Here is a 55,202-nt window from a genome sequence, read left to right as displayed (position 1 = left end):
CTTCCAAAGTCAAGGTTGCTCGCTGACGTGAGCAAAACGTCCTGATATTGTCGACGAATGAGGCCCATATGTCGACTAACTGCTTCTGGCCGAACCCGGTCTGTTGGCATCGGGGTGGCGGCCGACTGACGGGTGCCGACACAAGGGACAGTGGTACTTCTCTGAAGCGGCCATTCACTGAGAGGCGAGCCTTCCGGTGACCGGGTGTTCCGAGCTATTGATTCTCGGCCCGTCCCTCATAATCCCCCAATCTCTCGTAGACAATAGCGAAGCAGTCTCCCAGTTCCTGTTGAAGACGGTCACGCATCGTGGCCGCGCTCGCTTCAAAGCGCTCGTATTCAGGCGCGTCTCATGGTCCCGGGTCTGGTGGGTATTCCCAGTTGAGCGATAGGTCATGCCACGCCGTCATTTCCGCAAGCTTTCTGCGCGTTTCATCAGCTAGCGGCATCGAGTCCTCAATCGGACCAACCCCGTATGCGCTGCGAGTAGTGTCGTCTCCCGCCCAATACAACCGCCGCCCCATTCGAACATGAGTCTGAGTTGATATTTTTCAGTCATCGCAAGCTTCCGCGTCCGGGATAACCTCAAGTGCGGATAGCACGACCTTGAAGAACTCTTCCGCAAGCGCGTAATACTCCGCAGCTTCGGGTCTCCCGGCCGGGAACTCGTGCATGAAGCTTCTGCCGCGGTCGATAAGGAAGCTGATCGGTCGATAATTCTCGCTAAACCAGCAAGCAATCGTGTGATTGACCGCACTGGACAACTGATAGATCGTCGCGTCGCGCCGATACAGACGAAGTTCGAGAAAGCGCTTGTCATTCAACTGGCGTTGCAGTGAAGCGATATGCTCGAGCAACCGATTGAACTGCGTTGTCAAGGCGGCCACCTCTCATGGGTTCGTTGTTCGCGGACAGTCTGAATCAGCTTCGATGAGGCTATTTGTCTCGTGACTTGCTGGATATCGAACTGTCTCCGTTCGGTCTGAATCCGGCCAAGAATGCAAACACGCCAGTGTTCGATTGTCAGCGATCCGCGCTGAGGTGTCGACCGTCTGCTTCTGGCCGCTGCCCGCCGGATGTGACGGACGCCTGTCAACCCTAAGCGGAAGTAGCCTTCCCCAGAAGGCAGATGTCCGCATTTTGTATTACCCGCATTCAGGAGGAGTTGGTGGGACCAGTCCGTTGGGTTGTATTACCCCAAAGACTTTGGCGTGCCAGTACATATGGGGAGCCGCAAACCACTTCTTGTTCTGGCCCGTCATGAACTGCGCCAACTGGGCCATAGGTATTCCATAGCGACTGAACAATGCCAAAACGTCTCTCAGGGAAGCCTCAGAAAGACGTGACCGGACAACGAGCGTATCTTGCTCCCATCGCAACACCCCTGGGATTTCCATCGCCCACTCAAAAAGATGCTTCTCGTCGAGTTGCGAGCCGAACCAGATACCCGAACAATCGAGACGGACCATAGGCACCTCACACGCTTCCTGTGACGGAAATAGACAAAGACGTGATATCAATTGTCAACGGTCTAGATGCCGACGTCGACTGGCCGTTCCTGGCCGAACACCGACGCTCCTCCCCGGCGTTCCCCGAAATTCCGCGATGAACCTTTTTTATGCGCAATTGCCGCCGAGGTAAAAGAGAAGCTCGGCGCCTTCGGTATGACGAAGCAATGACTGAGATCCTGGAAGGCGCATTTGACTGAGAACCCTCGAATAGCGTCATCCCGCCTGAAACGAGGGAAAAACGTCGTTGACGCCAGCATCGCTTGCCCACAGCGGCGCGCGTCAGAGCGACGCGGGCCGATTCATTGCCCCTCCCCTACACGCTCCCCGCCCCCCTCTCCCTCAACCGCGCATCCACCGCGCCGATATTCTTCTCGTGCGCGACCAGCATCAACGACAGCGCATGATGAATATCCGGATCGGCCAGCGTCGGCAGCAGCGTCTGCAGTTTGCGCACGACCCAGCGTTGCCCGCGGTTCAGAAACGCCATCCGCTCGGCCAGATCATCGATCGCCATCGCCCTTTCATAGAATGAACCGGTCGCACGCGTCGGCATTGCACCGAGCGTCCGAATCGCGTCGACCAGCACGCTGCACCAGTGCGCCTCGTCCTGCCGAATATGCGCGATCAGCCGGTGGAGTTCGGCGTCTTCGGTAACCGCTGCCGCAGTCTCGGATGCAACGCGCGCCCCCGCCCGCTCCGCCTCCAGCAATTCATCGAGCGCCGCGAGCAACGCCGCACGCGCCTCATTCACTTCACCAGCCGATGAAGCCGCGCTTGTCTCGACGATCGCCGCCGCATCGCACACGATCCGGCGCAGCACCTCGCCGGCCGACTCGATCGCTCGAATTCGCCCGGCCCCCGTGCCCGCATACAACGCCATCGCCTCGAAATCACCGGTCATCGTACGCAACGGCGAGTCGGTGCTGAACAGATAAATGGGCCGCCCTTCCTCGTCGCCGATCACCACGCGCGCATCACTGAACGGATCACCGCGCTCGCCACGCGTGACACTCGACGGCAGCACGCGCACCCGCGCGCCGCGCGGCCAGTTGATGTGAAAGATATCGGTCAACAGCGTGTCGCCTTCACGCGCATCGACGATCCGCTGCTGGTGATACGCATGCGCGAACGATTCGTGCGTTGCGATGAACGCCGTACCCATCACCGCCCCCTGCGCACCGAGCGCCATCGCGGCGGCCACGTCGGCGCCGTCGACGATCCCGCCGGCCGCGAGCACCGGCAACCGCGTCGCGCGAATCACTTCAGGCAGCAACTCGGCCAACGGCCGATCACCACGCACGTGGCCGCCAGCCTCGCGCCCCTGAGCGATCAGCGCCTGCGCCCCGGCCGCCTCGGCCGCGCGCGCATCGTCGAGCGAGCCCACCTGATGAACCACCCGCACGCCCGCATCGCGCAGACGCTGCACGACGCCCGGCATCACATCCCAGAACAACGCAACCACGGGCACACGCAACTCGATACACGCATCGATCTGCGCCTTGAGCAATTCGGTCGGCGTCGACGCGGGAATCAGGTTGACGCCGAATGGCCGCTCGGTGGCCGCGCGCACCCGTTCGACCTCGCGCCGGATCAGCGCGACCGGCTCGCGCACCATCCCGAGAAAACCGAACCCGCCGGCGGCGCTCACCGCACTCGCGAGCTCCGCCCGCGCGACGCCGCCCATGCCCGCGAGCACGATCGGCCATGCACAGCCGAGCAGGTCGCAGACGGGGCGATGCAGGATCTGGACGGCGCGGGCCTCCGGCCCGTCGCCACGCGTCGGAATCGACATGCAGCGTCCTCCTTCAAGGATTGGCGGCGCGTCACGGTCAACCGCGAAGGCGCGTGTCGCGCAAGGGCGAAACGGGCCGTGTCGGGCCACGCATCAAATGGGTCACATTGTGACATATTGGCCCAAGAGACCGCGCGACCAGCGCAATATGCCTGATGCACGTCACGGCGCCAACGGCCACGCCGGTTCAAGCGGCTCAGGTCCATCCTTCGAGGCGCAGCGTCGAGCGCACGAGCCGCTGCTCCTCCGCTTCGATCTCGCGCAGATAATCGACGCACTGCCGGATATGCTCGCTCGCGGCCTTGCGCGCCTGGTCGGGCAACCGCCCGGTCACCGCGTTGTAGAGCCGCGCATGCTGCCGATCGATCTGCTTTTTCAGCGGCTCGCGGTGATAGAGATTGTTCACCGACGCGAACACGGAACTGAGCAGCAGATCCGTCAGCGACTGCAGCGTGTTGACGAGCACCGGATTGTGCGACGCCTCGCAGATCGCGAGATGGAACGCATGGTCGAGCTTCGCGCGCGCGGCCGGGTCGAGATCCTGCGCGTCGGCCGCGGTCATTTCCTCGTATCGGCGTTTGATCAGGATGAAGTCGGCGGGCGTGCCGCGCAGCGCGGCGAGCCGCGCGGCTTCGGTCTCGAGCATCCCGCGCACTTCGAACAGGTCGTACAGCGTGCGCGGCTGCGAGCCGAGCAGATGCATCATCGGCGAAACCTCGCGCTGCGGGGTCAGGCTCGCGACGAACGAGCCCTTGCCGTGCGTCGTGTCGATGATCCCGCGCGCGCGCAGCAGCTTCATCCCTTCGCGCACGGCCGTGCGCGACACGCCGAGCTTCTCGGTGAGCCGCCGCTCGGACGGCAGCGCCTGCCCGGCCTTGAGCACGCCGTCGACGATCAGTTGCTCGATCCGCTCGGCGACGACGTCGGCGACATTGCGCGCCGGCGCTTGTCGATCCTGCTTTTCCATACTGGTATGACCACTTTGGGCGAATGTTGTCGATTTTCTCACAATCCCTTGTTTGGATTGGGTTTTCCCCCTCGATCGACGCCCCTCGACAGGCACGCCTCGAAAAACTGGTATGACCACGCTGGCGACGTCTGGACATGCCCCCTCCGCCCGCCAAGAATGCCGTCCATCCGGTGCGCCGCGCATCCCGCGGCCGCCTGCATGATGAAGAGGGTGGAGACGGAGACACACGATGAGTTTCACCTACGACGAACGTATCGACGGCCCGTTGGCGACCGTCGACCGCGACACACTCGTTGCCGCACTGCACGCGGCGGCGCCCGGCCTCGACGTGCTGCACGAGCGCGAGGCGCTCAAGCCGTTCGAATGCGACGGCCTCGCCGCATACCGCACGGTGCCGCTCGCGGTCGTGCTGCCCGACACGGTCGAGCAGGTGCGCGCGGTGCTGCGCGTCGCGGCCGCGCACGGCGTGCCGGTGGTCGCACGCGGCGCGGGCACCGGCCTGTCGGGCGGCGCGATGCCGCTCGAAAAGGGCCTCCTGCTCGTCATGTCGAAGTTCAACAAGATTCTCGACATCGACCCCGATGCCGGCATCGCGCGCGTGCAGCCCGGCGTGCGCAACCTCGCGATCTCGCAAGCGGCCGCGCCGCACGGCCTTTACTACGCGCCCGATCCGTCGTCGCAGATCGCGTGCTCGATCGGCGGCAACGTCGCCGAAAACGCGGGCGGCGTGCATTGCCTCAAATACGGGCTGACGGTGCACAACATCCTGAAGGTCGAGATCCTGACGATCGACGGCGACACGCTGACGCTCGGCGCCGACGCGCTCGACGCCCCCGGCTTCGACCTGCTCGCGCTGTTCACCGGCTCGGAGGGGATGCTGGGCATCGTCACCGAGGTGACGGTCAAGCTGCTGCCGAAGCCGCCGAGCGTGAAGGTGTTGATGGCGAGCTTCGACGACGTCGCCGAAGCCGGTGCGGCGGTCGCGCGGATCATCGGCGCGGGCGTGATCCCCGGCGGGCTCGAGATGATGGACAACCTCGCGATCCGTGCGGCCGAAGACTTCATCCACGCGGGCTATCCGGTCGACGCGCAGGCGATCCTGCTGTGCGAACTCGACGGCGCGGCGACCGATGTCGACGAAGACGCCGAACGCGTCGCCACGCTGCTGCGTGACGCCGGCGCGTCGGAAATCCGCGTCGCGCGCGACGAAGCGGAGCGGCAGCGTTTCTGGGCCGGCCGCAAGAACGCGTTCCCGGCGGTCGGCCGCATGTCGCCCGACTACTACTGCATGGACGGCACGATCCCGCGCCGCGAACTGCCGCGCGTGCTCGAAGGGATCGCAGCGCTCTCGGCCGAATACGCGCTGCCGGTCGCGAACGTGTTCCATGCGGGCGACGGCAACATGCATCCGCTGATCCTGTTCGACGCGAACCGTCCCGGCGAGCTCGACCGCGCGGAGGCGCTCGGCGGCAAGATCCTCGAGCTGTGCGTCGCCGTGGGCGGCAGCATCACCGGCGAACACGGCGTCGGGCGCGAGAAGATCAACCAGATGTGCGTGCAGTTCAATGCCGACGAAATCACGTTCTTCCACGCGGTGAAGGCCGCGTTCGATCCGCAGCGCCTGCTCAATCCCGGCAAGAACATCCCGACGCTGCATCGCTGCGCCGAGTTCGGCGCGATGCACGTCCATCACGGCAAGCTGCCGTTTCCCGAACTGGAGCGCTTCTGATGCGACGCGAACGCGAACCCGAATCGATCGACGACAGCGCGGCGCTCGTCGCACAGGTCGACGCCGCGATCCACGATCGCCAGCCGCTGCACATTCGCGGCGCGGGCACGAAGGCATTCGTCGGCCGCGCCGTCGAAGGCCGCACGCTCGACGTGCGCACGCATCGCGGCATCGTCGCGTACGACCCGACCGAACTCGTCATCACCGCGCGCGCGGGCACGCCGCTCGCCGAACTCGACGCGATGCTCGACGCGGCGGGCCAGATGCTGCCGTGCGAGCCGCCGACGTTCGGCGGCGCGGCCACCGTCGGCGGGATGTTCGCGGCCGCGCTGTCGGGGCCGCGCCGCCCGTGGGCCGGCGCGGTGCGCGACTTTGTGCTCGGCTGCCGCGTGATCACCGGCCACGCGAAACATCTGCGTTTCGGCGGCGAGGTGATGAAGAACGTCGCGGGCTACGACGTGTCGCGGCTGCTCGCGGGCAGCTTCGGCTGCCTCGGCGTCGTGACGGAGGTGTCGCTGAAGGTGCTGCCGAAGCCGCGCGCGACCGGCGATCTCGCGTTGCCGCTCACTGCGGGCGAAGCCGTTCAACGCGTCGCCGGGTGGCGGCGCGCGGGGCTGCCGCTCGCGGGCGCCTGCCACGCGGACGGCGTGCTGCGCGTGCGCCTCGAAGGCGGCGAGGGCTCGGTGAAGGCCGCGCGCGACACGATCGGCGGCGAGCGCATGGACGATCGCGACGACGGGTTCTGGGCGCGGCTGCGCGACCTGTCGCTGCCGTTCTTCGACGATCCCCGCCCGCTGTGGCGCGTGTCGGTGCCGGCCGCCGCGCCGCTCGACCCGCTCGCCGGCGCGGTGCTCGTCGACTGGGGCGGCGCGCAGCGCTGGCTGAAAACCGACGCCGCACCGGCCGACGTGCAGCGGTTCGCCGCGCAGTGGGGCGGCCACGCGACCTGCTTCACGGCCGGCACGACGTCCGAGCCGTTCCAGCCGTTGCCGCCCGCGCTGCTGCGCGTGCATCGCCAGCTGAAGGCGCAGCTCGATCCGCATGCGATTTTCAATCCCGGCCGCCTGTACGCGGACGTCTGACGCCAACCCGACTTCGAACCGCCGATGCAAACCAATCTCAGCGAAGCCAGCAAGGCCCTCGACCGGGCCGACGAAGCGGAAGCGATCCTGCGCGCGTGCGTGCACTGCGGCTTCTGCAATGCGACCTGCCCGACCTACCAGGTGCTCGGCAACGAGCTCGACGGGCCGCGCGGACGCATCTACCTGATCAAGCAAATGCTCGAAGGCGAACCGTGCGGCGAGCGCACGCAGCAGCATCTCGACCGCTGCCTGACCTGCCGCAACTGCGAAACGACCTGTCCGTCCGGCGTGCGCTATCACACGCTGCTCGACATCGGCCGCGCGGAAGCCGAGAAACGCGCGCGGCGTCCGGCGCGCGAGCGCCTGCTGCGCGCCGGCCTGCGTCACGTCGTGCCGCGGCCGGCGACCTTCGCCGCGCTGCTGAAGGCCGGCCGCGCGCTGCGCCCGCTGCTGCCCGGCACGCTGCAGGACAAGATCCCGGCCACCGTGCCCGCCGCCATGCCGCGCCCGCCCGTGCGCCACGCCCGGCGCGTGCTGATGCTGGAAGGCTGCGTGCAGCCTTCGCTGTCGCCGAACACGAACGCGGCCGCCGCGCGCGTGCTCGACCGGCTCGGCATCAGCGTGACGCCCGCGCGCGAGGCCGGCTGCTGCGGCGCGACCGAATATCACCTGAACGCGCAGGATGCCGGGCTCGCACGCGCACGCCGCAACATCGATGCATGGTGGCCCGCGATTGCGGCCGGCGCGGAAGCGATCGTGCTGACGGCGAGCGGCTGCGGCGCGTTCGTGAAGGAATACGGCGACCTGCTGCGCTCCGACCCCGTCTATGCGGACAAGGCGCGGCGCGTCAGTGCGCTGGCGCGCGACCTCGCGGAAGTGATCGCGGCCGAGCCGCTCGACGCGCTGGCCGATGCGACGCAGCGCCGCGTCGCGGTTCATTGCCCGTGCACGCTGCAGCACGCGCAGCGGCTCGGCGGCGCGGTGGAGAGCATCCTGACGCGGCTCGGCTTCGATCTGACGAATGTCGCCGACGGCCACCTGTGCTGCGGCTCCGCCGGCACCTATGCGCTGACGCAGCCCGAACTCGCCACCAAACTGCGCGACAACAAGCTCGACGCGCTCGAAGCCGCACGGCCGGACCTGATTGTCACGGCCAACATCGGCTGCCAGACTCACCTGAACGGCGCGGGCCGCACGCGCGTGCGCCACTGGATCGAGCTCGTCGACAACCGACTCGTCAACTGACCGCTGATTCCGGAGGAACGCCATGAAAACGAAGCCCGAACTCGAACTCGCCGACGTAGACCGCATGCTCGCCGCCGCCCGCGCGGAAGCCGAGCGTCACGGCTGGGCCGTGTCGATCGCCATCGTCGACGACGGCGGGCACCTGCTCGCGTTCGCACGCCTCGACGGTGCATCGGCGGCCAGCGCCTGCATCGCGCAGGACAAGGCGCGCGCGGCGGCGCTCGGCCGTCGCGAGACGAAGGCGTATGAGGATATGATCAACGGTGGCCGCACGGCGTTTCTGAGCGTGCCGCTGACGGGGTTGCTCGAAGGCGGCGTGCCGGTGACGGTGGATGGCCGCATTGCGGGCGCGATCGGTGTGTCTGGCGTAAAGTCCGAACAGGATGCGCAGATCGCCCGCGCCGGCACACAAAGCGTCGCGGCCTGATCCGCGCGCGTTTTTCATTCCCCGGGAGGAATCACGATGATCGACCAAGCAGGACTGCAAGTCGCGCCAGCGCTGAGCCAGTTCATTGAAAACGAAGCACTGCCGGGCACCGGTATCGACAAGACCGCATTCTGGAGCGGTTTCTCGGCCCTGGTGCACGACCTCGCGCCGCGCAACCGCGAACTGCTCGCGGAACGCGACCGCCTGCAGCAGGAACTCGACGCGTGGCATCGCGCGCACCCCGGCCCGGTGCGCGACCATGCCGCGTATCGCGCGTTCCTCGAACAGATCGGCTATCTCGTGCCGGTCCCGTCGAACGTCGCGGCAGCCACCGCGCACGTCGACAGCGAGATCGCGACGCAGGCCGGCCCGCAGCTCGTCGTGCCGCTGTCGAACGCGCGCTATGCGCTGAACGCCGCGAACGCACGCTGGGGCAGCCTGTACGACGCGCTGTACGGCACCGACGCGCTGCCGGAGGACGGCGGCGCCGAACGCACCACGGCCTACAACCCGACGCGCGGCCAGCGCGTGATCGACTACGCGCGTGAAGTGCTCGACAACGCGGCGCCGCTCGCGAGCGGCTCGCACCGCGACGCACTGCGCTATCGCGTGGAGGACGGCCAGCTCGCCGTCGAAACCGGCAAGGGCGTCGTGCATCTCGCGCAGCCGGCGCAGTTCGTCGGCTATCAAGGCGCGGCAGGCGCACCGTCCGCGATCCTGCTGAAGCACAACGGCCTGCACCTCGAGATCCAGATCGATGCGTCGACCCCCATCGGCCGCGCCGATCTCGCGAACGTGAAGGACGTCGTGCTCGAAGCCGCGGTCAGCACGATCATCGACTGCGAGGATTCGGTCGCGGCGGTCGACGCCGACGACAAGGTCCAGCTGTATCGCAACTGGCTCGGCCTGATGCAGGGCACGCTGGTCGAGGAAGTCGCGAAGGGCGGCAAGACCTTCACGCGCCGCCTGAACGCCGATCGCGAATACACGACGCCGGCCGGCGGCACGGTGACGCTGCACGGCCGCTCGCTGCTGTTCGTGCGCAACGTGGGCCACCTGATGACCAACGGCGCGGTGCTCGACCGCGACGGCAACGAGATTCCGGAAGGCATCCTCGACGGCGTCGTCACGGTGCTGTGCTCGCTGCATGACCTGAAGGCGAAGCGCAACTCGCGCACGGGCTCGATCTACATCGTGAAGCCGAAGATGCACGGCCCGGTCGAAGTCGCGTTCGCCGACACGCTGTTCGCGCGCATCGAGGACCTGTACGGCCTGCCGCGCAACACGCTGAAGATGGGCATCATGGACGAGGAGCGCCGCACCAGCGTGAACCTCGCCGCCTGTATCGCGGCGGCCGCCGCGCGCGTCGCGTTCATCAACACCGGCTTCCTCGATCGCACCGGCGACGAGATGCACACCGCGATGGAAGCCGGCCCGATGATCCGCAAGGGCGACATGAAGTCGTCGGCATGGATCCAGTCGTACGAGCGCAACAACGTGCTCGCGGGCCTGTCGGCCGGCCTGCGCGGCCGCGCGCAGATCGGCAAGGGCATGTGGGCGATGCCGGACCTGATGCATGCGATGCTCGAGCAGAAGATCGCGCATCCGCGCGCCGGCGCGAACACCGCGTGGGTGCCGTCCCCGACCGCCGCGACGCTGCACGCGCTGCACTACCACCTCGTCGACGTGCAGGCCGTCCAGCAGGAACTCGAGAAGACGCCGTACGCGAGCGAACGCGACGCGCTGCTCGAAGGCCTGCTGACCGTGCCGGTCGTCGAACGCGCCGAGTGGAGCGAGGCCGAGATCCTGAGCGAAGTCGAGAACAACGCGCAGGGCATCCTCGGCTACGTCGTGCGGTGGGTCGAACAGGGCGTCGGGTGCTCGAAGGTACCGGACATTCACGACGTCGGCCTGATGGAAGACCGCGCGACGCTGCGCATCTCGAGCCAGCACATCGCGAACTGGCTGCGCCACGGCGTGATCACCGAGGCGTTCGTGCTCGACGTGTTCAAGCGGATGGCGCGCGTCGTCGATCAGCAGAATGCCGGCGACCCGAACTATCGCCCGATGGCGCCCGGCTATGACCAGTCGACGGCATTCAAGGCCGCGTGCGCGCTGGCGCTGCAGGGCACGTCGCAGCCGAGCGGCTATACCGAGCCGCTGCTGCATCGGTTCCGGCTCGCGTACAAGGCGCAGCAGCACGGCGCGTAAACCCTTGGCAAGCGGGCTTTCCCGCATGCGGTTTCGCGAAACGGGCGGCCATCGTGGCCGCCCGTTTTTCATCTGCGAATTCATGCGGATACCGAAATGGATAATCGGTCCGTATCGCATGACCTCAAGTTCCTGCTTCACCGACCGTTAAAGCAGTAAAACCGGCCAGCGTGGAATTCGCGCCGCTCCTGCCCCTGGCGCAAAGCCTTGCGCCGCAACGCTCCACGCGCGATTGGCAAGTGTCGGCCACGGCGATAAGTTGATCCGGATCAACGGTCCGCAACATTCTCCGCGCATACGAATACGCGCGTTATACTCGGATCAATCCGCGCCGCCCGATTCGTCGGATCGTCGGATCGCGGCCAATCCTCCCGGTGAACGGAGTGATTTTTGCGGTTTATCTGGCCGCAATCATCGATGATCGGCTCCCGTTCTCCGGTCGATCGGGCGGCATGCGCATCGGAGACCGCATACCGGATCGCCGCCGGCAAATCATACGAACAATCGCATCGGCCCGCCGCCTGGCGCAGATGCCCATCGATCCACGAACCATGGCAGAAACCGACTACGCAATGCCCAGCGAATCCGGCCTGACGGGCCGCATCGCCGCGCAATTTCGCCGGTTCCTGCTGCCGCACCTGATCTTCTATTCAGGGCTGCTGATCGCGCTGCTCCTGTTGCTGCTGTGCGCCATCGTGCTGTACGAAGGCCGTATCGACGCACGCGATATCGCGCGCACCACCCAGCAGAACATCGCGCTGATGGCGTCGTGGGACATCGAGCGCAACATCGAGATCTATTCGCTGTCGCTGCAGGCGGTCGTCGACGGCTCGAACGATCCCGAAGTCGCCAGGCTGCCGATGTCGCTGCGCCGCCAGGTGCTGTTCGACCGCGCGACGACGGCCAAATATCTCGGCGGCATCTACGTGCTCGACGCGAACGGCGACATCGCGGTCGACGGCGTGAGCGATGTGCCGCGCAAGGTCAACTTCGCCAACGAACCGTATTTCACGGTGCACCGCGACCACCCGGACGTCGGCCTGTACATCAGCGATCCGTACCATTCCCGACTGCGCGGCGGCTCGCTGAGCATCGCGCTCAGCCGGCGTATCACGCGGCCCGACGGGTCATTCGGCGGCGTCGCCGTGATGTCGATCCGGCTCGAATATTTCCAGAACCTGTTCTCGCGCCTGGCGCTCGGCGATCGCGGCTCCGTCGCGCTGATCAACACCGACGGCCGAATGGTCGCGCGCAAGCCGTACGATCCGGCGATCGTCGGCCGCGACATCAGCAAGGCCAGCACGTTCCGGCACTTCATGACCGCGAACGAGGGCAGCTTCGCCGATACCGCGTCGATCGACGGCGTGCGGCGCCTGTACGTGTTCCGGCATCTCGAAAACGTGCCGCTGATCATCATGGTCGCGCGCTCGGAAGCCGACACCTACGCAGCGTGGTACGACCGTGCGATCCCGATCGGTTCGGCGATGGTCATGCTCGCGCTCGGCTTCGCCAGCTTGTCGCTTCTGCTCGACGTGCAGCTGCGCAAGCGGCACCGTGCGGAAACCGAACTGCAGGCGCTCGCGCGCACCGACGGCCTCACCGGCCTCGACAACCGCCGGATGCTCGACGTCACGCTCGCGCGCGAATGGCGCCGCGCGGCACGCTCGCAACACGCGCTGTCGCTGCTGTTCGTCGACGTCGATCACTTCAAGCGCTACAACGACACGCAAGGCCACCAGGCCGGCGACGACGCGCTCGCCGCGGTCGGCCGCTGCATTGCGGGCTGCCTGCGGCGCCCGGCCGACTATGCGGCCCGCTACGGCGGCGAGGAATTCGTCGTCGTGCTGCCCGACGTCGACACGCCCGGCGCCGTGACGATCGCCGAAGCGATCCGCACCGGCATCCTCGATCTCGGCATCCGGCACGCCACGGGCTCGTCCGACCGCCTGACCGCGAGCATCGGCGTGACGACCTGCTACCCGGAACGCGACGACAGCATCCAGGCCGCGCTGAAGCTCGCCGACGACGCGCTGTACCGGGCCAAGGAACGCGGGCGCAACCGGGTCGTCGTGCAGACGGCCGAGAGCCTGGATCGCACGCCGCGGCGCGCCTGAGCCACGGCGGGCCGCCGCCCCGCCGACCCCGGGCGAAATCGCCGACAATGTCGGCTCGCCGCCGCGCGACACATGTGCCGGCCGGCCCGCGCCCGCTTCACACCACCATGAGACTCAAGGCAAAGATTTTCCTCCTGGCCATCGTGCCATTCCTGCTCGCGATCGCCGGTATCGGCTTCGGCGTGCGCCAGCAGGCGACGTCGCTCGCGCGCACGCAGCACGCGACGATCCAGGCCGCCTACCTGTCGAGCAAGGAAGTGGAGCTGAAGCATTACGTCGAGCTCGCGACGAGCGCGATCATGCCGCTGTACGACGCGAGCGGCCGCAATGCGCGCGACGACGCGTTGCTGCGCACCCAGGCGCTCGCGATGCTGCAGAAGATGGATTTCGGCCCCGACGGCTATTTCTTCGTATACGACCTGCACGGCAATGCGCTGATGCATCCGCGCGAGCCCGAGCGCGTCGGCCACAACTACTGGTCGATGCGCGACCCGCAGGGCGCGCTGACGATCCAGCAGCTGATCGGCGCCGCGTCGCACGGCGGCGGCTACGTGCGCTACACGTGGCAGCGGCCGTCGACGGGCAAGCTCGCGCCGAAGCTCGGCTACGTCGTCGCGCTCGAACGCTGGGGCTGGATGGTCGGCACCGGCATCTATCTCGACGACGTCGACAACGCGTTGCAACGCATCGACGCGCGCGCGTCCGCGAACATCGAGCGGACGATGAGCTGGCTCACCGCGATCGCGCTGACCGGCGCGGCGGCGATCGCCGTCTGCGCGCTGGTGCTGAACGTCAGCGAGTCGCGCAGCGCCGACGCGAAGCTCAAGCAGCTCGCGCAGCGTGTCGTCGAATCGCAGGAACAGGAGCGCGAGCGGCTGTCGCGCGAACTGCATGACGGGATCAGCCAGATGATGGTGTCCGCGAAGCTGATGCTCGAATCCGCGCTCGCGCGCTTCGAGCGCGGTGCGACGCGCATGCCCGAAGCCGAGCAGGCGCTCGCGTCGGGTGTCGGACGTCTCGGCGAGACGCTGCGCGAAGTGCGGCGCATCTCGCATGCGCTGCGCCCGGCGATGCTCGACGATCTCGGCCTTGCGGCCGCGCTCGAGCAGCTCGTGCGCGAACTCGGCACGGAAAGCGGCATCGACATCGGCTATACGCAGGTGGCGCACAGCGGCGCGCGGCCGTTGCCCGCGCCGGTCAATACGGCGCTGTTCCGGATCGCGCAGGAAGCGCTCAGCAACATCGTGCATCATGCGCAGGCGTCGCGCGCGGCCGTCACGCTCGACGTCGGCGCGCATTCCGCCACGCTGACCATCGCCGACAACGGCTGCGGCTTCGATGCCGAGCGGTCGCAGACCGATGCGCGCCGCGGCATCGGGCTGCGCAACATGCGCGAGCGCCTCGACGCGCTCGGCGGCACATTGACGATCACGTCGCAGGTCGGCCACACCGTCGTGGCCGCGCGCGTGCCGCTGCGCGCCGCCTGACCACGCGCCCCATAACCGGAGACCTTTGCCCATGAGCGCCCCCGACACCGCCCGGCCCGCCGCCCGACTGCTGCTTGTCGACGATCACCCGCTGGTGCGCGACGGCCTGCGGATGCGGCTCGAGGCGGCCGACCTGTCCGTGGTCGGCGAAGCCGGCAACGCGGACGAGGCGCTCGCGCTCGCCGCGTCGCTCGAGCCCGATCTCGCGCTGATGGACGTCGGCATGAACGGGATGAACGGCATCACGCTCGCCGGCGTCTTTCACGAGCGCTTTCCGGGGATTCGCGTGCTGATGCTGTCGATGCACGACAACGTCGAATATGTGACGCAGGCCGTGCGCGCCGGCGCGAGTGGCTATCTGCTGAAGGATTCACCCGCGAGCGAGATCGTGCGCGCGATCGGCGCGGTGCTCACGGGGCAGACATTCTTCAGCGAAGGGCTCGCCGCGCGGATGATCCAGGCGAGCGCGACCGCGTCGCCGCTCGACCGCCTGACGCCGCGCGAACGCGACATCCTCGATGCGCTGGCCGAGGGGCTGTCGAGCAAGCAGATCGCGCAGCAGACGGGGCTCTCGGTGCGCACGGTGGAAACGCACCGGCTCAATCTGAAGCGCAAGCTCGAGATCGAGGGGCAGGCGGAGCTGATCAAGTTCGCGGTCGAGCATCGGCGGCGGTAGCCCGACACCGGCGTTGCGTCGTGCCGAACATGACGCCGCCACCGCGAACCCGCAACGAAAAGGGCGCCCGAGGGCGCCCTTGATGCATGCCGACATGCTGAACAGCCGGCCGACTGGCGGCGATCAGTTCGTCCGCGAGTTGTGCTTCTGCAGATACGCGATCAGGCCGTCGATGCCGCCCGACGCGAGCTGGCTCTTGAACTGGCCCTGGTAGACCTGGATCAGCCACGCGCCCGACATGTCGATGTCGTAGATTTTCCAGTCGTTACCGACCTTGCCGAGGCGATAGCCGACCGACTGGCTGTCGCCCGGCGTCGTGACCGTCGACTGCACCAGCGCATCGGCGCCCGACGCGCCGCCGGCCTTGAACGAGAACTTCGCGTCCTGGCCGCCGAGCTGCGCGAGCGACGCGGCATAGGTGCGCGTCATCAGCAGCTTGAACTGCTTGTAAAGCTCCTGCTGCTGTTGCGGCGTCGCCTGCTTCCAGGCATCGCCGACCGCGATGCGGGTCGTGCGTTCGAAGTTCGTCGCGGGCAGGAAGCGCTGCTCGACGACTTGCGTGACTTTCGCCATGTCGCCGCCGCGCGCGCCCGGATCGGCCTTCATCGCGTTGACGGTGCCTTCGACCGCATTGCGGACGATGTCGACGGGCGCGCTCTGCGCGAAAGCGGAAACCGACACGGCGGCCGCCGCGACGAAAGCAAAGAGATGACGTTTCATACGGATATCGCACTCGATGAGAAAAAACGGCCGGCGAATTGCATCGGTGGCATTGGCCGGTGGGTCGAAGTATAGCGGCCCGGCGCCCGGCCTGCCGCGTGGTGACCGACTGTTACCTTTCAACCCCTTTTGTCACAGGCCCCGTCGCGGCGCGACTCCAGTCGATTATGTAAGCATCCCCATACAAATCGCCGGGCTCCGCGCGCCGATTCCTGCGCTGCGGAGCAAATATCCTTCCCGCCCCTTTACGCTCCAACGTCGCGACCGACGCCACGTTGCGCCGGTATACTCGTTGTTTTGTCCTTGCCAGCCCCTCCCCGCCGCCACATGGTGACATCTCTCATCGTCCGACTCGTCGCATGGTCGGTACGCCGCCCCGTCTGGGTCGTCGTGCTGTCGCTCGTCGTCGCCGTCTTCAGCGGCGTCTACGTCGCGCAGCACTTCAAGATCAACACGGACATCAGCAAGCTCGTCGATGCCGAACCCCAGTGGGCCGCGCTCGGCCAGGCCGTCGACAAGGCCTTCCCGCAACGCAACGGCACGATCCTCGCGGTGGTCGAGGCCCCGGCACCCGAATTCGCAACCGCCGCCGCGCATACGCTCACCGAAGCCCTGCAGAAGCAGGCCGACGCCGGCCGCATCGGCCAGGTCGCCGAACCCGGTGGCGGCCCGTTCTTCGAGCACAACGGGCTGCTGTTCCTGTCGCCGCAGGAAGTGTCGGACACGACGACACAGCTCGCGAGCGCGCGGCCGCTCGTCAACGAACTCGCGAAGAACCCGAGCCTGACCGGGCTCGCGACCACGCTGTCCACCACGCTCGGCCAGCCGCTCCTGACCGGCCAGGTGAAGCTGCCCGCGATGGCGAAGCTGCTCGCGCGCAGCGCCGCGACGGTCGACGACGTGCTGGCCGGCAAGCCCGCCGCGTTCTCGTGGCGCGGGCTGGTCGACAGCGATGCCGCGCGCCAGCCGGCCCGCGCGTTCGTCACGGTGCAGCCGGTCGTCAACTACGGTGCGCTGAAGGCCGGTGCCGAGACGACCCAGGTGATCCGCGACACGGCGAAAGCGCTCGGCCTCGAGCAACGCTACGGCGCGGTCGTGCGGCTGACCGGCGAACAACCGCTCGCCGACGACGAATTCGCGTCGGTCGAAGACGGCGCCGCGCTCAACGGCGCGCTCACGCTCCTCGCCGTGCTCGTGATCCTGTGGCTCGCGCTGCGCTCGAAGCGGATGATCGGCTCGGTGCTCGTCACGCTGTTCGTCGGCCTCGTCGTGACCGCGGCGCTCGGCCTTGCGATGGTCGGTTCGCTGAACATGATCTCGGTCGCGTTCATGGTGCTGTTCGTCGGCCTCGGCGTCGATTTCTCGATCCAGTACGGTGTGAAGTACCGCGAGGAACGCTTCCGCGATCCGCGCATCGATCACGCGCTGATCGGCGCCGCGCACTCGATGGGCATGCCGCTCGCGCTGGCCACCGCGGCCGTCGCGGCGAGCTTCTTCTCGTTCATCCCCACCGCCTATCGCGGCGTGTCCGAACTCGGCCTGATCGCAGGCGTCGGGATGTTCGTCGCGCTGCTCACCACGCTCACGCTGCTGCCGGCGCTGCTGCGCCTGTTCGCGCCGCCGGGCGAATCGAAGACGCCGGGCTTCCCGTGGCTCGCGCCGGTCGACGACTTCCTCGATCGCCATCGCAAGCCGATCCTGATCGGCACGCTCGTGGTCGTGATCGGCGCGCTGCCGCTGCTCGCGTTCCTGCACTTCGACTTCAATCCGCTGCATCTGAAGGATCCGAACAGCGAATCGATGGCGACATTGCTCGCGCTGAAGGATTCGCCGGAAGCGGCCGTCAACGACGTCACGCTGCTCGCGCCGTCGCTCGCCGAGGCCGACGCGGCCGCGAAGCGCCTCGACGCGCTGCCGGAAGTGGGCCGCACGACGACGCTGTCGACCTTCGTGCCGGCCGACCAGCCGGCCAAGCGTGCGGCGATCGCCGCCGCCGCGAGTGACCTGCTGCCCGCGCTGACGCAGCCGCCCGCGCCGCCCGCGACCGACGCGCAGCGCGTCGCCGCGCTCAAGCGCGTGTCGGACCTGCTGAGCTACGCGGCCGAAGATCACCCGGGCCCGGGCGCGGCCGCCGCGCAGCATCTGTCGGCATCGCTCGCGAAGCTCGCCGCCGCGGATGCGGCGACGCGCGACCGCGCCGAACGCGCGTTCTCCGACACGCTGCGCATCGCGCTCAATCAGCTCGCGACGCTGCTGCAACCGCAGGACATCACGCGCGAATCGCTGCCGCCGCAGCTCGTGCGCGACTGGATCGCGCCGGACGGCCACGCGCTCGTGCAGATTTCGCCGAAGGTGCCGACGGGCGTCGATCCGAACGACGACACGATGCTGCGCCGCTTCGCGAAGGCGGTGAAGGCCGCCGAGCCGGGCGCGATCGGCGGCCCGATCTCGATCCTGCATTCGGCCGACACGATCATCAACGCGTTCCTGCATGCGGCGCTGTGGTCGATCCTGTCGATCACGATCCTGCTGTGGATCACGCTGCGACGCTTCGGCGACGTGCTGCGCACGCTGGTGCCGCTGCTCGTGTCGGGGCTCGTCACGCTCGAGATGTGCGTCGTGCTCGGCATGTCGCTGAACTTCGCGAACATCATCGCGCTGCCGCTGATGCTCGGCGTCGGCGTCGCGTTCAAGGTGTACTTCGTGATGGCATGGCGCGGGGGCCAGACGGGCCTGCTGCATTCGAGCCTCACGCACGCGGTGCTGTTCAGCGCCGCGACGACGGCAACCGCCTTTGGCAGCCTGTGGCTGTCGCATCATCCGGGCACGTCGAGCATGGGCAAGCTGCTCGCGCTGGCGTTGACCTGCACGCTGATCGGCGCCGTGGTGTTCCAGCCCGTCCTGATGGGCAAACCGCGCGTCAAACGCGCCAAGAACCAATCGCAAGGAATCAATGAATAAGGTGCGAATCATTGCGGCGACCGTTGCCGCCACCGCAGTGCTGTCCGGCTGCGCGACGGGACCGAACCGCAACCCCAATGACCCGCTCGAGCCGATGAACCGGGCGATGTACAAGTTCAACGACACCGTCGACACGAACATCGCCCAGCCGATCGCGAAGGGGTACCAGAAGGTCACGCCGACACCCGTGCGCACCGCGATCAGCAACTTCTTCTCGAACCTCGGCGATCTCGGCAACATCGCGAACAACCTGCTGCAGCTCCGCATCACCGATGCAACCGAGGATCTGATGCGCGTGGCGATGAACTCGGTGTTCGGCGTCGGCGGCCTGATCGACATCGCGACACCGGCCGGGCTGCCGAAGCATCATCAGGATTTCGGGCTGACGATGGCGCGCTGGGGCGTGCCGTCCGGCCCGTACCTCGTGCTGCCCGTGTTCGGGCCGAGCACGATCCGCGATGGCGTCGGCCGCGCGGTGGACGTTCGCTTCAACCTGCTCAACTACATCGAGCCGGCCGTGCGCAATCCGATGTACATCGCGCAGTTCATCAGCGCGCGTTCGGACCTGCTCGGCGCAACCGACCTGCTGAAGCAGGCCGCGCTCGATCCGTATTCGTTCGTGCGCGACGCATACCTGCAGCAGCGCAAGTCGCTGACGTATCGCAGCCAGTCGGCATCGGCCGCGCCGCCGACCTACACCGAGCCGGGTGAATCGGGCGCGGTGCCGGCGGCCACGCCGGCCGTGCCGGGGTTGCCGAACTACGCGGATCCGGGCGAGGGTGCCGCACCGAACAACGCGCCGGCTGCGCCGGGGTTGCCGAAGTATGACGACCCGGGTGCGGACGGCGCGACGCCTGCGAGTACGCCTGCGAGTGCGCCTGCGAGTGCGCCGGCGGCTGCGTCGGCCGGGGCGACGACCGCGCCGGCCGCCAACGGCGCGCCGATCGCGCCGGCGATGCCGACGGTGCCCGCGAGCGGTCCGGCCGCGCAGTAACGCGCACGACATCCGCCCGCAAGCCGAAGAGCGCTGCATCATGCAGCGCTCTTTTTTTTGCGTGTCCGGAAAACGAAAAAGGGAAGGGGGAGAGGAGAAGCCGAACGCGGCGAGCGCCGGTCAGACGATCCGCATCGCGCCCGCACGTTCGAACGCGTGCCGCGCCTGGATCAGCGTCGTGCGCGCCGCGCGCGCATCGCCCGCGACCTGCAGCAACGGACCAAGCTGCGACGGCTGCTTCAGCAGCTCGCGCAGGATCGGCAGAATGGCCGTGCTGCCGTCGTCGCGCAGGCCGGCCGTCGCCGCGCGCGGCAGCGTGCGCCACGCAGGGTCGACGATCGCGCGGCACACCGCGAACGGCACGCCGCGCGACGCCGCGAAGGCCGCGGCGATATGCGATTCCATGTCGACGGCAAGCGCGCCCTTCGTGCGATGCAGCGACGCCTTTTCCTGCTCGCTGACCACCGGCGCGCCCACTGCCGCCATCGTGCCGCGCGTGACGCGCGCCCACACCGGCGTGTCGTGCAGCGCGGCGACGAGCCGCGCGCTCCAGCCCGGATCGGTCTGCACGCGGCCGAACGGCCCGTCGATCGCGTCCGCGATCACGAGCGCGCCCGGCGCGAGATCGGGTGCGAGCCCGCCCGCCGTGCCGAAGCTCACGATGCCCGCGCAACCGCGCGCGGTCGCCTCGGCCAGCGCGCGCTCGAGCCGGTCGGCCCGCGCCGCGAACACGGCCTCGACGCCGTGACCGCGCGCGATGCGTGCCTCGAATGCCATCCCCGTGACGGCGATGACGGGCAAGGTGCCGTTGTGCTGCGCCGGTGCCACGCGTTACATCCCGACCGTCACGCGCGTCGCATTGGCGCGCTTCAGGTTGCGATAGCGCGCGAGCGCCCACAGCGGGAAGAACTTGCGATACCCGTGATAGCGCAGGTAGAACACGCGCGGGAAGCCGGTCGCCGTGAAGCGCGTCTCGTCCCACAGGCCTTCTTCGTTCTGCTGCGCGATCAGGTAGTCGACGCCGCGTGCAACGGCCGGGTTGTTCACCTCGCCCGCCGCCATCAGGCCGAGCAGCGCCCAGGCCGTCTGCGACGCGGTGCTCGGCGCCTGCTCGAAGCCGCGGTAATTCAGCTTGTAGCTGTCGCCGTCCTCGCCCCAGCCGCCGTCCTTGTTCTGGATCGACAGCAGCCACTGCGCGCCGCGCTTCACGCGCGGATCGTCCGGCGTCAGGCCGGCCGCGTTCAGCGAGCACAGGGCCGTCCACGTGCCGTACACGTAGTTCATCCCCCAGCGGCCGTACCAGCTGCCGTCCGGTTCCTGCTCCTTCAGCATGTAGTCGAGCGCGCGACGGGCCGGCTCGCTGTTCAGCGCACTCTCGCCAAGTTGCGACAGCATCGACAGGCAGCGGCCCGATACGTCCGAGGTCGGCGGATCGAGCAGCGCGCCGTGATCCGAGAACGGGATGTTGTTCAGGTAGTACTGCGTGTTTTCCGGTTCGAACGCGCCCCAGCCGCCGTCGCTGCTCTGCATGCCGACGACCCATTCGCGCGCGCGCGCCATCGATTCGCGATACGTATCCGTCTGCTTGAGCTTCTGCGCACGGTCCATCGCCATCACGACCACCGCCGTGTCGTCGACGTCCGGATAGTGCGCGTTCGCATACTGGAACGCCCAGCCGCCCGGCCGCACGTTCGGGCGGCGCGAGATCCAGTCGCCGCGCACGTCGAGGATCTGCAGCGGGCGCAGCCAGTCGAGGCCGCGCAGCACGGCCTCCTCGGCACGCGCGTCACCGGTTTCGAGCAGCGCATGCGCGACAAGCGACGTGTCCCACACCGGCGACAGGCACGGCTGGCAATACGCTTCGTCCTCGTGCACGACGAGCAGCTTCTCGATCGACTTGCGCGCGATCGCGCGGTTCGGATGATCTTCCGCATAGCCGAGCACGTCGTACATCATCACCGCGTTGGCCATCGCCGGATAGATCGCGCCAAGGCCGTCCTCGCCGTTCAGGCGCTCGTCGACGAACGACACGGCCTGGCGGATCGCGCGTTCGCGCGTGTAGCTCGGGAACAGGCCGTCGACCGCGCGCAGCGCGTGGTCGACCACGCGGAAGAACGCGAACCAGCCAGGGCTCTGGTGGCCCTGGCGCGGCAGCAGGCCGGCGTTGACGGGCGGGTCGATGAACAACTCGTCGATGCGCACGCCGCGCGGGTTCTTCGCGATCGGACGCTTCGCGTTCAGCACCAGCAGCGGCACGATCACGGTCCGCGCCCAGTACGACACCTTCGACAGGTGGAACGGGAACCATTGCGGCAGCAGCATGATCTCGACCGGCATCATCGGCACCGCGCGCCACGGAATCGCACCGTACAGCGCGAGCTGGATCCGCGTGAACACGTTCGACATCTCGGCGCCGCCCATCGCGTGGATCGCGCGGCGCGCACGCTGCATGTGCTCGGCGTTCTCGTCGTCGCCAATCACCTTCAGCGCGAAATACGCCTTCACGCTCGCGCTGATGTTCGGCGCGCCGTCGGTGAACAGCGGCCAGCCGCCGTCGGCCTGCTGGATGCGACGCAGATAGCGGCCGATCTTCTGTTCGAGCTCGAGGTTCGGCGTCTCGCCGAGATAGTGGACGAGCAGTATGTATTCGGCGGGAATCGTCGAATCGGCTTCGAGTTCATAGACCCAGTGTCCGTCCGCGTTCTGCGCGGCCAGCAGCGCGTCGGTCGCGCTGGCGACAGCCGCGTCGAGTCCGGCCGGCACGGTGCCGGCGGACAGGTTAGCCATATCGGTGAGATCGTTCATCGGTCCCTCTCTTATTGTGTCTGGAGCACGTCCGCGGCCAGTTGGCCGGAACGGATCGCGCCCTCGATCGTGGCGGGCAAGCCGGTGGCAATCCAGTCGCCCGCCAGCACGAGATTGGTCCAGCGCGTACGCACGGCCGGACGTTTCATTTCCTGCGACGGCACCGCCGCAAACCCCGCGCGCGGCTCGACGACGAGCTGCCACGCGGGGAGGGTTTCCGGGTTCGCGCCGGTCACGCGCGCGACGTCTTCCCAGATGCGCCGCGCGAGCACATCGCGCGGCATGTCGAGCCAGCGGCCCGCGTCGCGGATCGTCGCCGCGAGCGGACCATCGCCTGCGCGCACCGCGTCGACGATGCCGTTGACGACGGCCGTCTGCAGCGGGCTGCCCGCCGGTGTATCGACCGCGAAATACGCGGTCACGACCGCGCTGAACGTGTCGGGCGCGGTGAGATCCGGGACGAGCGGCTGCGCGACCTCGGGCGGCACAGCCAGCACGACCGCGTCGCCCGGCGCGAGATCGACACGCTCGCCGCCGATCGCGACCGCATCGACCGCGTTGCCGTGCGCGCCGAATTCGAACGCATCGAGCCGCGAGTTCAGGCGGATCTGCGCGCCGCCGTGCTGCAGCATCCGCAGCGCCGGTTCGACGAATGCGCTGCCGAGTCCGTGGCGCGCAACGAGCGGGCGCCAACCGGGGCCGCCCGCGGCAAACATGCCGCACAGTGCCGCGCGCGCGAGCTCGGCGCTCGCGTGGCGCGGTTCGACGTTCAGCACCCCGAGAAAATACGGCCGCAGCCAACGATCCCACAGCACGCCGTCGCATCGCATCGTCTGTGCGAGTGAGCGCCCGGTGCGCGCGAACGCGAGCGACGCCAGCGCGAGGTAGTCGAGCGGCGTGGTGCCCGGCGCACGCGACGCGGCATCGAACAGCCACGACGGCCAGCGCCCGTTGCCGAAGCGCAGCGTCCAGCGCTGCTGCGACGCGACGTCGATCACCGGATATTCAGGCAGTGCGGGCCCCGTGAGCTGATCGGCCGCGCCGATCGCGCGCAGGTAGCGCTGCGTCGCGGACTGCCCCGCGAAGACCTGGTGCAGCCCGCCGTCGAGCGTCGTGTTCAGCGTCTCGTCGAACCACGAGCGGCAGCGGCCGCCAGCATGCGCATGCGCGTCGTGCAGCACGATGCGCCGCCCGCGGCGTTGCAGCTCGACGGCAGCCGACAGGCCCGCGAGTCCTGCACCGATCACGTGGACGGTTCTGGGCATTGGCTCAGAACAGCGCGTAGCGCGCGGCGATCATCAGCATGCGCGCCTTTGGCTTGCGCAGCGGCACGCGCGGGGCGGCGAAGCCACGCGCGATCGCGGCTTCCAGAATGCAGCGGTACGCGCCTGACATGATGCGCGGCGCCTTGACCTGCGCGCGCGTGCAGCGATCCATCACGGCGTCCGCCGCGCGGAAATGCTCGAGCGCACGCTCGACGAGCGTTGCGCACACGCGCGGCAGCGCCGGGTCGCGCACGATCGTCGCCGGATCGGTGATCGCGATGCCTTCGCGCGCGAGCAGCTCGCGCGGCAGGTAGCAGCGGTTGATCGCCGCGTCGTCGTCGATGTCGCGCAGGATGTTCGTCAGCTGCAGCGCGCGGCCGAGGTGGTGCGACAGCTCGATGCCTTCCGCCTCCGGGATCCCGAAAATCCTCACCGACAGACGGCCGGCCGCACTCGCCACGCGATCGCAGAAGAGGTCGAGCGTCGGTTCGTCCGGCGCGCAGATGTCCTCGGCGGCGTCCATCGCCATCCCGTCGATCATCGCGTGGAAGTCCTCGCGCTTCAGGTCGAATGCGCGGATCTCGCGCTCGAGCGCGACCAGATGGCGCGGCGGCTGGCCGGCGAAGCACGCGTCGATGTCCGCGCGCCAGCGATCGAGGCCCGCGTTGCGCTCGGCGCGCGGCAAGTCGCTGTCGGCGATGTCGTCGACCGCGCGGCAGAACGCGTAGACCTGGAACATCGCGTCGCGCTGCACCGCCGGCAGGATGCGCATCGCCAGATAGAAAGAACTGCCCGATGTGACGGCAGCGGCGTCGGTTTCTTGTTCGTCCACGACGAGATTGGAAACGGCCAAGACGAGCTCCACGGAGACACCCACGCGGGGCGATTGAAGAAGCCATGCCCGGCTGGGTTGGTCAGGGCGTCAAATGCGTGCGAGATATGCGAACGATCGACGCAGACAGGCACAAATTACCGGCCGGATGCCGGAATTGGGCGAAAGTATAGCAATCTTTGAAGTTCGAAGGGCGGAGACGCGCCGCGCCCGGCAGGCCGTCAGGGGGCTCGGGCCTGCGTGGCCGGGCGCGCCCGAGAGCGGCGTCGCGCCGCTCGTCAGCCGTAGACGATGTCGCGCTGCAGATCGAGCGCAATGAGCCCCATTTCACGGGTCAGCTGCAGCATCGAGCGGCGTTCGAGGCGCGAGCCCATGAAGCTCGTCACGCGCCCGTCGGGGTCCGCCGTAAACTGGAACGACGGGCCGCCGGTGCCGAACCACGCGCCCGGCACGTCGGGCGACTCCTGCCAGTCGATCTGCTCGAACACGCGCGCGATCCCCGCGCGCACGACGTCGCCAGGGCCGATCGGCGGCGCGATCTCGCCCAGGTCGTCGAGCGAATAGGGGCCAGGCTTGTCCGGCCGCCGGTAGAAGAGGTAGTCGACGTTCATGGGGCGCAATCGGAAGCAAAGCGTCAAATTAGCGCGCTTCGGCGCAAATTCAAATCAGATCAGGACGAATTGTGGCCTGAACGAGACAAGAGGGCCTCATCGCGGCAGCCGATCCGGGCACGCGCACGCGCGCGGTCGGGCCGCGCGTTCATGCTTGGACGCGCGCGGCTTCGTCTAAGATGAACACCTCTCTCGAAAAAGACACGGACACCATGGAGACGAATGTAACCGCTGCCGCGCAATCCGGCCATCCCGTTTTCGTGCTTGTGCACGGCGCGTGGCATGGTGCGTGGTGCTACGGGCACGTCGCGGCCGCGCTGGCCGCGCGCGGCTACCTGTCGATCGCGCGTGACCTGCCCGCGCACGGCGTCAACGCCCGCTTTCCAGCGTCGTATCTCGAACGGCCGCTCGACGAGGACGCATTCGGCGCCGAGCCGTCGCCGGTGGCGAATACCACGCTCGACGATTACGCGACACAGGTGATGCAGGCGGTCGACGACGCATACGCGCTCGGGCACGGCAAGGTCGTGCTCGTCGGCCACAGCATGGGCGGCCTCGCGATCACGGCCGCGGCGGAGCGCGCGCCGGAGAAAATCGCGAAGATCGTCTATCTCGCGGCGTTCATGCCCGCGTCGGGCGTGCCGGGCCTCGACTACGTGCGTGCGCCCGAAAACAAGGGCGAAATGCTGGGCCCGCTGATGCTCGCGAGCCCACGCGTCGCGGGCGCGCTGCGGATCGATCCGCGCAGCGGCGATGCCGCGTATCGCGCGCTCGCGAAGCGCGCGCTGTACGACGACGTCCCGCAAGCCGACTTCGAGGCGGTGGCGAACCTGATGACCTGCGACGTGCCGGCCGCGCCGTTCGCGACCGCGATCCCGACGACCACGGCGCGCTGGGGCGCGATCGATCGTCACTACATCAAGTGCCTGGCGGATCGCGTGATCCTGCCCGCGCTGCAGCAGCGCTTCATCGACGAAGCCGACGCGTTCGTGCCCGGTAATCCAACGCACGTGCACCAGCTCGACAGCAGCCATTCGCCGTTCATGTCGCAGCCGGCCGTGCTGGCCGGCGTGCTCGTGGATATCGCGAAAAGCTGAACGGCGCGGATCGCACGCGTAAAGCGGCGGCGCGGCGGTTACGCGTAGGCGACCGACCGATCGCGCCCGAGCCGCTTCGCGCGATAGAGCGCGGTGTCGGCCTCGTTGACGAGCGTGTCGAACGCCAACGCGCCCGCCGTCGCGCACGCGCAGCCGACGCTCGCCGTCACCGGCACACTGACGCCTTCCGCGTCGACCGGCGTGCTGCCGATCGCGTCGCGCACCTTGTCGGCCACCCGCATCGCCTCGTCGAGATTCGTGCACGGCAGCAGCAGCGCGAATTCCTCGCCGCCGAAGCGGCCGAACGTATCCTGCGCGCGCACGATCGACGCGACGCGGCGCGCCGTCTCGCGCAATACCGCGTCGCCGGCCGCATGCCCGAACCGGTCGTTGATCGTCTTGAAGTGGTCGAGGTCGAACAGCAGCACCGACAGGTCACCGCCGTAGCGCTGCCAGCGCGCGAACTCGTCGCCGAGCCGCGCCTCGAAGAAGCGACGGTTCGCGATGCCGGTAAGACCGTCGCGATTCGCATGCTCGCGCAGCTTCGCGACCGCCTCCTCGCGCTCGCGCTGCATCACGCTCACGTGCGTGACGTCCGAGATCGTCACGCACACGGCCTCGACTTCGCGGCCACGCGTGAGCGGCATGAACGTGCAGTCCTGCTGCATGTAGTCGACGCCGCCGGTGATCGGCCGGTCGTGCTCGAAGCGAAACAGGTAGGGCCGCTGCTCCCACGAGCTGAATGCGAAACTGCCGAGCTGGAACACGCTCTCGAGCTTGCGTTCGAGCCATGCGCGCGGCAGTTCCGGAAAGCGGTCGAACAGGTTGCGGCCGATCACGTCGGCAGCCGGGATACCGCTGTGGTCCTGCATGAAGCGATTCCACATCAGCACGTTCATCGTGCGGTCGAGCACGAACAGGCCGAAGCCGACCCGTTCGATCACGAGGTCGCTCAGCGACGCGGCGGTGGTGATCGGGGTAGCGGTCATAGCGCGGACAGCAACGCGTCGAGCGCGTCGCCCATCAGCCGGATCGAATCCTCGGCCATCAGCATCACGAAATGTGCGCGGAATGCGTGATCCTCGAGGCCGAAGTTCACTTCGAGCAGCAGCGCGACACTCCATGCGAGCGCGGTCGGCTGGAATACGTCGTCGAACGACACGTTCGCGCCGAGCAGCCCCGGCGGGAAGAACACGGGCTTGCGGCCGAGTTCATCGAGAATCGACGCGACGCACGCGCTCATCAGCACGTTCGCGACGTCGAACACGAGTTCGTCCTGCGTGGCCATGCCGGCGTACACGCCGTCGCCGAACGTGCGGTCCATCAGCGACATGAGCCGCGCGACGCCCGCGCTGCGGCACAGCACGATCGCCTCGCCCTTGATGTCGGAACGGAATCCCTGGCGCACGGCTGTCACGTTCTCGTGGATGCCCGTCATCTCGCGCAGCGCGTCGCCCGCATCGGCGGCCTTCACGACGCGCACACGCGGTACCGAGAGCTCGATGAAATGCCCGAGCAGGAGCGCGAGCCGTGCGGCGGCGCGGCCCATCGCGAGGTTGGCGATCTCCTGCAACGCGTCGCGTTGCTCCGCCGTGAACACCGATTCAGGCATACAACCCATACTCCTTGAGAATGGGCAGCAACGCCTCCGACGTCACGGGCTTGGCAACGAATGCGATCGCGCCCAGCTCGCGCACGCGTGCTTGCGCCTGCGGCTGAATATCGGCGGATACCACGATCACGAACGTGTTCAGATCTTCGTGGCGCAGTGTCTCGAGCACCTGATAGCCGTTCATGTCGGGCATCGTCAGGTCCAGAAACATCACGGAAGCTTTGCCGTCACGATAGAGCGCCAGAGCCTCGCGACCATTCGCCGCATACGCGACGTCGACGTCCCAGTCTCCCGGCAGTGCCTTTGTCAGAAGTTTGCGAGCGAGCAAGGAGTCGTCGGCGATCACGATCGGCAAAGGCATGGCGGCGAAGCGGTATACGGAATGGTCTCTCTCGCGTTAACGACTGCGCGGCGCACTTCTTGAGGCGCCATGCAATCAAGCGTGGGCCCCACCGTGCGGCCGCGCGTGGGCGTCGCGGCGCGAAGCACGCGACACACCGCGCCGCGAACGCCGGCGGGCGCATATATCTGTCATAGGGAAAGCAAGGCGCGATTCTCTGAGTAAACCGAGGGCAGTGCAACTCGCCATTTTCACCATTTCGAACAGAATCGGTTCGATCGCGCGGCATTCCGAAAACAGTCGCGGCCATTTTCAAGATAAGCACGCAAAATTTTTCCTTGTGTACGTTTGCGCTGCCGGATTCATAGCGTTTTCAAACTTTCATTTCGCACCTGTCGGAATCATCAGGTTGCACATCCGTGCGCCGGTACGGCGAGCAAGCGCAACTCGTTTATGATTGAACATCTCAGCCTGGCCCGCATTCCTCAATGACGTCCGAACGTCCCGCCGACTCCCGCACACCCGCCTCCCCGCCCGCCGACGACTGGCAGGACGACGGCAACTATGCGTCCGGCGCACCCGAGCACGATTTCGCCGTCCGGCGCGTGACGCTGATCGTGCTGCTGGTCGCGGCGATCGTGCTGCCGTGCATCTACGTGTCGGTCATGGCGTACAACGACCTGACGGCTCGCGAGGCCGCGGCGAGCGACGTGACGATGCGCACCGTGCGCGTCGCCGAGGAGCATGCGCTCAAGGTGTTCGACCTGAGCGAGACGCTCGATGCGCGCATCGTCGACCTCGTGCAGGACATGGACGACGCCACCGTGCGCCGCCACGAATCCGACATCCACGAAGCGCTGAACACGATCGGCGGCGGCTATCCGCAGGTGGCCGCGGTGTCGATCTTCGGTGCGAGCGGGATGCTGCTCGCGAACAGCCTCTACTATCCGGCGCCCTATGCGTCGATCGCGTACCGCGACGACTTCGCCGGCATCCGCGACGGCAAGGTGATCGAGCACATCTCGAAGCTGATGATGGGGCCGCTCAAGCTCGAGAACATCCCCGTGTTCAACACGGGCGTCGCGCGACGCCACAGCGACGGTTCGTTCGCCGGGATGGTGTCGATCGCGCTGAAGTCTTCGTATTTCAATGCGTTCTACCGCGACCTGCTCGGCGGCGCGGCCACGCCGATGACGATGGCGCTCGCGCGCTCCGACGGCGCGGTGATCGCGTCGTATCCACCGCCGCCATCGCTCGCGCATACCGATCTCACGGCCACGTTCGGCAACGCGCGCAACGATCCGCGCGCGGGCGTCGTGCGCGTGCGCCACGACGGCGCCAGCAGCGAGATCGTCGCGTACCGCCAGGTCGGCAGCTACCCCGTGTACGTGACGTGTGCGTACCGCACCTCCGCGATCTGGCATGAATGGTACGAACACCTGAGCGTGCTGTTCATCTCGATGTTCGCGCCGTCGATCGCGCTGTGGTCGGTGATCTGGCTGTCGCTGAAGCGGTTGAAGGCGGAAGAGGAAGCCTGGGACCGCTGGCAGGCCGAAGCGTCGATGCGGCGCTCGATCGAATCGGCATACCGGCAGTCACGCAAGATGCAGGCGCTCGGCAACCTGGTCGGCAGCGTCGCGCATGACTTCAACAACCTGCTGATGATCATCTCGAGCAACGTGCAGATCGCGCGGCGACGCGGCGTCCAGCATCTCGACAAGGAACTCGGCGCGATCGAACGCGCGCTGAAGAACGGCCAGTCGCTCACGCGCCAGTTGCTCGGCGTCGCGCGCAAGCAGCCGCTGCACAACGAAACGATCGACGTCGGCCAGTGGCTCGGCACGTGCCGTGAACTGCTGAAGACGTCGCTCGGTTCGAAGTCGTCGCTGGTCGTCGCGATCGAGCCCGGCATCTGGCCGATCCGGGTCGATGTCGCGGAGCTCGAGCTCGCGGTGATCAATCTCGCCGTCAACGCGCGCGATGCGATGACGGTCGGCGGCCGCTTCACGGTCGGCGCGCGCAACGTGACGCTGCGCCGCGAGGACGGCTTTCCGCTGATCGGCGACTTCGTTCAGATCTCGCTCGACGATACGGGCTCGGGCATGGCGCCCGACGTGCTCGCGCGCGCGTTCGAGCCGCTGTTCACGACGAAGGCGCAGGGAATGGGAACGGGACTCGGGCTGCCGCAAGTGTTCGCGTTCTGCGAGCGCTCGGGCGGCCTCGCGACGATCGACAGCGCAGTCGGCGCCGGGACGTCGGTGCGCCTTTACCTGCCGCGCGCACGCGTCGAGGACATCGTCCCGCGGTCACAGCCCGTCTCGCACGACGCCGGCGCGCTGGCGGGCCTGCATGTGCTGCTGGTGGAGGACAACAGTGAAGTCGCAGCCGGCACCGAAGCGCTGCTGACGCTACTCGGGCACCGCGTCACCTACGCACCCACCGCCGACGACGCGTTGCGCCTGATCGAGGGCGCGGCCGCGAACGACGCATTCGATCTGGTGATCTCGGATATCCACATGCCGGGCCGCCTGAACGGCATCGATCTCGCCGAAGCGATCGACAAGCGGCCGGGGAAGCTGCCCGTGATCCTGGTCACGGGATACGCGGAGGAACTCGACCGCACGCGTACCGTCAACGTGCGCGTGCTGTCGAAGCCGTTCGACATCGCACTGCTCGACGAGATCCTGCTCGGCATTCGCGAAGCACGCGATGCGCGGCACGCCGGCGCCTGACCCGCGGCATGCGGGCCGGTGCCGGCGGCGGGAAGGGGACGGCGATCAGGCCGCCTTCAGCACGCGCACCCAGTCGACGTAGCGATCGACGAAACCCTGCAGGAACTTGCGGGTGTCCTCGCTGACGATCTGCCCCTCGTCGTCGATGCGCGCCGGGTCATGCTTGATGAACATTTCCGGCTGCCCGAGCATCTTCACGTCGAGATACGCGAGCACGTTGCGCAGGTGCTGCTGCGCGAGCGCGGTACCGACCGCGCCCGGCGACGTGCCCAGCACGGCGCCCGGCTTGCCGGACCACGAGTTGTGCCCCCACGGGCGCGAGCCCCAGTCGAGCGCGTTCTTCAGCACGCCCGGGATCGAGCGGTTGTATTCGGGTGTGACGAACAGCAGCGCGTCGGCCGCTTCGATCGACTGCTTGAAGCGCTTCGCGACTTCCGGAAAATCCGTGTCGTAGTCCTGGCTGTACAGCGGCAGTTCGCCGATCTCGACGAATTCGAAAGAGAAATCGGCGGGGGCGAGCGAGATTGCGGCATGCGCGAGCGCGCGGTTCCAGGAACCGCGACGCAGGCTGCCGACGACGACTGCAACACGATAGGACATGGCTTTCTCCTTCCGGTGAGTGAGGAATCGGATCGATTGATTCCGAACAGGCAAAAAAGGTCTGTTTATAGGCAAGCCAGCCCGCGAGCCGTCCCACGGGGCAAACCAGCCGACTTTCCACAAGGTTTTCCACAGAAATTGTGGATAACTTGACCGTTATGATCTGATGTTACAGAACGCCCGCGTCGCGATTTCGCAACGCGCGACGCGGGGCTCCGGAAAGCATAGCGCAGCGCGCCGACCGGCTTCATGAATTCGTGACGGAACATCCATTGCGGCGCGGCGTCTCGCCCAGTAAGCTGCTCGCACCGCGATGCGCCCGCCCGGTGGCGCGCACACGATCGCCTCCGCTTCGTAAGGCTCCCGATCCGCCATGCCGTCCGCATACGACGACCCTGCCTATCTCGCGCAACTGCGCCGCGACCTGTTGCGCTTCGCACGACTCCAGCTACGCGATGCCGATGCGGCCGAGGATGCCGTGCAGGAAGCGCTGACCGCTGCGTGGACGCATGCGGGCGAGTTCGCGGGACGGTCGGCCCACAAGACCTGGGTATTCGGCATCCTGCGCAACAAGCTGATCGACATCCTGCGTGTACGGCAGCGGACGGTGAGTCTGTCCGCACTCGATGCGGAGCTCGACGGCGAATCCGTGCTCGATCGCGAATTGTTCAAGGAAAACGGGCACTGGGCCGCGCACACGAAGCCGCGACCGTGGGCGGGCCCCGAAACGCTGTTGCGGCAACAGCAGTTCTGGACGCTGTTCCAGGCCTGCCTCGACCATCTGCCGGAACACATCGGACGCGTGTTCATGATGCGCGAATTCCTCGACGTCGAGATTGACGACATCTGCAGCGAACTTACGTTGACGACGAATCATTGCAGCGTGCTGCTGTATCGGGCGCGCACGCGCCTGCGCACCTGCCTGAGCGAAAAAGGACTGACGACCGAAGATGCTGCTGGGGAAATGTAAAGACGTGACGCGACTGCTCTCGGATGCGCTCGACCGAGCGTTGACGCTCCATGAGCGCATGCAGGTGCAAGTGCATCTGCCGGCTTGCAGTGGATGCCGCGCATATCGCGAGCAGATCGCGCTGCTGCGAACGGCGGCGCATGCGGCGGCGGGGCGGGGGACAGGGGATGAAGCGGGGGATGATCGGGATGAATCGTCGGGCGACGGGCGGGAGGGCTAAGTTGCCGATGTCGGTCTGAGGTTGCGCTTTGCAGTTGGCGATGTCGTTGTTGACGTCGTAGGTCGACGCTCGAGGCAGCTCGCGGGGCGCGCGTCGAATACGGGCTGTCCGCTGCGCGGCGTCAGATGTGGTTGGCGGTTGCGAATGCTGTCGGTCGATCCCGGCGCGCTCGCACCGGGATGATTCGATAAGAAAAATACGTCGAACTAAAATTATTCGAACAGCGCCCGCACCGACTCGGGCGGGCGGCCGATGGCTGCCTTGCCTCGATACACGACGATCGGACGCTGCAGCAAAATCGGATGCGCCGCAATCGCTTCGTAGGCCTCCGCGTCCGTCAGATTCGCACGGGCCAGATCCAGCGTCTTGTACGGCTCCTCGCCTTCGCGAAGCATGTCGCGCACCGGGCGCCCAAGCTGACGATGCAGCGCTTCCAGTTCCTCGACCGTCGGCGGCGTCTTCAGGTACTCGACGACGTTCACCGGCGTGCCAGTGGTGTTCAGCGTCTCGATCAGTGCAAGTGTCTCGCGGGACTTCGAGCAGCGGGGGTTGTGGTAGATCGTGATCATCGTTCGGGCCTGCATGAGAAAGGCCCGTATTGTAGCCAGTCTGGTTGCGGGTGTTTCGGCGGGATGTCTGCGCACGGGAGGAAGGGGGATTGGAGTCTCGGTGTGGCATGCAGAAAGCGTGCGTTGCGCCGACGAGCGCGCAGCCGGCTTGATGCGTTTATGCGCATAAAGTGCGTTGCATGGGAAATTTCCGAGGCCTTCTTCGTCGGCGAATAGCCCGGGGGATAAGCTCATCGTCATGCCGTGGTGCCGGCGCCGACACAGAGCCACCGCATGTTTCCGTCGCGGGGTTTATGCGCATAAAGCTATCGCGTGCCTGGGTGGAGACGACCGCTGATATCGCGGTCGGCCCGGACACTTCGATGCCCCCGAACGATCATCAGCGCAATATGCGATGGCGTCCCGGGCATCGCCGTACGGTCGTCTTTATGCGTGTCTGCCGACCGTGCGACCGTTGATATCGGCCGAGCCGCTCGATCGTTTATGCGCATAAACACAGCGGGGGACGGCCAGCACGCTTCGTCACTGAACATGGCACGTATGCACCGCATCGGCCTGAGCCGCGCGGCGTTCGTCATCGGAGTGGGGCGCGCGAGCGAGGACTCAGACTCGCCGATGCTCTCCAATACCGCCGAAGTTTATGCGCACAAACTCCCCGACACCAAGGCAGCAGCCCCCTTCAATGATCGAAAGGGCAGCACCGATACATTGCGCCGATCAGCGTGCCGAACGTGAGACCGAAGCCGCCTGTCGTCACGACTATCTCCGTTCATCCTCCAACGCAGCAACCTCGCGTCCACCGGTGCCAGCCATCCCGCATCACCCGCTCGTTTATGCGCATAAACCAAATAGCCCGAATGGCTAACGCGTAGTTGGCGAACGACAATTTCATTGAAATATAAATATCGTCCTGTAGAATTCCAACGACCAAAAACAGGAGTGAAAATTGGCCGCGGAAATCATTGCAGTCACTCAACAAAAAGGTGGCGTCGGCAAAAGCACGATTGCCATGCACCTCGGCGCGGCATTCCATGAGAAAGGGAAGCGCGTCCTCGTCATCGACGCAGACGGTCAAAACACTTTGGTTCACTGGTCGAGCGCATCCGGTGACAGCGACGCCGGCATCCCGTTCCCGGTCGTCAACCTCGCCGAAGCCGGCGGCCAGATCCATCGCGAAATCAAGAAGTTCATCAACGACTACGACATCATCGTCGTCGATTGCCCGCCGTCGATCACCGAGAAGGTCTCCGGCGTCGTGCTGCTGGCCGCATCGATCGCCGTGATCCCGACTTCGTCGTCGCCGGCCGATTACTGGTCGAGCGTTGGGCTGGTCAAGCTGATCCAGCAGGCGCAGGTGATGAACGAGGACCTCCGCGCCGTCTTCCTGCTGAACAAGACGGAAGAGAAGCGCATGCTGACCCGCGAGCTCAAGCGCGCACTCGAGGAACTCGGCTTCCCGTTGCTGAAGACGCAAATCCCGACCCGGGAAGCGTACAAGCAGGCGATGGCGCTCGGTCAGACCGTGCTGCAGATGAACGATCGCGGCGCCAAGCTGGCCGCTGCGGAAATCCGCGCATGTGCCGACGAAATCGTCGCCATGCTGCCCTGACTTTATGCGCATAAAGGAGTCGCATGAAACCCTCCCAATTTGCAAAAGGATTCCAGGCGCGCCCGGATATCACGACGAGCGAGAAGCGCACGGCGCTTGATCGGCTGAATGCCATCGATGGCATCGTCAAATCCGAGACGGCCACGCCGGCCCCGACGAAGTCCGCCAAGAAGGACATCGCGCCGCCGCCGGCACCGGACGTCCTGCTCGATCCGCTGACCGACGAGTCGCCGCAATATCGCGCGTGGCGCCTCGAGAACCGTTATGCGCCCGGCCAGGTGATCGAGCTGTCGCTGAAGGCGATCAAGCACAGCCCGTTCAACCCGCGGCACTTCTATCTGAAGTCGTCGATCGCCGAACTCGCGGTCAACATCGCGAAGCAAGGGCAGCAGCAGGCGATCCATGTGATTCCGGACTACGACAATCCGGGTTCGTATTTCGTCAGCGACGGTGGCCGTCGTGTGCGTGCGTTGAAGGAAGCGAACAAGGAGTCGGTGAAGGCGATCGTGATCGACGTGCCGATCGGAATCCAGAGCTACAAGCTCGGCTACGACCTGAACGTGCAACGCGATTCGCAGACGGTGTTCGACAACGCCGTCGTATGGCGCCGCTTCCTCGACGACAAACATTTCCAGAGTCAGAAGGAACTGTCCGAGCATCTCGGCCTCGACGAATCGACGGTCGCGGTTGCGCTGTCGATCGGCAAGCTGCCGGAAAGCGTGATGCAGGAGATGGTCGCACGCCCCGATCGCTTCGGTTCGAACATGGCGTATCAGGTCGGCCGTTATCACAATGCGCGCGGCACCGAGGCGACGCTGCGGCTGATCAACAAGATCGTCTCCGACGATCTCAGCACGCGCCAGGTGTCGGACATCGTCAAGGGCCGCGTCGCGGCACAGGAAACGCCGAAGCCGGCGGGCCGCCAGCGCTATGCGCAGCGTCTCGAGATCAAGCTCGGCGGCAAGTCGGTTGGCGACCTGAAGTCGTATGGCGAAGACCGCATCGAACTGCGCCTGCGCGGCCTCCCGAAGGACAAGCGCGACGCGATCCTCGAGCAGCTCGAGCGGATGCTGTTGTCGGACTGATGGAAATGGCCGCCAGGGCCTGGCGAGGCGCCGGGCCCGCCGGACGGGCGGGCGGCCGGCGACGGCCCGTCAGAGGGGCCTGAACGGGCCTCAGGCGGCCCGGGATTGATTCAGCGTGAACGACAGCAGGTCGCCGTCGGTCGGCTCGCCCCAGGTTTTCTGGGCAAGCCAGTCGAAAAAGGCCGTCTCGGCCAGCTTCGAATCGAGACCGCGCTTGCGCCAGTCGTCGCGCAGGTGCGAGCCCATCGTCGGCAACACTTCCGACTCGAACGACTCGCGCGCCACTTCGCGCTCCGCGTCGCCCTGCTCCTCGTACAACACCTTCGCTTCCTTGCGGCGGAACGCCGCGAATTCGCTCAACAGACGTGCCTTCAGATCGTCCGGCTGCGCCGAGACGGCCTTCGCGGCAGGCGCGCCGGAAGGCAGCGCGTCGACGGACTCGACCGGCGGCGCATAGCCCTTCTTCAGCGCGTCCTTGAACAACGCGGGCGCACTGCGCACCGGCGGCAGCGTCGTGCTGCGCATCCGCTGCTCGGTCATCTGCAGCGCGGCGCGAATGCGGTTCTCCTCGCTGTCCGCGTAGAGCGTCTGCGCTTCCTTGAGCGGAATCCCGAGCTTCACCATCCGGTCGACCAGCGTGCTGTCGAACACGTTCGGATGCTCGTCGAGCGCGAGCATCGGCTGCTTGCGCTCGGTCACGCGGAACTGGATCTCCGCGACCCGCCGCCCTTCCCGATGCTCGATCAGCTCGACGAAAATGTTGGTGACCGCATTGACCTCGGCGATCGCCGGACGCAGGTAGTCCCGCTTGAAGTACTTGTACTCGCGCTTCGCCTCGTCGCCGGCTTCCGTATCGGGCGTGCCCGACAGGATCGGACGCCACCATTCCCACGGCTCGCGCATCGTCAGATGGCTCGGGTTCGTCAGGTAACGCACGCAGATTTCGTAGAGCGCAAGACCAGCGCTGCTGCGCAGCTGGCTCTGGAACTGCAGGCTCAGACGCGCGTACTGGACCGGATCGAGCAGCTTCTTCTTGATCTTCGGTGCAAATGAAAATTCGACCCACACGCGGCGCGTGGCCGGATCCTCAAGAATTTCGGCATCGGCGATCAGTGTCGAGATCCCCCACTTGCGGCCCGGCTTCTGGCTCGACGTCCCCGAGCTCCATTCGACCTGGACGGACACCATACGGCGCAGGTGTTCCTTCACCAGCGCGGTGTCGTTCGAATCGAAGGCGGAGTTGGCGACGATGTCCGACAGCAGCGCGCGATAGGTATCGCCCGAGTCGTCGGCCTGCTGCGCGACGGCGAGCAGGACGTTGAACAGCTTGCGGGTCAGGAGCGTGATCTTGCCGCTCTTCGGCTGAATTGCGATCGCCTCGACGGCCTTACGCAATTCGGCTGAACTGGCACTCACCACATCCACATCGGTTTTCTTGGCGCGCTTCGTGGCCATGCGTCAGGTCGGAGGAGAAGTTTCACGGAAGGATAGCGCCTGTGGTGATATGCGTCCAGAACGACATGCTCACCATAGCCGGTGAAGCGCACGTGCAAAACGGCACTCACCCCAACCCTCTCCCGAAAACCCTCACCGGTCCGGATTTAAAGCGTTTCGGACTCGTCCAGACGTGTCGCGGGATGCGCGGATTCACAGATTTTTGCCTGTGCTCGATACGTGCGAAATTTGCCCCCGTATCGGCTCACCTTTCGATTTGTCGTAATTTTACGACTGCACTTCCGGGTCCTCGTCACAGGGTCGCCACTGGCTGTCACGGCATCGAGCGGACAGGCCCGCAACGCCCTGTATGCATGTACAGGCTCGACTGACGGGGCGATCGCGACCGCGATCGGTGTCCGGAAACCCGCGCCGAAGAGGGACTCCGCGACGTCGATCGAAACCGTTTCAACGGCCCGGGCGCGCATTGTACAGCGCACAGAAACCATTCAGTCCCGAAAATTCTCACCTTATCGGTTCGAAATTCTGTGACCCTGATATCGACGAATCCCCGACACACGCGGGATCAGCAGCCAGAGGCTCCCGAAAAACCTCACCTTGACGACAAAAACGGCATTCCAACGGACGTGGAAGCGACTCCCGAAAAATCTCACCGTAACCGCCGCGGTATCAAAAATGTCAATGACATCCGATACTTATGTACGTCAGGCGTTCCGCTGTGTCCGGCGACCATCTCCCGAAAAACCTCACCTTTACGGTGTTCGGGCGGATGCGGCAGCCGTGTGCCGAATCCCGAAAAATCTCACCTGTGCCAAAAAGTGGCACAGGGAAAATCAGATTTCCGCCAGTCCCGGTGGGCTTTTCAGCGAATTCGCCCCGCCCCGGATCCCGGAAAGCCTCACCTTTGACCAATTCTTGAGCAAATAGCGCTCCTGAAAAACCTCACCTGTAAGACATCCGACGGCCTGTGATCCATGCCCCGAAAAAGCTCACCTTATCGGCTTCCGGGCAGGAAAACCCGCATTTCGCTCCCGAAAAGCCTCACCTTTTGGGCCTCACAGGCTCCACAGGGCACTTTTGCTGTGCAAAATGACGGTCGATTCCCGGAAATCCTCACAGCAAATCCCTGTGGAGTCCCGTGAAACCTCACCTTTCCCGAAAACTGCCCAAAAGATGGGCAGAATGGGGGCACGAAGAAGGTCCCGCAAATGCTCACCTATGTCTGCACAGGCAGAAAACTGTGCGTTCAGGCACAGCATGGGTTCCGTGGCTGTGTGGCCCCGAAAAACCTCACCTTTGGGAAATCTCATGTTTCACTGTGATCCCGAATCCGCTCACGACCTTTCCTGCATCGGCTCACGCAGATCCCCGAATCCCATCACTTCAGCTCCCGCAGAAGATCACCTTGGTTCCCGTAAAACTTCACCTTGTCGGCCGGAAAGCCTTGCTACATAAGGCTGTGCCGTGGCGTTAACGTTTTTAACTAAGGGTTCAAGGGTGTTTACTTCTAATACTCTCAAGACATCCGTCATCGAGTTTTCCACAGAGACCCCAACCCCAGAACACCGGCCGGCTACGATGACGCCTGGCATGTGAAACAAATGCACTTTTTCGGGGCCTACCCGAAAACGCTTCCAGAACAAAGACTTGCCTTGTTTTCTTCGCTTTGTTTCACGGAATCGAAGTGCTGGTTCGTCCGGATTGGCTCATAGCCCCGATTTCTGTGCACAGCGATGTAAATTCACCACGCTGCACGAAAACAAGTATCAAAAAATACGTATTTCGTTATGATCGCAACATGTCAATGTCTGTGAGTCCTCCCATGACGCTGGATGAAATGCGTGGAGTCATCCGAGAAGAACTGGAATCGCTTCGTGCGAGCGGCGCGCGCCGCCAGGAGTTGTCGCTGCATGCGTGCAAGCGGTTGTTCTTCGATCTCGGTATCCGACCATCGGCTGCCAACGTTCGCGACCTGACCCAGACAGGCAGCGCCAGCGACATTCCGAAGGACATCGATCATTTCTGGGAACGAATCCGTTCCGCCTCGAAAATCCGGCTCGACGGTGCGGCGATCCCGAAAGCGGTCGAGGAAAAGGCAGGCTCATTGCTTGGCGCGCTATATGAAGAGGCGTTGAAAGCGGCCAGGGAAAGCCTCGATGTCGATCGCGAACAGGTTCGCGCCTGCATGGCCGATGCGGAACAGCGGCTGCGCGACGCCACGGTTCGCCAGGAAACCCTTGAGGGCGCACTGACGCGAAGTGAAACCCGCAACGAGCAACTGCAGGCGCGTGTGACCGAGCTCGAGGTGCAGTTGGCCGCGCAATCGACGCACGGTTCGGCAAACGAGGCGACGCTGCTCACCACAGTCGCTCGACTTGAAAAGGAACTGGCTGTCATGGCTGCCCGCGTCGACGCGGAGCAGACGCAGAACGCGACGCTGCGCGACCGCATCGACACGCTCCAGGCCGAATTGCAGCAGCGCACCGAACACTATGCACAGCAGATCAAGGATGCCGTGGCCGAAGCCGAGCGCCGCGTCAAACCAATGCTGGTCGAGCTGGACTCGCTGCGCAGCATGGCGTCGAGCTACCAGAGCGGCCTGCGCGACGTGCAGCGCAAGGAATTCGATTTTCTTCAGCAGCTGAGTTCGGCCAAGGCCCGCGCGGACCGGCTCGAGGAACAGCTGCGCACCCAAAGCGACGAATTGGACCGTGCGACACGCGACGTGAACACGCTGCGCGCGAGCCGCGGGATGAATCCGGAGATTTCCGCGCTGATCCGGCGCTTGGCCGATGCAGGTCAGCTCGATGCGGATGCGTTTTCCGCGATCGGGACGTCACTGGACCATGAGATTCCGGTGCCGACCCAGTGCCCGCACTGCGACGGCGAACCGGAATTGTCGCAGGGCGACGACGGGTTCGAAGTGTCTTGCCCCGAATGCGAACATGCGTCGGGGCCCTGGCCTTCCCGATTCGAAGCGGTCGCGCGCTTTACGCGCGACTGACGTGTCGCCCGGCACAGGGATCGCACAGGTGAGGAAATTCGGGACGCGTGAGGTGAGGTTTTACGGGAGCTGTGAAACGGTGAGGCTACGCCGCACAAGGCTGCTCACGGATCATGCCGCGTGAGCAGCCGGGTCGGCATCAGTGAGTTTCGTCCTGCTCGGACGCGTCACCATTCGCGAGATCATCGCGCCAGTTTTTCCATGCGCGATGAAGGCGGTTCGACGAGATCGGCCGCATGAAGCCGAGCCATTTGCCGACCCGCTCGGGTGGCACGTCGTGCTCGAACAGTTCGGCAGCGTAAGTGTTGCGCAGCGTTTGCGGGCTCGCGCGCGCGGTGCGTGACGACGTGAGCCCCGCGGATTCAACGATTGCATCGATCGCGCGCAGCATCGTCGCCTTGTGCATTGGCCGCCCGGCGTGCGATGCCGGAAACACGAGCTCGCCCGGAATCTCCTGGCGCTTGCGTTCCACGAGCCATGCTTCGAGCAACGCGATCGCGAACGAGGCCAGGTGGGTTTCGCGCGCGAAATCGGGATGTGTCGACGGGATCTGCAGCGACGTTCCGCTTGCATTGATGCAACTAATCGTAAGCGCACGTGCTTCGCCGGTTTTCACGCCGGCCCCGAGAAATGCGGCGACGAGCGCGCGGTCACGCCGCTCCTTCCAGTATGCGGAGCCAGATACGCCAATCGGCGAAAACAGGTAGGCCAGCAACTTCGCGCGTTCGGCCGGTGTCAGGAAACCGGTCGGCTCGTTGTCGCGTGCCTGACGCCAATCCGCTTCGCCATCCTGAGCAATGAAGCGGGCCGGGTTGGTGGACGCGAGCTCGGTGCGCCGGATGTGGTCGAGCACGCGTTCGATCAGCCTCAAATAGCGCATTCGCTGCGTTTTCCGTATGGGAAGCTCGCTGACGAAATTCGCGATCGTTGCGGTATCGACCGTGGCCAGGTTTTTCTGATGTGCACGCAGCCACGCGAGAAAGGCGCCCCATTGTGCGCGGTAGACGTCGGCCGACGAACGACGGTAGTCCTGCATGGCGAGCCATGCGTCGAACGCGGCTTCGGGCGAGATGATCCAGTCGGACGCACCACGGTCGAACAGATCCTTTTCTTCCGGGCGTGCGGGCGTGTCGGAGGGGGTGGGAAGGGACATGTTGTTTATTCCGTTAGTTGCGTATATGGTAGCCCTATCCGCAACGTGGCGGGCAGCAGGATGCGGGAGCCGGCCGCCGCGCCGAACGGCCAGGGCCTGATGTCAGTCACCCCATGCCTTGGATGGGCGATGAATGCGCTCGCTGGATGCCGCTTCCTGCGATCTGGCCGCCGCTTCATACGCGAGAACCGCGAACGAGAAGACAGCGGGTAGCGCATTCGATCGTCCGAAATCGATCGGATCATCCGTTTCGGGAAAAGTCATGTCCGACGGCCGTTCGAACAGCTGGCGCATGCCGGCTTCGTGACGACTGGCAAACCCGAGATCCGCGAGTGCCTCGGCTTCGATGGCGTGCAGCAGGCGCCACGACAGCGGGACGCGCTGATGGATGTAGCGCCCGGCTATATGGCGCACAATCAACTCGAGGTCGTGCGCGGCAGCCTTGAAGCTGAGCGCGGCCAAATCTTGTTCTTCTGTCATCGCAGGCTCCTGTCGACCGGAGCGGGCGCCTCGGTGCGGCGGCCCCGGCCAATGCATGGCGGAATGTCCGTATACTGTACAAACATACAGTGTTTTCCGCAACTGGCCTTTCGGCCAGCTATTCGCATCGTCAGCGATGAATCACGATCAGTAGTGCGCGCGCTTCCGCCTTGCCGGGATTGCGGATGGCGTGAGGCGTGTCGGCCGGGTAGCGCGCGGTATCGCCCGCTTTCAGGCGTCGGCTCGCCGCCGCGGCTTCGATTTCCATCGCGCCCTGGAGCACGGTGAGGTGCTCGCGCGTGCCGGGTTCGTGCGCGTTCGACGCGAGCGCGCCGCCGCCCGGCAGCGTCAGTTCGTACCACTCGAACTTGCCGGCCAGGTCGATCGGGCCCCATACGCGCAACTGATAGCGGCCGTCGTGGCCGGCGAGCGTCGGGATGTCGTGCGGGCCATCCACGCGGATCGTCTCCGGCGCTTTCGGTTGCGAGAACAGCTCGTCGAGCGTGATGCCGAGCGCATTCGTGAGCCGCCATGCGACCGCGATCGTCGGATTGGCCTTGTCGCGCTCGATCTCGGAGAGCATCGACTTCGATACGCCGGCTGCGCGCGACAGGTCGTCGAGGGTCAGCTTGCGCTCGTTGCGCAGTCGCTGGATTTGCTCGCCGACGCGCGGCGGCGTCACGCCCGGCGGCTGCGGTGCGGCGCCGGCAGGCGTGCGCCGCGACGCGGAGGAACTTGCCATTTGGTTTCCGTTCGCTTAGAGTTGTTCGGTATTTCGAATTCTAGTTCGGAATATCGGATAAATGCGGTCAACCGAACGACCGACTATAACAGTAGCAGGCCGTTGCGCAGCCGCCACGAGCGGCGCGCGGCGGATTGCGAATCCCTGTCAGGAGCTTTGCGATGCGTGATGCCTTTCTCGCCCAGGTGCGCGGGACGCTCGACCAGATCCGCGCGGACGGTTTTTACAAGACCGAGCGCGAGATCGCGAGTCCCCAAGCGGCGGCCGTGCGGCTCGCCAGCGGTGCCGGCGTGCTGAATTTCTGCGCGAACAATTATCTCGGTCTGGCGAACGATCGGCGCCTGATCGCCGCGGCGCAGGCAGGTCTCGACCAGGACGGCTTCGGCATGGCGTCGGTGCGCTTCATCTGCGGCACGCAAACCGTGCACAAGCAACTCGAAAGCGCGTTGGCGTCGTTTCTCGGCACGGAAGACAGCATCCTCTATTCGAGCTGCTTCGATGCGAACGGCGGCCTGTTCGAGACGCTGCTCGACGAGAACGACGCAGTGATCAGCGACGAGCTGAACCACGCGAGCATCATCGACGGCATCCGCCTCTGCAAGGCGAAGCGTTTCCGTTACAAGAACAACGATCTCTCCGATCTCGAGGCGAAGCTGAAGGAAGCCGACGCAGCGGGCGCGCGCCACAAGCTGATCGCGACCGATGGCGTGTTCTCGATGGACGGCATCATCGCCGACCTGAAAGGCATCTGTGACCTCGCCGATCGTTACGGCGCGCTCGTGATGGTCGACGATTCGCACGCGGTCGGCTTCATCGGCGCGCATGGCCGCGGCACGCCCGAGCACTGCGGCGTCGATGGTCGCATCGACATCATTACCGGCACGCTCGGCAAGGCGTTGGGCGGCGCATCGGGCGGCTATGTCGCGGCCCGCCGCGAGGTCGTCGAATTGCTGCGCCAGCGTTCGCGCCCGTACCTGTTCTCGAACACGCTGACGCCGAGCATTGCCGCGGCGTCGCTGAAGGTGCTGGAACTGCTCGGCAGCGACGAAGGGGCGAAGCTGCGCGAACGCGTGCGCGAGAATGGCGTGCGTTTCCGCGAGCAGATGACCGCCGCGGGTTTCACGCTCGTGCCCGGTGCGCATCCGATCATCCCGGTGATGCTCGGCGACGCGCAGCTTGCAACCAACATGGCCGACAAGTTGCTCGAAGAAGGCGTCTACGTGATCGGCTTCTCGTTCCCGGTCGTGCCGCGCGGTCGCGCACGCATCCGCACGCAGATGAGCGCCGCGCATACGCCTGAACAGATCGATCAGACGGTCGCCGCGTTCGTGCGCGTCGGCAAGTCGCTCGGCATCGTCTGACGGAGGCGCGACCATGAAAGCACTGGCAAAGCTCGAGCGCGGCCCGGGTCTCACGCTCACGCGCGTGAAGCGCCCCGAGGTCGGACACAACGACGTGCTGATCAAGATTCGCCGCACGGCGATCTGCGGCACCGACATCCATATCTGGAAGTGGGACGACTGGGCGCAGAAGACGATTCCCGTACCCATGCACGTCGGCCACGAATACGTCGGGGAGATCGTCGAGATGGGGCAGGAAGTGCGCGGCTTCGCGATCGGCGACCGCGTGTCCGGCGAAGGCCACATCACGTGCGGCTTCTGTCGCAACTGTCGTGCCGGCCGCCGGCATCTGTGCCGCAACACCGTCGGCGTCGGCGTGAATCGAGAGGGCGCGTTCGCCGAGTATCTGGCGATTCCCGCGTTCAACGCGTTCAAGATTCCGCCCGAGATCTCCGACGATCTCGCGTCGATCTTCGATCCGTTCGGCAACGCGACGCACACGGCGCTGTCGTTCAATCTCGTCGGCGAGGACGTGCTGATCACGGGCGCGGGCCCGATCGGCATCATGGCCGTCGCGATCGCGAAGCACGTCGGCGCGCGCAACGTCGTGATCACCGATATCAACGACTACCGGCTCGAACTTGCGCGCAAGATGGGCGCGACGCGCGCGGTCAACGTCGCACGCGAGTCGCTGCGCGACGTGATGGCCGACCTGCACATGACGGAAGGCTTCGACGTCGGCCTCGAGATGTCGGGCGTGCCGAGCGCGTTCACCAGCATGCTCGAGGCGATGAATCACGGCGGCAAGGTTGCGCTGCTCGGCATTCCGCCCGCGCAGACGGCGATCGACTGGAACCAGGTGATCTTCAAGGGGCTCGAGATCAAGGGCATCTACGGGCGCGAGATGTTCGAGACCTGGTACAAGATGGTCGCGATGCTGCAAAGCGGCCTCGATCTGTCGCCGATCATCACGCATCGTTTTGCAGCCGACGATTACGAACAAGGCTTCGCCGCGATGCTGTCCGGTGAAAGCGGCAAGGTGATCCTCGACTGGACGGTCTGAGTGCCGGCGGGGCGGCTCGGCGCGTTTGCCGAGTGCCCCGTTCGTGTCGGCATGAGCGTTTGTCTAGGCATGGCGGCTTCGAAGAACGCGTGAGGTGAGATTATTCGGGAGCTGTTTGCGTGCCGAATGATGGCTCGATCGTGCCGTCGTGTGACGCGCAGGCGAGGAATTCAACGACGGCACGGCGTTTCTTCTTGACGATATGACGGTGATCGCGCTTCGCTGCCGCAGCACGTATCGATGACGTGCAATCACGCATGCATCTCACTCGTCAGCGTCGCGCTCCCGCCCGCACTCTCGCGTCGCTCGGCGCGTGTGTTTCTTCCTGCCCTTCCGTTTCGTTTGCCGCGCCTGAATTGCGACGCCCTGTCGCACCGCCCGCCTGGGCCACGGTCTTGCCGCGCTTTCGTGACAGCACGTCACCACGCAACGCCGTCACGGCGCCTTCTTGATGCGTGAGCCGATCAACGACGTGCGAACTCACCTGTCCGCCTGCCAGGCCGCATTGATTGGTGCGCTTCCCGCTACCTGATGCGCTCACCGTTCAACCATCGCGGTTCGAGTTGCAGACTCAACACGACGAGCCAGCGTTTCGGGCATTGCGGTGCGATCTCGATCAGTTCGCCATGCTCACCGGACACCGTCACGAGCCCGCGCTTGGACGCATGCCGATACGCGCGGGATGCGTCCGCCTGAAGCCAGAAGCTGACGAGCGCGCACGTGACGAAGCGGAACAGCAGCAACGTCGCGGCTTCCGGCGCGTAGCCGACCGCGACGAGCAGGGTGTCGAACACGAGCGTCAGAGTTTGCGTGACCGCGATCGTGACGACCGTCAGCTTCACCAGCCCGCGCATGCGCAGCGCTGCCCGCGTGCGGGCATGCCTCAGTGCGAGCCGCGCACGATCGTCGTCGGCTTCGTGTTTCATGACGCCGCTCCGGCACGCCGCGCGACGTGGATCGACGTCATGTCGGATGCAGGTATCCGCCCGTCCGACACGCCAACGGCCTTGCACAGGATCGCGCTGTCGTAGCTGTGTCCTGCAAACCGCATCACGTCGATCAACTGAAACCCTTCGCGTCGATAGAAGTCGACGAGCCGGACAGCCGCATGCGGGGCATCAAGCGCGAGGTGCGTCGCGCCACGCGCGGCCGCCCGCCGTTGCGCGAACGCGAGCAGCGCACGGCCGATGCCGCGATCCTGCCAGACCGGATCGACGGCCAACTGGCCGAGCGTCGCGACGCGTCGGCTGCGGTACGGATCGCACCGCGAATCGGGATCGTGCGGCTGCATCGTGATCGTCGCGACCAGATGCCCGTTACCGAGCGCGACGAAACACTCGCCGGTGAGCATGCGTTCGCGCGTCTCCGACGCCGGCTGGTCGACACCGGGACAGTTGAAGCCTGCGGCGCCGAGCGGCGCGTACGCGCGATGCAGCAACGCGGTCAGCGATTCGTACGAATCGCTGCACGGATCGAAACGCCGTACGACGACGCGGCCATCGAGCCGCTTCGCATAAGCTGCATAGGCACGCTTGGAGCGTGCGGATTCCGGTCGCTGCATGATGTCCTTTCGGCCAGACGGGGTGACCGAAGTGTAGTGAGCACCCTGCGCCAGCTTCAAGAAAAAATGTCGTAAACGCCGCCTGCAATGCGCTGCCCGCGATCGAAACCATGCGGCGTTCGGCCCTTCCGACGACAGGGCCTTTTCACATGGGTGTTGACGTTGGAGAACGATCGTTCTACCGTAGACCCATGAACACACATGATGACTTCTCCGGCGAACCGGCCGTTCGCGACCGACTGCTCGACGCGGCCGAAGCGCTGATCTACTCGGGCGGCATCCACGCCACGGGTGTCGATGCGATCGTGAAGCGATCCGGTGCCGCGCGAAAGAGCTTTTATTCGCATTTCGAATCGAAGGAGGCGCTGGTTGTCGCCGCCCTCGAGCGGCGCGACGAGCGCTGGATGCACTGGTTCGTCGACGCCACGCTGGCGCACGGCAAGTCGCCGCGTGCGCACTTGCTCGGCATGTTCGATGTGCTGCGCGACTGGTTTTCGCAACCCGATTTTCACGGCTGCGCGTTCCTGAACGCGTCCGGCGAGATTGCCGACGCCGACGATCCGATACGCGTCGTCGCGCGTATGCACAAGGCGCGCTTGCTCGCGTTCGTGCGCGAGCGGCTCGACGCGTATGCCGACGACGCCGGCATCGAGCGCCGCGGCCTGGCCCGCATCGCGCGCCAATGGCTGGTGCTGATCGAAGGCGCGATCGGCGTCGCGCTCGTCAGCGGCGAAGCGACCGCGGCGCGCGATGCGCGCGCAACCGCCGAGCTCTTGCTCGAAACGGTGTCTCGAGCGTCGAAGTAACGCGTCCCAACCGGCTGCGTTCGTGCGCAGCCCTAACCTTGAACAGGAGCATCCCATGTCCGCTTCCCCGGAAATTCGTCCGCCCGTTCCGCCCTTCACGCTCGATACGGCGCGCCAGAAAGTGCGTGCCGCGGAGGATGCGTGGAACACGCGCGACCCGCAGCGCGTCTCGCTTGCCTATACGCCGCAGAGCCGGTGGCGCAATCGCGCGGAGTTCGTGACGGGCCGCGACGAGATCGTCGGACTGCTGCAGCGGAAATGGACGCGCGAGCTCGACTACCGGCTGATCAAGGAGCTGTGGGCGTTCGGCGGCAATCGCATCGCGGTGCGATTCGCATACGAATGGCATGACGACGCCGGCAACTGGTTCCGCTCATACGGGAACGAAAACTGGGAGTTCGACGAAAACGGCTTGATGGCGCATCGCCACGCGAGCATCAACGACCTGCCGATTCGCGAAGCGGATCGCCTGTACCACTGGCCTCTCGGTCGCCGTCCGGACGATCATCCCGGTCTGTCCGATCTTGGGCTGTGACGTAGCACGATGGCGTCGCGTGGACGCGCGCTATTGGGCATCGAGCGTGACGCCTGTGCTCAACGGTGAGGGAATACGGGAGCCGCTGGTTGAGGTGAGCGTTTTCGGGAGAGGAGGCATTTCGTGCGGGACGGTGTGATTCTTCACGCCCTGCATCTCACCGATCAATCTTCGCAGGAAACGGTGCGGTTGCACTGAGCGAAGCGTTGCTCGCATGCGGATCGAATGCGACATCGGCGGCGCACTTGCTGCATACATGCGTGGTGGAGACATTCCATCGGTGTGTATCGATGTGCGATCCAACTCACCGTTCGACATCGACATGCACGCATCCAGGCGTGCGCGTCGAAATCGGCGAAGGTGCGCGGCAGTCAGTCGTGCTGCTCACCCTTGAGCATGACATCGATCGAACACTTCCGAGCCGCGCGCCTTCGGGCGCTCCGTCAGCCGGCGATCCGCGCCGCGATCGCCTCACCCACTTCCTGCGTCCCCACCTGACCGCCGAGATCGCGCGTGCGCGGCCCGGTGCGCAGCACGTCCTCGATCGCCGCGACGATCGCATCGTGCGCCTCCCGTTCGCGACCCGCGCCGTTGCCGAGGAAGTCGAGCATCATCGCCGCCGACCAGATCATCGCGATCGGGTTCGCGACGTACTGGCCCGCGATGTCCGGCGCGGAGCCGTGCACCGGTTCGAACAGCGACGGAAACGTGCGATCCGGGTTCAGGTTCGCCGACGGCGCGATGCCGATCGTGCCCGTGCAGGCCGGCCCGAGGTCGGACAGGATGTCGCCGAACAGGTTCGACGCGACGACGACGTCGAAGCGGTCAGGCTGCAGCACGAAGCGCGCGCACAGGATGTCGATGTGCTGCTTGTCGACGGCGATCTGGGGATAGCGTTCGCCCATCTCGGCCGCGCGTGCGTCCCACCACGGCATGCTGATCGCGATGCCGTTGCTCTTCGTCGCGACGGTCAGGCGCTTCGCGCGGCGCTGCGCGAGCTCGAACGCGAACTTCAGCACGCGCTCCGTGCCGTGGCGCGTGAAGATCGACTGTTGCATCACCACTTCGCGCTCGGTGCCTTCGAACATCGTGCCGCCGACCGACGAATATTCGCCTTCGGTGTTCTCGCGCACGATCATGAAGTCGATGTCGCCTGCTTTGCGGCCGGCGAGCGGCGACGGCACGCCGTCGAACAGGCGCGCGGGCCGCAGGTTGATGTACTGGTCGAATTCGCGGCGGAATTTCAGCAGCGAACCCCACAGCGAAATGTGATCGGGCACCGTCGCGGGCCAGCCGACCGCACCGAACAGGATCGCGTCCATGCCCGAGAGCCGGGCCTTCCAGTCGTCCGGCATCATCTTGCCGTGCTGGGCGTAGTAGTCGCAGCTCGCCCAGTCGATCTGCTCGAACTGGAAACGGATGCCGAAGCGCGCCGTCACGGCGTCGAGCACGCGCAGGCCCTCGGGCATCACTTCACGGCCGATGCCGTCACCGGGGATGACGGCAATCTTGTACGTCTTGTCGCTCATGCAAGCCTCCTTGGCTGGTCGGGCCGCCGGCAGCGTGCGCAGCGGAACACGATGCCATTTTATTTATTTCCATTCAGATTAAAATCGTGCGAAAGGTTAATCGACTTTCCACGAATCGTGAACAAAGCGCCGAATCTCGACGACCTGCGCGTCTTCAGCCTGGTCGTCCGCCTGACGAGCTTCAGCGCGGCGGCCGAGCAGCTCGCGGTATCGCCCGCATATGTGAGCAAGCGCATCGCGCTGCTCGAGGCGCAGCTCGGCACGCGGCTGCTGCATCGCTCGACGCGCCGCGTGACGGTCACGGAGGCCGGCGAACGCGTGTTCGCGCGTGCCGAGAAGATTCTCGATGACGTCGACCATCTCGTCGAGGACGTGTCGACCACGCGCACGGTGCCGCGCGGCACGCTGCGCATCTCGAGCAGCTTCGGCTTCGGCCGTCATGTCGTCGCGTCGGCGTTGCTCGACTTCTCCGCGCGTTATCCGCAGCTGAACGTGCGGCTCGATCTGTTCGACCGGCTCGTCGACGTCGCGGGCGAAGGCTACGACCTCGACGTGCGCATCGGCGACGAGATCGCCGATCACCTGATCGCTCGCCGCCTTGCCGCGAACTATCGCGTGCTGTGCGCGTCGCCCGACTATCTCGCACGGCGCGGCACGCCGCGCACGCTCGCGGATCTCGCATCGCACGACTGCCTCGCGATCAAGGAGCGCGACCATCCGTTCGGCGTCTGGCGGCTGAACCTGCGCGGAGAAACGGCAACGGTGAAGGTCGGCGGCGCGCTGTCGACGAACCACGGCGAGGTGGCCGTGCAATGGGCGCTGGCCGGGCGCGGGATCGTGCTGCGCTCGATCTGGGAAGCGGGGCCGCTGATCGAACGCGGCGCGCTGCGTCGCGTGCTGTCGGACGTGATTCAGCCGGCGAACATCTGGGCTGTGTATCCGGAACGCGTCGCGGCTTCGGCGAAAGTGCGCGTGTGCGTCGATTTTCTCGCGGAGGCGCTTGCCGGGTTGAATGCCGCGGCGGGTGACGATGCGGCCTGAAATCGGCCAAAGGTGAGCTTTTACGGGGGCATGTAAGAAGCGTCGGCCAAGGCCCGTTGACGGCTCGCAACCGCGTCGCGAGCCGGTAGCGTGCCGCAGGCACCGACGTACCGACGTACCGACGTACCGACGTACCGACGCACCGACGCACCGACGCAGCGACGCACCGACGCAGCGACGCACCGACGCACCGACGCACCGACGACGCACCGACGGCCGCGATGCGCCGGGCCGGTCGATGATGGTGGCCGCCTGGGGCTTACGCCGCTTTCGCCGCACCGAGCATCAGATCGAGGTTCTGCACGGCCGCGCCGGATGCCCCTTTGCCGAGATTGTCGAACACGGCGGACAGCAGCACCTGGCCGTGCTCGGCATTCACGAACACGCCAAGCCGCAGGTCGTTCGTACCGTTCAGCGCTTGCGGATCGAGATGCGTGATCGTGCGCGTATCCGCGAGCGGCGTGACCTCGACGTGGCGCGCGTCGGCGTAATGGTGCGCGAGACACGCATGCAGCAACTCACCGGTCACGCCGGCCGGGAGAAGGCGCAGCTCGATCGGCACGGTCAGCACGATGCCTTGCCGATAGGCGCCGTAAGCCGGCACGAACAGCGGACGATGCGCGAGCCCCGCGTGCAGCTGGATCTCGGGCACGTGCTTGTGCGCGAGCGCGAGGCCGTAGACCTGCAGCGGTTTCGTGCGTGCGGCCCCGTTCGATTCGAATTCGTCGACGGCGGTCCGGCCGCCGCCCGAGTAACCGGACACGGCATGGATGCTCGCCGGGTAGTCGCGTGGCAGCAGGCCAGCTTGTTGCAGCGGCCGGAGCAGGCCGATCGCGCCCGTCGGATAGCAGCCCGGATTGGTGACGCGCCGCGCGTGTGCGATCGTCTGCGCATGTCCGTGGACCATCTCGGGAAAACCGTAGACCCATTCCGGATCGGTGCGATGGGCCGAGCTCGCGTCGATCACGCGTACCGCCGGATTCCGGATGAAGCCAACTGCTTCGCGCGCGGCGGCGTCGGGCAGGCACAGAATCGCGATATCGGATGCGTTGATCGCTTCGCTGCGCCGCGCGGGGTTCTTGCGCTCGGCATCCGGCAGCGTGACGAGCCGCAGATCGGTGCGATCGCGCAGGCGCTCGTGGATCAGCAGTCCGGTCGTACCTTGGTCGCCGTCGATGTAGACAGTGGAGAGGCTCATGATGGTCGCGTTTTTCGCTTCGGACGTCGGGAAAGCCGTATCGTCCATCGAACGCCTAGAATAGGAAAAGTTGAATTTCCTGATTGCGAGATTCAGATTTCCTGAACGAGAGGTGGGAATGCGCGAGATCAGTCTGGATCGACTGCGTACGCTGGTCGCGATCGCCGACCAGGGATCCTTCGTGGCCGCCGCGCAACTGCTTCATCTTGCGCCGCCGACGGTCAGCCTACATGTCGCCGAACTCGAAAGCCGCATCGGTGCGCCGTTGCTGTCGCGCACGCGCGGCAACGTGCAGCCGTCGACCATCGGTGCGGTGCTGGTGGAGCGGGCGCGCCGTCTGCTGGCCGAGGTCGAGTCGACTCTCGACGACGTGGAGCGACAAGTGCAGGGGCTGACCGGGCGGGTGCGCCTCGGCGCATCGACCGGGGCGATCGCCCATCTGTTGCCGCAGGCGGTGGCCCGGCTGCGCGAGCGCCATCCGGACATCGATGTTCAGATCGCCGTGCTCACGTCGCACGACACACTGGCGCGCATTGCGCAGGGCACGCTCGACGTCGGACTGGTGGCGTTGCCGCAGCCGGCGGTCGCGGGGCTCTCGATCCGCGCGTGGCGGCGCGATCCGGTGCTGGCCTTTCTGCCTGCGGGCTGGCGGCTTCCGGCGCGTGTGACGCCGGCCTATCTGGCCGCGCGTCCGCTGATTCTTAACGATGCGACTACCCGCCTGTCGCGGCTCACCGCGGAATGGTTCGCGCTCGGTGGCCACCGCCCCGAGCCCCGCATCGAACTCAACTACAACGATGCGATCAAGAGTCTGGTCGCCGCAGGCTACGGCGCGACGCTGCTGCCGCACGAGGCGGGCGCCCCGTTGCCGGATGCACGCATCGTCATGCGGCCGCTGCGTCCGGCGTTGTGGCGCGAACTGGGCATCGCCCATCGGGCCGGCCCGGTCGAGCGGTCGACCCAGCACGTGCTCGACGCGTTATGGGCGCTCGGCGCGCGCTAGAAAGAAGCGGGCGTCATGCGTCGTGCGCGGCCGTGCCGGCGTCGGCACGCGGCAGTGGCCCGTTACAGCCGGCTATCCCTCGCGAGCATCAGCACGCGCGCCCAGCGCCGCGCATCGTGCTTGTCCATCATCGGCAGCTTCCACTCGCCGTGTGCGGCGTCACGCACACGCACGACCAGATGCCAGCGGCCGTCGATCGGCTCGGCTTCGCAGCCGTCGAGCTGCGACAACGTATAGCGGCCGTCCGCACCGTCGTGCGACAGCCACAGCAGCCCCTGCGTCGCTGACACGCGCACGTCGCCCCACTCGCGATGCACGACGTGGGTCCAGCCTTGTTCCTTCGCGTTCGGTGCGATGTCGCGACGGCGCTTGATCCACCACGCGATCAGCGCGATCAGGATCGCGGCGGCGAGCAAGGCGGCCGCGATCGCGACCGGCTGGCCGAACTGCGCGGCGATGACGTGAAACAGATGAACCGCGCCCCATCCCACGGCGATGAGCGCGAACAGCGCAATGAAAATCGGCATGTCGAATCGGAAAGGAGGACGGACCGGCGCAGGCAGCGCGCCGGTCCGTCGCACGCGGCATTACCGGCGGCGGTGAATGTCGTGCGTGACGAAGCCTGCGTCGTTGGCGGGCAGCGCGAGGCCGTCCTTGACCGCGAGCGTCTTGCGGATGTCGTCGAGACCCGCGCTCCAGTGGTCGCGCATCGTCGACAGACCGAACTGATAGTCCTTGTAGTGGTGCTCGTACGCCTTCTGCTGATAGATCAGGTGCTGGATGTTGTACTTCTTCCCGCTCGACATCGCTTCAGCCTCGACGCACCACGGGTCGCTCTTGCGCTGCGCTTCCGGCACCTGCTCGAGCACGTGGCGCAGCACGTTGCGGTAGCGCTGTTCGCGCTGCAGCGTGTCGGTGACGAAACGCGTGCGGCTCGAATACTGCACGTCTTTCGTGCGTTCCGCGACGTCGGCCATCGTGCGCGGCAGCGGCCCGCGTGCGCTCCACAGGTCGACCTGGAACGCGAGCGTGTCGCGTCGCGGACGCGCGCTCAGCACTTCCATCAGCGGCGTGTTCGATACGACGCCGCCGTCCCAGTAGTATTCGCCGTCGATCTCGACCGGCGGGAACGCGGGCGGCAGCGCGCCGGACGCCATGAAGTGCTCGGGCGCGAGGCGGATGCGCGAGTTGTCGAAGTACACGAAGTTGCCGGTGCCGACGTTGACCGCGCCGACCGACACGCGCGTCTCGCCCGAATTGATCCGGTCGAAATCGCACAGCCTGAGCAGCGTCGCGCGCAGCTGCGACGTGTCGTACCAGCTGATCTTTTCCGGATGATCGGACACGCCCGGCAGCGGCGGCGGCAAGCGCGGCACGAAGAAGCCCTGCTGGCCCTGCATCATCGCGCTCGCGGCCTGCGACGCGGTGAAGAACGTGCGGATCTGGTCGATGCTGTTGAACAGCGCGAACTCGAACGCGGCCGGAATTGCGGGAAAGAATGCCGGCTGGCAGATCGTTTCCCAGAATTCGCGCAGCCGCTCGACGCGATGTTCGGGCGCATTGCCGGCGATCAGCGCGGTGTTGAGCGCGCCGATCGAGATGCCGGCGATCCAGTCGAGCGGAACGCCGGCTTCGTGCAGCCCTTCGAACACGCCGGCCTGATACGCGCCGAGCGCGCCGCCGCCCTGCAGGACGAGCGCGATCGTTTCGTATGGCAGCGACCGCGCAGCGGCCGGCGCGCCGGCTTCGTGTTGCAGGTCCGCCGCATCGACGGCCTGCTTTTCTGTACGCGCGTGCGGTTTCATCAGTTGCTCCGAGAAATCCCGCCGTAGATGGCGGAGACGGATGGCATACCGTCGAGCGACGGTGCGCCATCGTGAGTCGTGAGAATGGATGTGGTGCGGGAATCGCCCCCCGTCAGGGAGGCGAGGACGTTACTGCATGAACCAGCCGTGGCTGACGACGAACGACTGGCCCGTGAGCGCGGCGCTCGGGAACGCCGACAGGAACAGCACCGTCTGCGCGAC

General features: G+C 66.1%; 47 protein-coding genes and 1 pseudogene. 23 read left to right on the top strand and 25 right to left on the bottom strand.

What is annotated here, in order from left to right:
- Window positions 1-550: 550 nt before the first annotated feature.
- From DIE11_RS32990 to glcC, 3 genes are all read right to left on the bottom strand, one after another.
- Window positions 551-877: a hypothetical protein gene (locus tag DIE11_RS32990; protein WP_124629537.1), complete on the bottom strand. Its 327-nt coding sequence runs from the start codon at window positions 875-877 to the stop codon at window positions 551-553.
- Window positions 878-1,823: 946 nt separating this feature from the next.
- Entirely contained in the window at window positions 1,824-3,302 is a 1,479-nt protein-coding gene (locus DIE11_RS32985; RefSeq protein WP_124629536.1) for a nitronate monooxygenase, read from the bottom strand.
- Window positions 3,303-3,498: 196 nt separating this feature from the next.
- The gene (gene glcC, locus DIE11_RS32980) at window positions 3,499-4,269 is read right to left on the bottom strand and encodes a transcriptional regulator GlcC (protein WP_059604673.1); all 771 of its coding nucleotides are present in this window, start codon (window positions 4,267-4,269) and stop codon (window positions 3,499-3,501) included.
- A gap of 232 nt (window positions 4,270-4,501) precedes the next feature.
- Between glcC and glcD the strand changes: the two genes are divergently transcribed.
- From glcD to DIE11_RS32940, 8 genes are all read left to right on the top strand, one after another.
- A complete protein-coding gene (gene glcD / locus DIE11_RS32975; RefSeq protein ID WP_124629535.1) occupies window positions 4,502-6,001 on the top strand; it encodes a glycolate oxidase subunit GlcD in 1,500 nt (499 codons plus the stop codon).
- Window positions 6,001-7,083 carry a glycolate oxidase subunit GlcE gene (gene glcE, locus DIE11_RS32970; protein ID WP_124629534.1) on the top strand — a complete coding sequence of 361 codons (1,083 nt, stop codon included), beginning with the start codon at window positions 6,001-6,003 and terminating at the stop codon, window positions 7,081-7,083. Before glcD ends, glcE begins: the two co-directional genes overlap by 1 nt.
- Before the next feature lie 24 nt (window positions 7,084-7,107).
- Window positions 7,108-8,328, top strand: coding sequence for a glycolate oxidase subunit GlcF (glcF, locus tag DIE11_RS32965; RefSeq protein WP_124629533.1), 1,221 nt, complete (start codon window positions 7,108-7,110; stop codon window positions 8,326-8,328).
- A gap of 22 nt (window positions 8,329-8,350) precedes the next feature.
- Window positions 8,351-8,755, top strand: a complete 405-nt coding sequence (locus tag DIE11_RS32960; RefSeq protein ID WP_059604661.1) for a heme-binding protein — start codon at window positions 8,351-8,353, stop codon at window positions 8,753-8,755.
- A 36-nt stretch (window positions 8,756-8,791) separates the two neighbouring features.
- The gene (locus DIE11_RS32955) at window positions 8,792-10,966 is read left to right on the top strand and encodes a malate synthase G (protein ID WP_124629532.1); all 2,175 of its coding nucleotides are present in this window, start codon (window positions 8,792-8,794) and stop codon (window positions 10,964-10,966) included.
- Between the two features lie 551 nt (window positions 10,967-11,517).
- On the top strand, window positions 11,518-13,080 hold the full coding sequence (locus tag DIE11_RS32950; protein WP_124629531.1) for a sensor domain-containing diguanylate cyclase: 1,563 nt from the start codon (window positions 11,518-11,520) through the stop codon (window positions 13,078-13,080).
- 107 nt (window positions 13,081-13,187) lie between these two features.
- Window positions 13,188-14,567: a cache domain-containing protein gene (locus tag DIE11_RS32945; RefSeq protein WP_124629530.1), complete on the top strand. Its 1,380-nt coding sequence runs from the start codon at window positions 13,188-13,190 to the stop codon at window positions 14,565-14,567.
- Window positions 14,568-14,598: 31 nt separating this feature from the next.
- On the top strand, window positions 14,599-15,243 hold the full coding sequence (locus DIE11_RS32940; protein ID WP_059680172.1) for a response regulator transcription factor: 645 nt from the start codon (window positions 14,599-14,601) through the stop codon (window positions 15,241-15,243).
- Window positions 15,244-15,366: 123 nt separating this feature from the next.
- Here DIE11_RS32940 and DIE11_RS32935 read toward each other — a convergent pair whose 3' ends face one another.
- Entirely contained in the window at window positions 15,367-15,963 is a 597-nt protein-coding gene (locus DIE11_RS32935) for a phospholipid-binding protein MlaC (RefSeq protein WP_124629529.1), read from the bottom strand.
- A gap of 327 nt (window positions 15,964-16,290) precedes the next feature.
- Between DIE11_RS32935 and DIE11_RS32930 the strand changes: the two genes are divergently transcribed.
- A complete protein-coding gene (locus DIE11_RS32930; protein WP_124629528.1) occupies window positions 16,291-18,924 on the top strand; it encodes an MMPL family transporter in 2,634 nt (877 codons plus the stop codon).
- A complete protein-coding gene (locus tag DIE11_RS32925) occupies window positions 18,917-19,918 on the top strand; it encodes a VacJ family lipoprotein (RefSeq protein WP_124629527.1) in 1,002 nt (333 codons plus the stop codon). The genes DIE11_RS32930 and DIE11_RS32925 overlap by 8 nt, the downstream gene beginning before the upstream one ends.
- Before the next feature lie 120 nt (window positions 19,919-20,038).
- Here the strand turns inward: DIE11_RS32925 and DIE11_RS32920 are convergent, their stop codons facing one another.
- The 5 genes from DIE11_RS32920 to DIE11_RS32900 all read right to left on the bottom strand — a co-directional run bounded on the left by DIE11_RS32920 (window position 20,039) and on the right by DIE11_RS32900 (window position 25,431).
- On the bottom strand, window positions 20,039-20,695 hold the full coding sequence (locus tag DIE11_RS32920) for a phosphorylase (protein WP_059604817.1): 657 nt from the start codon (window positions 20,693-20,695) through the stop codon (window positions 20,039-20,041).
- Between the two features lie 54 nt (window positions 20,696-20,749).
- Window positions 20,750-22,723, bottom strand: coding sequence for a squalene--hopene cyclase (gene shc, locus DIE11_RS32915; protein ID WP_059604640.1), 1,974 nt, complete (start codon window positions 22,721-22,723; stop codon window positions 20,750-20,752).
- A gap of 11 nt (window positions 22,724-22,734) precedes the next feature.
- Complete coding sequence (hpnE, locus tag DIE11_RS32910) at window positions 22,735-23,988, bottom strand: hydroxysqualene dehydroxylase HpnE (protein ID WP_124629526.1); 1,254 nt, start codon at window positions 23,986-23,988, stop codon at window positions 22,735-22,737.
- A 4-nt stretch (window positions 23,989-23,992) separates the two neighbouring features.
- Window positions 23,993-24,841, bottom strand: a complete 849-nt coding sequence (hpnD, locus tag DIE11_RS32905; RefSeq protein WP_059529130.1) for a presqualene diphosphate synthase HpnD — start codon at window positions 24,839-24,841, stop codon at window positions 23,993-23,995.
- A gap of 257 nt (window positions 24,842-25,098) precedes the next feature.
- Window positions 25,099-25,431: a hypothetical protein gene (locus DIE11_RS32900; RefSeq protein WP_059604635.1), complete on the bottom strand. Its 333-nt coding sequence runs from the start codon at window positions 25,429-25,431 to the stop codon at window positions 25,099-25,101.
- 212 nt (window positions 25,432-25,643) lie between these two features.
- On the opposite strand from DIE11_RS32900, the gene DIE11_RS32895 reads away from it, so the two are divergent.
- The gene (locus DIE11_RS32895; protein WP_124629525.1) at window positions 25,644-26,528 is read left to right on the top strand and encodes an alpha/beta fold hydrolase; all 885 of its coding nucleotides are present in this window, start codon (window positions 25,644-25,646) and stop codon (window positions 26,526-26,528) included.
- A 38-nt stretch (window positions 26,529-26,566) separates the two neighbouring features.
- On the opposite strand, the gene DIE11_RS32890 is transcribed toward DIE11_RS32895, so the two are convergent.
- Genes DIE11_RS32890 through DIE11_RS32880 form a run of 3 tightly spaced genes read right to left on the bottom strand, consistent with a single transcriptional unit; the run spans window position 26,567 to window position 28,501 of the window.
- Window positions 26,567-27,517 (bottom strand): GGDEF domain-containing protein, encoded by a 951-nt coding sequence (locus DIE11_RS32890; protein ID WP_059604628.1) that lies wholly within the window; start codon window positions 27,515-27,517, stop codon window positions 26,567-26,569.
- Window positions 27,514-28,140: a chemotaxis protein CheC gene (locus DIE11_RS32885; RefSeq protein ID WP_059604625.1), complete on the bottom strand. Its 627-nt coding sequence runs from the start codon at window positions 28,138-28,140 to the stop codon at window positions 27,514-27,516. The genes DIE11_RS32890 and DIE11_RS32885 overlap by 4 nt, the downstream gene beginning before the upstream one ends.
- Window positions 28,133-28,501, bottom strand: coding sequence for a response regulator (locus DIE11_RS32880; protein WP_040138947.1), 369 nt, complete (start codon window positions 28,499-28,501; stop codon window positions 28,133-28,135). The genes DIE11_RS32885 and DIE11_RS32880 overlap by 8 nt, the downstream gene beginning before the upstream one ends.
- A 467-nt stretch (window positions 28,502-28,968) precedes the next feature.
- Between DIE11_RS32880 and DIE11_RS32870 the strand changes: the two genes are divergently transcribed.
- Window positions 28,969-31,212 carry a hybrid sensor histidine kinase/response regulator gene (locus tag DIE11_RS32870; protein WP_124629523.1) on the top strand — a complete coding sequence of 748 codons (2,244 nt, stop codon included), beginning with the start codon at window positions 28,969-28,971 and terminating at the stop codon, window positions 31,210-31,212.
- A 45-nt stretch (window positions 31,213-31,257) separates the two neighbouring features.
- Here the strand turns inward: DIE11_RS32870 and DIE11_RS32865 are convergent, their stop codons facing one another.
- Complete coding sequence (locus DIE11_RS32865) at window positions 31,258-31,812, bottom strand: NADPH-dependent FMN reductase (RefSeq protein ID WP_124629522.1); 555 nt, start codon at window positions 31,810-31,812, stop codon at window positions 31,258-31,260.
- A gap of 373 nt (window positions 31,813-32,185) precedes the next feature.
- Here DIE11_RS32865 and DIE11_RS32860 point away from each other — a divergent pair, with 373 nt between their 5' ends.
- Together DIE11_RS32860 and DIE11_RS32855 are read left to right on the top strand one after the other, a co-directional pair.
- Window positions 32,186-32,782 (top strand): RNA polymerase factor sigma-70, encoded by a 597-nt coding sequence (locus tag DIE11_RS32860; RefSeq protein WP_124629521.1) that lies wholly within the window; start codon window positions 32,186-32,188, stop codon window positions 32,780-32,782.
- A complete protein-coding gene (locus DIE11_RS32855) occupies window positions 32,763-33,002 on the top strand; it encodes a zf-HC2 domain-containing protein (RefSeq protein WP_124629520.1) in 240 nt (79 codons plus the stop codon). Before DIE11_RS32860 ends, DIE11_RS32855 begins: the two co-directional genes overlap by 20 nt.
- 212 nt (window positions 33,003-33,214) lie before the next feature.
- Here DIE11_RS32855 and arsC read toward each other — a convergent pair whose 3' ends face one another.
- On the bottom strand, window positions 33,215-33,571 hold the full coding sequence (arsC, locus tag DIE11_RS32850; RefSeq protein WP_059604814.1) for an arsenate reductase (glutaredoxin): 357 nt from the start codon (window positions 33,569-33,571) through the stop codon (window positions 33,215-33,217).
- Window positions 33,572-34,517: 946 nt separating this feature from the next.
- On the opposite strand from arsC, the gene parA reads away from it, so the two are divergent.
- Window positions 34,518-35,180, top strand: a complete 663-nt coding sequence (parA, locus tag DIE11_RS32845; RefSeq protein ID WP_040138954.1) for a ParA family partition ATPase — start codon at window positions 34,518-34,520, stop codon at window positions 35,178-35,180.
- 23 nt (window positions 35,181-35,203) lie between these two features.
- Entirely contained in the window at window positions 35,204-36,265 is a 1,062-nt protein-coding gene (locus DIE11_RS32840) for a ParB/RepB/Spo0J family partition protein (protein WP_124629519.1), read from the top strand.
- 90 nt (window positions 36,266-36,355) lie between these two features.
- Here DIE11_RS32840 and DIE11_RS32835 read toward each other — a convergent pair whose 3' ends face one another.
- A complete protein-coding gene (locus tag DIE11_RS32835; protein ID WP_059604605.1) occupies window positions 36,356-37,720 on the bottom strand; it encodes a replication initiation protein in 1,365 nt (454 codons plus the stop codon).
- A 1,822-nt stretch (window positions 37,721-39,542) separates the two neighbouring features.
- Between DIE11_RS32835 and DIE11_RS32830 the strand changes: the two genes are divergently transcribed.
- Window positions 39,543-40,724: a DNA-binding protein gene (locus DIE11_RS32830; RefSeq protein WP_124629518.1), complete on the top strand. Its 1,182-nt coding sequence runs from the start codon at window positions 39,543-39,545 to the stop codon at window positions 40,722-40,724.
- Between the two features lie 139 nt (window positions 40,725-40,863).
- Here the strand turns inward: DIE11_RS32830 and DIE11_RS32825 are convergent, their stop codons facing one another.
- The 3 genes from DIE11_RS32825 to DIE11_RS32815 form a co-directional block, all read right to left on the bottom strand.
- Entirely contained in the window at window positions 40,864-41,877 is a 1,014-nt protein-coding gene (locus DIE11_RS32825; RefSeq protein ID WP_059604599.1) for a tyrosine-type recombinase/integrase, read from the bottom strand.
- 102 nt (window positions 41,878-41,979) lie between these two features.
- On the bottom strand, window positions 41,980-42,357 hold the full coding sequence (locus tag DIE11_RS32820; RefSeq protein ID WP_124629539.1) for a DUF2471 family protein: 378 nt from the start codon (window positions 42,355-42,357) through the stop codon (window positions 41,980-41,982).
- 130 nt (window positions 42,358-42,487) lie between these two features.
- On the bottom strand, window positions 42,488-43,099 hold the full coding sequence (locus DIE11_RS32815) for a helix-turn-helix domain-containing protein (protein WP_124629517.1): 612 nt from the start codon (window positions 43,097-43,099) through the stop codon (window positions 42,488-42,490).
- Window positions 43,100-43,260: 161 nt separating this feature from the next.
- On the opposite strand from DIE11_RS32815, the gene DIE11_RS32810 reads away from it, so the two are divergent.
- The gene (locus DIE11_RS32810; RefSeq protein ID WP_059604594.1) at window positions 43,261-44,460 is read left to right on the top strand and encodes a glycine C-acetyltransferase; all 1,200 of its coding nucleotides are present in this window, start codon (window positions 43,261-43,263) and stop codon (window positions 44,458-44,460) included.
- A 13-nt stretch (window positions 44,461-44,473) separates the two neighbouring features.
- The gene (gene tdh, locus DIE11_RS32805) at window positions 44,474-45,502 is read left to right on the top strand and encodes an L-threonine 3-dehydrogenase (protein WP_059529060.1); all 1,029 of its coding nucleotides are present in this window, start codon (window positions 44,474-44,476) and stop codon (window positions 45,500-45,502) included.
- A gap of 524 nt (window positions 45,503-46,026) precedes the next feature.
- Here tdh and DIE11_RS32800 read toward each other — a convergent pair.
- The gene (locus DIE11_RS32800) at window positions 46,027-46,428 is read right to left on the bottom strand and encodes a hypothetical protein (RefSeq protein WP_124629516.1); all 402 of its coding nucleotides are present in this window, start codon (window positions 46,426-46,428) and stop codon (window positions 46,027-46,029) included.
- Window positions 46,425-47,063: a GNAT family N-acetyltransferase gene (locus tag DIE11_RS32795; RefSeq protein WP_124629515.1), complete on the bottom strand. Its 639-nt coding sequence runs from the start codon at window positions 47,061-47,063 to the stop codon at window positions 46,425-46,427. Before DIE11_RS32795 ends, DIE11_RS32800 begins: the two co-directional genes overlap by 4 nt.
- A gap of 191 nt (window positions 47,064-47,254) precedes the next feature.
- Here DIE11_RS32795 and DIE11_RS32790 point away from each other — a divergent pair, with 191 nt between their 5' ends.
- Together DIE11_RS32790 and DIE11_RS32785 are read left to right on the top strand one after the other, a co-directional pair.
- Window positions 47,255-47,869, top strand: a complete 615-nt coding sequence (locus DIE11_RS32790; RefSeq protein ID WP_124629514.1) for a TetR/AcrR family transcriptional regulator — start codon at window positions 47,255-47,257, stop codon at window positions 47,867-47,869.
- Window positions 47,870-47,924: 55 nt separating this feature from the next.
- Window positions 47,925-48,404, top strand: coding sequence for a nuclear transport factor 2 family protein (locus tag DIE11_RS32785; RefSeq protein ID WP_059604582.1), 480 nt, complete (start codon window positions 47,925-47,927; stop codon window positions 48,402-48,404).
- A 443-nt stretch (window positions 48,405-48,847) separates the two neighbouring features.
- Here DIE11_RS32785 and DIE11_RS32780 read toward each other — a convergent pair whose 3' ends face one another.
- Window positions 48,848-49,933 carry a tartrate dehydrogenase gene (locus DIE11_RS32780; RefSeq protein WP_124629513.1) on the bottom strand — a complete coding sequence of 362 codons (1,086 nt, stop codon included), beginning with the start codon at window positions 49,931-49,933 and terminating at the stop codon, window positions 48,848-48,850.
- 117 nt (window positions 49,934-50,050) lie between these two features.
- On the opposite strand from DIE11_RS32780, the gene DIE11_RS32775 reads away from it, so the two are divergent.
- Window positions 50,051-50,974, top strand: coding sequence for a LysR substrate-binding domain-containing protein (locus DIE11_RS32775; RefSeq protein WP_185633856.1), 924 nt, complete (start codon window positions 50,051-50,053; stop codon window positions 50,972-50,974).
- A gap of 259 nt (window positions 50,975-51,233) precedes the next feature.
- Here the strand turns inward: DIE11_RS32775 and argC are convergent, their stop codons facing one another.
- Window positions 51,234-52,172, bottom strand: a complete 939-nt coding sequence (gene argC, locus DIE11_RS32770; RefSeq protein ID WP_124629511.1) for an N-acetyl-gamma-glutamyl-phosphate reductase — start codon at window positions 52,170-52,172, stop codon at window positions 51,234-51,236.
- 118 nt (window positions 52,173-52,290) lie between these two features.
- Here argC and DIE11_RS32765 point away from each other — a divergent pair, with 118 nt between their 5' ends.
- The gene (locus tag DIE11_RS32765) at window positions 52,291-53,175 is read left to right on the top strand and encodes a LysR family transcriptional regulator (RefSeq protein ID WP_124629510.1); all 885 of its coding nucleotides are present in this window, start codon (window positions 52,291-52,293) and stop codon (window positions 53,173-53,175) included.
- A gap of 62 nt (window positions 53,176-53,237) precedes the next feature.
- Here the strand turns inward: DIE11_RS32765 and DIE11_RS32760 are convergent, their stop codons facing one another.
- The 3 genes and pseudogenes from DIE11_RS32760 to DIE11_RS32750 all read right to left on the bottom strand — a co-directional run.
- Window positions 53,238-53,702 (bottom strand): hypothetical protein, encoded by a 465-nt coding sequence (locus DIE11_RS32760; protein WP_124629509.1) that lies wholly within the window; start codon window positions 53,700-53,702, stop codon window positions 53,238-53,240.
- Between the two features lie 60 nt (window positions 53,703-53,762).
- Window positions 53,763-54,980 carry a patatin-like phospholipase family protein gene (locus DIE11_RS32755; protein WP_185633855.1) on the bottom strand — a complete coding sequence of 406 codons (1,218 nt, stop codon included), beginning with the start codon at window positions 54,978-54,980 and terminating at the stop codon, window positions 53,763-53,765.
- 129 nt (window positions 54,981-55,109) lie between these two features.
- Window positions 55,110-55,202, bottom strand: a pseudogene (locus tag DIE11_RS32750) (3-hydroxybutyrate dehydrogenase); the annotation flags it as partial.

The sequence above is a fragment of the Burkholderia sp. Bp9012 genome (genome assembly GCF_003853825.1).
GTDB classification, from domain to species: domain Bacteria; phylum Pseudomonadota; class Gammaproteobacteria; order Burkholderiales; family Burkholderiaceae; genus Burkholderia; species Burkholderia diffusa.
Note: the sequence above shows the minus strand (reverse complement) of the source record. Positions and strands in the feature narration are given on the sequence as shown.

Excerpts from the sequence above, each read along its gene's own strand:
- DIE11_RS32985 (WP_124629536.1), bottom strand. The coding sequence starts at position 3,302 with ATGTCGATTCCGACGCGTGGCGACGGGCCGGAGGCCCGCGCCGTCCAG.
- glcC (WP_059604673.1), bottom strand. The coding sequence starts at position 4,269 with ATGGAAAAGCAGGATCGACAAGCGCCGGCGCGCAATGTCGCCGACGTC.
- glcD (WP_124629535.1), top strand. The coding sequence starts at position 4,502 with ATGAGTTTCACCTACGACGAACGTATCGACGGCCCGTTGGCGACCGTC.
- glcE (WP_124629534.1), top strand. The coding sequence starts at position 6,001 with ATGCGACGCGAACGCGAACCCGAATCGATCGACGACAGCGCGGCGCTC.
- glcF (WP_124629533.1), top strand. The coding sequence starts at position 7,108 with ATGCAAACCAATCTCAGCGAAGCCAGCAAGGCCCTCGACCGGGCCGAC.
- DIE11_RS32960 (WP_059604661.1), top strand. The coding sequence starts at position 8,351 with ATGAAAACGAAGCCCGAACTCGAACTCGCCGACGTAGACCGCATGCTC.
- DIE11_RS32955 (WP_124629532.1), top strand. The coding sequence starts at position 8,792 with ATGATCGACCAAGCAGGACTGCAAGTCGCGCCAGCGCTGAGCCAGTTC.
- DIE11_RS32950 (WP_124629531.1), top strand. The coding sequence starts at position 11,518 with ATGGCAGAAACCGACTACGCAATGCCCAGCGAATCCGGCCTGACGGGC.
- DIE11_RS32945 (WP_124629530.1), top strand. The coding sequence starts at position 13,188 with ATGAGACTCAAGGCAAAGATTTTCCTCCTGGCCATCGTGCCATTCCTG.
- DIE11_RS32940 (WP_059680172.1), top strand. The coding sequence starts at position 14,599 with ATGAGCGCCCCCGACACCGCCCGGCCCGCCGCCCGACTGCTGCTTGTC.
- DIE11_RS32935 (WP_124629529.1), bottom strand. The coding sequence starts at position 15,963 with ATGAAACGTCATCTCTTTGCTTTCGTCGCGGCGGCCGCCGTGTCGGTT.
- DIE11_RS32930 (WP_124629528.1), top strand. The coding sequence starts at position 16,291 with ATGGTGACATCTCTCATCGTCCGACTCGTCGCATGGTCGGTACGCCGC.
- DIE11_RS32925 (WP_124629527.1), top strand. The coding sequence starts at position 18,917 with ATGAATAAGGTGCGAATCATTGCGGCGACCGTTGCCGCCACCGCAGTG.
- DIE11_RS32920 (WP_059604817.1), bottom strand. The coding sequence starts at position 20,695 with ATGGCATTCGAGGCACGCATCGCGCGCGGTCACGGCGTCGAGGCCGTG.
- shc (WP_059604640.1), bottom strand. The coding sequence starts at position 22,723 with ATGAACGATCTCACCGATATGGCTAACCTGTCCGCCGGCACCGTGCCG.
- hpnE (WP_124629526.1), bottom strand. The coding sequence starts at position 23,988 with ATGCCCAGAACCGTCCACGTGATCGGTGCAGGACTCGCGGGCCTGTCG.
- DIE11_RS32900 (WP_059604635.1), bottom strand. The coding sequence starts at position 25,431 with ATGAACGTCGACTACCTCTTCTACCGGCGGCCGGACAAGCCTGGCCCC.
- DIE11_RS32895 (WP_124629525.1), top strand. The coding sequence starts at position 25,644 with ATGGAGACGAATGTAACCGCTGCCGCGCAATCCGGCCATCCCGTTTTC.
- DIE11_RS32890 (WP_059604628.1), bottom strand. The coding sequence starts at position 27,517 with ATGACCGCTACCCCGATCACCACCGCCGCGTCGCTGAGCGACCTCGTG.
- DIE11_RS32885 (WP_059604625.1), bottom strand. The coding sequence starts at position 28,140 with ATGCCTGAATCGGTGTTCACGGCGGAGCAACGCGACGCGTTGCAGGAG.
- DIE11_RS32880 (WP_040138947.1), bottom strand. The coding sequence starts at position 28,501 with ATGCCTTTGCCGATCGTGATCGCCGACGACTCCTTGCTCGCTCGCAAA.
- DIE11_RS32870 (WP_124629523.1), top strand. The coding sequence starts at position 28,969 with ATGACGTCCGAACGTCCCGCCGACTCCCGCACACCCGCCTCCCCGCCC.
- DIE11_RS32865 (WP_124629522.1), bottom strand. The coding sequence starts at position 31,812 with ATGTCCTATCGTGTTGCAGTCGTCGTCGGCAGCCTGCGTCGCGGTTCC.
- DIE11_RS32860 (WP_124629521.1), top strand. The coding sequence starts at position 32,186 with ATGCCGTCCGCATACGACGACCCTGCCTATCTCGCGCAACTGCGCCGC.
- DIE11_RS32855 (WP_124629520.1), top strand. The coding sequence starts at position 32,763 with ATGCTGCTGGGGAAATGTAAAGACGTGACGCGACTGCTCTCGGATGCG.
- arsC (WP_059604814.1), bottom strand. The coding sequence starts at position 33,571 with ATGATCACGATCTACCACAACCCCCGCTGCTCGAAGTCCCGCGAGACA.
- DIE11_RS32840 (WP_124629519.1), top strand. The coding sequence starts at position 35,204 with ATGAAACCCTCCCAATTTGCAAAAGGATTCCAGGCGCGCCCGGATATC.
- DIE11_RS32835 (WP_059604605.1), bottom strand. The coding sequence starts at position 37,720 with ATGGCCACGAAGCGCGCCAAGAAAACCGATGTGGATGTGGTGAGTGCC.
- DIE11_RS32830 (WP_124629518.1), top strand. The coding sequence starts at position 39,543 with ATGACGCTGGATGAAATGCGTGGAGTCATCCGAGAAGAACTGGAATCG.
- DIE11_RS32825 (WP_059604599.1), bottom strand. The coding sequence starts at position 41,877 with ATGTCCCTTCCCACCCCCTCCGACACGCCCGCACGCCCGGAAGAAAAG.
- DIE11_RS32820 (WP_124629539.1), bottom strand. The coding sequence starts at position 42,357 with ATGACAGAAGAACAAGATTTGGCCGCGCTCAGCTTCAAGGCTGCCGCG.
- DIE11_RS32815 (WP_124629517.1), bottom strand. The coding sequence starts at position 43,099 with ATGGCAAGTTCCTCCGCGTCGCGGCGCACGCCTGCCGGCGCCGCACCG.
- DIE11_RS32810 (WP_059604594.1), top strand. The coding sequence starts at position 43,261 with ATGCGTGATGCCTTTCTCGCCCAGGTGCGCGGGACGCTCGACCAGATC.
- tdh (WP_059529060.1), top strand. The coding sequence starts at position 44,474 with ATGAAAGCACTGGCAAAGCTCGAGCGCGGCCCGGGTCTCACGCTCACG.
- DIE11_RS32800 (WP_124629516.1), bottom strand. The coding sequence starts at position 46,428 with ATGAAACACGAAGCCGACGACGATCGTGCGCGGCTCGCACTGAGGCAT.
- DIE11_RS32795 (WP_124629515.1), bottom strand. The coding sequence starts at position 47,063 with ATGCAGCGACCGGAATCCGCACGCTCCAAGCGTGCCTATGCAGCTTAT.
- DIE11_RS32790 (WP_124629514.1), top strand. The coding sequence starts at position 47,255 with ATGAACACACATGATGACTTCTCCGGCGAACCGGCCGTTCGCGACCGA.
- DIE11_RS32785 (WP_059604582.1), top strand. The coding sequence starts at position 47,925 with ATGTCCGCTTCCCCGGAAATTCGTCCGCCCGTTCCGCCCTTCACGCTC.
- DIE11_RS32780 (WP_124629513.1), bottom strand. The coding sequence starts at position 49,933 with ATGAGCGACAAGACGTACAAGATTGCCGTCATCCCCGGTGACGGCATC.
- argC (WP_124629511.1), bottom strand. The coding sequence starts at position 52,172 with ATGAGCCTCTCCACTGTCTACATCGACGGCGACCAAGGTACGACCGGA.
- DIE11_RS32765 (WP_124629510.1), top strand. The coding sequence starts at position 52,291 with ATGCGCGAGATCAGTCTGGATCGACTGCGTACGCTGGTCGCGATCGCC.
- DIE11_RS32760 (WP_124629509.1), bottom strand. The coding sequence starts at position 53,702 with ATGCCGATTTTCATTGCGCTGTTCGCGCTCATCGCCGTGGGATGGGGC.
- DIE11_RS32755 (WP_185633855.1), bottom strand. The coding sequence starts at position 54,980 with ATGAAACCGCACGCGCGTACAGAAAAGCAGGCCGTCGATGCGGCGGAC.